Origin of the sequence: Fibrobacter sp. UWH6 (genome assembly GCF_900142465.1) — a bacterium.
GTDB lineage: Bacteria > Fibrobacterota > Fibrobacteria > Fibrobacterales > Fibrobacteraceae > Fibrobacter.
Genome location: NZ_FRAX01000002.1, coordinates 287,326 through 344,996 on the forward strand (window position 1 = coordinate 287,326; position 57,671 = coordinate 344,996).

General features: G+C 46.8%; 55 protein-coding genes and 1 pseudogene (2 of these 56 only partly in view). 32 read left to right on the forward strand and 24 right to left on the reverse strand.

Annotation, left to right across the window (positions count from 1 at the left end):
• The 3 genes in view from BUB73_RS03075 to BUB73_RS03085 are tightly spaced (at most 13 nt apart) and all read left to right on the forward strand, a layout consistent with a single transcriptional unit that may run on beyond the window.
• On the forward strand, positions 1-358 hold the 3' end of the coding sequence (locus tag BUB73_RS03075) for a lysophospholipid acyltransferase family protein (RefSeq protein ID WP_073238012.1). 395 nt of this gene lie to the left of the window's left edge; 358 of the gene's 753 nt are visible here — the last part of the coding sequence; the start codon falls outside the window, past its left edge; it ends in the stop codon at positions 356-358.
• Positions 359-371: 13 nt separating this feature from the next.
• Positions 372-2,744, forward strand: coding sequence for a ribonuclease R family protein (locus BUB73_RS03080; RefSeq protein WP_083539620.1), 2,373 nt, complete (start codon positions 372-374; stop codon positions 2,742-2,744).
• A 2-nt stretch (positions 2,745-2,746) separates the two neighbouring features.
• On the forward strand, positions 2,747-3,679 hold the full coding sequence (locus BUB73_RS03085; protein WP_073283493.1) for a rhamnan synthesis F family protein: 933 nt from the start codon (positions 2,747-2,749) through the stop codon (positions 3,677-3,679).
• Positions 3,680-3,773: 94 nt separating this feature from the next.
• Here the strand turns inward: BUB73_RS03085 and yidC are convergent, their stop codons facing one another.
• The 5 genes from yidC to BUB73_RS03110 all read right to left on the reverse strand — a co-directional run bounded on the left by yidC (position 3,774) and on the right by BUB73_RS03110 (position 7,586).
• Positions 3,774-5,612 (reverse strand): membrane protein insertase YidC, encoded by a 1,839-nt coding sequence (gene yidC / locus BUB73_RS03090; RefSeq protein ID WP_073238029.1) that lies wholly within the window; start codon positions 5,610-5,612, stop codon positions 3,774-3,776.
• A complete protein-coding gene (gene yidD / locus BUB73_RS03095) occupies positions 5,609-5,857 on the reverse strand; it encodes a membrane protein insertion efficiency factor YidD (RefSeq protein ID WP_073238032.1) in 249 nt (82 codons plus the stop codon). Before yidD ends, yidC begins: the two co-directional genes overlap by 4 nt.
• Positions 5,850-6,215: a ribonuclease P protein component gene (locus tag BUB73_RS03100; protein WP_249506433.1), complete on the reverse strand. Its 366-nt coding sequence runs from the start codon at positions 6,213-6,215 to the stop codon at positions 5,850-5,852. Before BUB73_RS03100 ends, yidD begins: the two co-directional genes overlap by 8 nt.
• 15 nt (positions 6,216-6,230) lie before the next feature.
• A complete protein-coding gene (gene rpmH, locus BUB73_RS03105; protein ID WP_073157761.1) occupies positions 6,231-6,386 on the reverse strand; it encodes a 50S ribosomal protein L34 in 156 nt (51 codons plus the stop codon).
• Positions 6,387-6,503: 117 nt separating this feature from the next.
• On the reverse strand, positions 6,504-7,586 hold the full coding sequence (locus tag BUB73_RS03110; RefSeq protein ID WP_073157764.1) for a GGDEF domain-containing protein: 1,083 nt from the start codon (positions 7,584-7,586) through the stop codon (positions 6,504-6,506).
• A gap of 191 nt (positions 7,587-7,777) precedes the next feature.
• Here BUB73_RS03110 and BUB73_RS03115 point away from each other — a divergent pair, with 191 nt between their 5' ends.
• The 4 genes from BUB73_RS03115 (at position 7,778) to BUB73_RS03130 (ending at position 10,277) form a co-directional block, all read left to right on the forward strand.
• A complete protein-coding gene (locus BUB73_RS03115; RefSeq protein WP_083538306.1) occupies positions 7,778-8,317 on the forward strand; it encodes a DivIVA domain-containing protein in 540 nt (179 codons plus the stop codon).
• Between the two features lie 15 nt (positions 8,318-8,332).
• Positions 8,333-8,563, forward strand: a complete 231-nt coding sequence (locus BUB73_RS03120) for a DUF167 domain-containing protein (protein ID WP_073157767.1) — start codon at positions 8,333-8,335, stop codon at positions 8,561-8,563.
• 134 nt (positions 8,564-8,697) lie between these two features.
• Positions 8,698-9,471, forward strand: a complete 774-nt coding sequence (locus BUB73_RS03125) for an SDR family oxidoreductase (RefSeq protein WP_073157769.1) — start codon at positions 8,698-8,700, stop codon at positions 9,469-9,471.
• A 182-nt stretch (positions 9,472-9,653) separates the two neighbouring features.
• Complete coding sequence (locus BUB73_RS03130) at positions 9,654-10,277, forward strand: flavodoxin family protein (RefSeq protein ID WP_073283496.1); 624 nt, start codon at positions 9,654-9,656, stop codon at positions 10,275-10,277.
• Here the strand turns inward: BUB73_RS03130 and BUB73_RS03135 are convergent.
• Positions 10,258-10,596, reverse strand: coding sequence for a branched-chain amino acid transporter permease (locus BUB73_RS03135; protein WP_073157775.1), 339 nt, complete (start codon positions 10,594-10,596; stop codon positions 10,258-10,260). The genes BUB73_RS03130 and BUB73_RS03135 overlap by 20 nt on opposite strands.
• On the reverse strand, positions 10,593-11,285 hold the full coding sequence (locus BUB73_RS03140; protein WP_073283499.1) for an AzlC family ABC transporter permease: 693 nt from the start codon (positions 11,283-11,285) through the stop codon (positions 10,593-10,595). The genes BUB73_RS03135 and BUB73_RS03140 overlap by 4 nt, the downstream gene beginning before the upstream one ends.
• A 51-nt stretch (positions 11,286-11,336) precedes the next feature.
• Here BUB73_RS03140 and BUB73_RS17535 point away from each other — a divergent pair, with 51 nt between their 5' ends.
• From BUB73_RS17535 to BUB73_RS03170, 6 genes are all read left to right on the forward strand, one after another.
• Positions 11,337-12,944, forward strand: coding sequence for an AraC family transcriptional regulator (locus BUB73_RS17535; RefSeq protein WP_083539621.1), 1,608 nt, complete (start codon positions 11,337-11,339; stop codon positions 12,942-12,944).
• 135 nt (positions 12,945-13,079) lie between these two features.
• A complete protein-coding gene (locus BUB73_RS03150) occupies positions 13,080-14,477 on the forward strand; it encodes a sugar porter family MFS transporter (RefSeq protein WP_073283504.1) in 1,398 nt (465 codons plus the stop codon).
• 128 nt (positions 14,478-14,605) lie between these two features.
• Positions 14,606-16,810: a YgiQ family radical SAM protein gene (locus BUB73_RS03155; RefSeq protein WP_073157790.1), complete on the forward strand. Its 2,205-nt coding sequence runs from the start codon at positions 14,606-14,608 to the stop codon at positions 16,808-16,810.
• Positions 16,811-16,920: 110 nt separating this feature from the next.
• Entirely contained in the window at positions 16,921-17,448 is a 528-nt protein-coding gene (locus BUB73_RS03160; RefSeq protein WP_073283507.1) for a hypothetical protein, read from the forward strand.
• Positions 17,449-17,469: 21 nt separating this feature from the next.
• Positions 17,470-17,991: a hypothetical protein gene (locus BUB73_RS03165; protein WP_073283510.1), complete on the forward strand. Its 522-nt coding sequence runs from the start codon at positions 17,470-17,472 to the stop codon at positions 17,989-17,991.
• A gap of 28 nt (positions 17,992-18,019) precedes the next feature.
• Positions 18,020-18,829, forward strand: coding sequence for an opacity family porin (locus BUB73_RS03170; RefSeq protein WP_073283513.1), 810 nt, complete (start codon positions 18,020-18,022; stop codon positions 18,827-18,829).
• A gap of 25 nt (positions 18,830-18,854) precedes the next feature.
• Here BUB73_RS03170 and tnpA read toward each other — a convergent pair.
• Together tnpA and BUB73_RS03180 are read right to left on the reverse strand one after the other, a co-directional pair.
• A pseudogene (gene tnpA, locus BUB73_RS03175) lies at positions 18,855-19,190 on the reverse strand (IS200/IS605 family transposase); the annotation flags it as partial.
• Positions 19,191-19,342: 152 nt separating this feature from the next.
• Positions 19,343-20,185, reverse strand: coding sequence for a 50S ribosomal protein L11 methyltransferase (locus BUB73_RS03180; RefSeq protein WP_073283519.1), 843 nt, complete (start codon positions 20,183-20,185; stop codon positions 19,343-19,345).
• Between the two features lie 26 nt (positions 20,186-20,211).
• On the opposite strand from BUB73_RS03180, the gene BUB73_RS03185 reads away from it, so the two are divergent.
• Positions 20,212-21,228 (forward strand): Fic family protein, encoded by a 1,017-nt coding sequence (locus tag BUB73_RS03185; protein WP_073157813.1) that lies wholly within the window; start codon positions 20,212-20,214, stop codon positions 21,226-21,228.
• Between the two features lie 148 nt (positions 21,229-21,376).
• The gene (locus tag BUB73_RS03190; protein WP_073157815.1) at positions 21,377-23,800 is read left to right on the forward strand and encodes an AAA family ATPase; all 2,424 of its coding nucleotides are present in this window, start codon (positions 21,377-21,379) and stop codon (positions 23,798-23,800) included.
• Between the two features lie 210 nt (positions 23,801-24,010).
• On the opposite strand, the gene BUB73_RS03195 is transcribed toward BUB73_RS03190, so the two are convergent.
• From BUB73_RS03195 to BUB73_RS03225, 7 genes are all read right to left on the reverse strand, one after another.
• Positions 24,011-24,703, reverse strand: a complete 693-nt coding sequence (locus BUB73_RS03195) for a hypothetical protein (RefSeq protein WP_073283522.1) — start codon at positions 24,701-24,703, stop codon at positions 24,011-24,013.
• Positions 24,704-24,706: 3 nt separating this feature from the next.
• Complete coding sequence (locus BUB73_RS03200; protein ID WP_073283524.1) at positions 24,707-25,234, reverse strand: hypothetical protein; 528 nt, start codon at positions 25,232-25,234, stop codon at positions 24,707-24,709.
• An 18-nt stretch (positions 25,235-25,252) separates the two neighbouring features.
• Entirely contained in the window at positions 25,253-25,882 is a 630-nt protein-coding gene (locus BUB73_RS03205; RefSeq protein WP_073283527.1) for a hypothetical protein, read from the reverse strand.
• Positions 25,876-27,873, reverse strand: coding sequence for a dynamin family protein (locus BUB73_RS03210; RefSeq protein WP_073283530.1), 1,998 nt, complete (start codon positions 27,871-27,873; stop codon positions 25,876-25,878). The genes BUB73_RS03205 and BUB73_RS03210 overlap by 7 nt, the downstream gene beginning before the upstream one ends.
• Positions 27,874-27,882: 9 nt before the next feature.
• Positions 27,883-29,397 carry a dynamin family protein gene (locus BUB73_RS03215; protein WP_073283533.1) on the reverse strand — a complete coding sequence of 505 codons (1,515 nt, stop codon included), beginning with the start codon at positions 29,395-29,397 and terminating at the stop codon, positions 27,883-27,885.
• 8 nt (positions 29,398-29,405) lie between these two features.
• Positions 29,406-31,049, reverse strand: coding sequence for a dynamin family protein (locus BUB73_RS03220; RefSeq protein ID WP_073283536.1), 1,644 nt, complete (start codon positions 31,047-31,049; stop codon positions 29,406-29,408).
• A 598-nt stretch (positions 31,050-31,647) separates the two neighbouring features.
• Positions 31,648-32,373 (reverse strand): molecular chaperone DjiA, encoded by a 726-nt coding sequence (locus BUB73_RS03225; protein ID WP_073283539.1) that lies wholly within the window; start codon positions 32,371-32,373, stop codon positions 31,648-31,650.
• An 889-nt stretch (positions 32,374-33,262) separates the two neighbouring features.
• Between BUB73_RS03225 and BUB73_RS03235 the strand changes: the two genes are divergently transcribed.
• Positions 33,263-34,057 carry a PrsW family intramembrane metalloprotease gene (locus BUB73_RS03235; protein ID WP_073157839.1) on the forward strand — a complete coding sequence of 265 codons (795 nt, stop codon included), beginning with the start codon at positions 33,263-33,265 and terminating at the stop codon, positions 34,055-34,057.
• Between the two features lie 125 nt (positions 34,058-34,182).
• Here BUB73_RS03235 and BUB73_RS03240 read toward each other — a convergent pair whose 3' ends face one another.
• Positions 34,183-35,022: a TIGR02452 family protein gene (locus BUB73_RS03240; RefSeq protein WP_073283542.1), complete on the reverse strand. Its 840-nt coding sequence runs from the start codon at positions 35,020-35,022 to the stop codon at positions 34,183-34,185.
• 114 nt (positions 35,023-35,136) lie between these two features.
• Here BUB73_RS03240 and BUB73_RS03245 point away from each other — a divergent pair, with 114 nt between their 5' ends.
• Positions 35,137-36,027, forward strand: a complete 891-nt coding sequence (locus BUB73_RS03245) for a DUF58 domain-containing protein (protein WP_073157844.1) — start codon at positions 35,137-35,139, stop codon at positions 36,025-36,027.
• A gap of 8 nt (positions 36,028-36,035) precedes the next feature.
• Here BUB73_RS03245 and BUB73_RS03250 read toward each other — a convergent pair whose 3' ends face one another.
• Positions 36,036-38,042: a GTP-binding protein gene (locus tag BUB73_RS03250; RefSeq protein WP_073283630.1), complete on the reverse strand. Its 2,007-nt coding sequence runs from the start codon at positions 38,040-38,042 to the stop codon at positions 36,036-36,038.
• A 47-nt stretch (positions 38,043-38,089) separates the two neighbouring features.
• Here BUB73_RS03250 and BUB73_RS03255 point away from each other — a divergent pair, with 47 nt between their 5' ends.
• Positions 38,090-39,805, forward strand: coding sequence for a GGDEF domain-containing protein (locus BUB73_RS03255; RefSeq protein ID WP_073238472.1), 1,716 nt, complete (start codon positions 38,090-38,092; stop codon positions 39,803-39,805).
• Between the two features lie 11 nt (positions 39,806-39,816).
• On the opposite strand, the gene BUB73_RS16795 is transcribed toward BUB73_RS03255, so the two are convergent.
• Entirely contained in the window at positions 39,817-40,272 is a 456-nt protein-coding gene (locus BUB73_RS16795; protein WP_073283544.1) for a hypothetical protein, read from the reverse strand.
• Complete coding sequence (locus BUB73_RS03265) at positions 40,244-41,641, reverse strand: Y-family DNA polymerase (protein WP_073283633.1); 1,398 nt, start codon at positions 41,639-41,641, stop codon at positions 40,244-40,246. The genes BUB73_RS16795 and BUB73_RS03265 overlap by 29 nt, the downstream gene beginning before the upstream one ends.
• A gap of 34 nt (positions 41,642-41,675) precedes the next feature.
• Between BUB73_RS03265 and BUB73_RS03270 the strand changes: the two genes are divergently transcribed.
• From BUB73_RS03270 to BUB73_RS03285, 4 genes are all read left to right on the forward strand, one after another.
• Complete coding sequence (locus tag BUB73_RS03270; RefSeq protein ID WP_073157856.1) at positions 41,676-42,296, forward strand: xanthine phosphoribosyltransferase; 621 nt, start codon at positions 41,676-41,678, stop codon at positions 42,294-42,296.
• Positions 42,297-42,300: 4 nt separating this feature from the next.
• The gene (locus tag BUB73_RS03275) at positions 42,301-43,611 is read left to right on the forward strand and encodes a nucleobase:cation symporter-2 family protein (RefSeq protein WP_073157859.1); all 1,311 of its coding nucleotides are present in this window, start codon (positions 42,301-42,303) and stop codon (positions 43,609-43,611) included.
• Between the two features lie 119 nt (positions 43,612-43,730).
• A complete protein-coding gene (locus tag BUB73_RS16800; RefSeq protein ID WP_139259096.1) occupies positions 43,731-44,327 on the forward strand; it encodes a hypothetical protein in 597 nt (198 codons plus the stop codon).
• Positions 44,327-45,145, forward strand: a complete 819-nt coding sequence (locus tag BUB73_RS03285; protein WP_073283547.1) for a hypothetical protein — start codon at positions 44,327-44,329, stop codon at positions 45,143-45,145. Before BUB73_RS16800 ends, BUB73_RS03285 begins: the two co-directional genes overlap by 1 nt.
• 8 nt (positions 45,146-45,153) lie before the next feature.
• Here the strand turns inward: BUB73_RS03285 and BUB73_RS03290 are convergent, their stop codons facing one another.
• Positions 45,154-46,722 (reverse strand): GGDEF domain-containing protein, encoded by a 1,569-nt coding sequence (locus tag BUB73_RS03290; protein WP_073283550.1) that lies wholly within the window; start codon positions 46,720-46,722, stop codon positions 45,154-45,156.
• Between the two features lie 324 nt (positions 46,723-47,046).
• Here BUB73_RS03290 and BUB73_RS16550 point away from each other — a divergent pair, with 324 nt between their 5' ends.
• Positions 47,047-47,787 carry a YecA family protein gene (locus BUB73_RS16550; RefSeq protein ID WP_139259097.1) on the forward strand — a complete coding sequence of 247 codons (741 nt, stop codon included), beginning with the start codon at positions 47,047-47,049 and terminating at the stop codon, positions 47,785-47,787.
• Between the two features lie 5 nt (positions 47,788-47,792).
• Here BUB73_RS16550 and BUB73_RS03300 read toward each other — a convergent pair whose 3' ends face one another.
• Positions 47,793-48,824 (reverse strand): alcohol dehydrogenase, encoded by a 1,032-nt coding sequence (locus BUB73_RS03300; RefSeq protein WP_073283552.1) that lies wholly within the window; start codon positions 48,822-48,824, stop codon positions 47,793-47,795.
• A gap of 27 nt (positions 48,825-48,851) precedes the next feature.
• Positions 48,852-49,829 carry a hypothetical protein gene (locus BUB73_RS03305; RefSeq protein ID WP_073283555.1) on the reverse strand — a complete coding sequence of 326 codons (978 nt, stop codon included), beginning with the start codon at positions 49,827-49,829 and terminating at the stop codon, positions 48,852-48,854.
• Between the two features lie 53 nt (positions 49,830-49,882).
• On the opposite strand from BUB73_RS03305, the gene BUB73_RS03310 reads away from it, so the two are divergent.
• From BUB73_RS03310 to BUB73_RS03330, 5 genes are all read left to right on the forward strand, one after another.
• Positions 49,883-50,125 (forward strand): AbrB/MazE/SpoVT family DNA-binding domain-containing protein, encoded by a 243-nt coding sequence (locus tag BUB73_RS03310; protein WP_073157877.1) that lies wholly within the window; start codon positions 49,883-49,885, stop codon positions 50,123-50,125.
• 11 nt (positions 50,126-50,136) lie between these two features.
• Positions 50,137-50,541 (forward strand): putative toxin-antitoxin system toxin component, PIN family, encoded by a 405-nt coding sequence (locus BUB73_RS03315; RefSeq protein ID WP_139259098.1) that lies wholly within the window; start codon positions 50,137-50,139, stop codon positions 50,539-50,541.
• A 270-nt stretch (positions 50,542-50,811) separates the two neighbouring features.
• Entirely contained in the window at positions 50,812-51,255 is a 444-nt protein-coding gene (locus tag BUB73_RS03320; RefSeq protein WP_073157883.1) for a mobile mystery protein A, read from the forward strand.
• Positions 51,255-51,860 carry a mobile mystery protein B gene (locus BUB73_RS03325; protein ID WP_073283559.1) on the forward strand — a complete coding sequence of 202 codons (606 nt, stop codon included), beginning with the start codon at positions 51,255-51,257 and terminating at the stop codon, positions 51,858-51,860. Before BUB73_RS03320 ends, BUB73_RS03325 begins: the two co-directional genes overlap by 1 nt.
• Entirely contained in the window at positions 51,844-52,311 is a 468-nt protein-coding gene (locus BUB73_RS03330; protein WP_139259099.1) for a hypothetical protein, read from the forward strand. The genes BUB73_RS03325 and BUB73_RS03330 overlap by 17 nt, the downstream gene beginning before the upstream one ends.
• Here the strand turns inward: BUB73_RS03330 and BUB73_RS03335 are convergent, their stop codons facing one another.
• Positions 52,312-54,672: a TOTE conflict system archaeo-eukaryotic primase domain-containing protein gene (locus BUB73_RS03335; protein ID WP_217650909.1), complete on the reverse strand. Its 2,361-nt coding sequence runs from the start codon at positions 54,670-54,672 to the stop codon at positions 52,312-52,314.
• A gap of 240 nt (positions 54,673-54,912) precedes the next feature.
• Here BUB73_RS03335 and BUB73_RS03340 point away from each other — a divergent pair, with 240 nt between their 5' ends.
• From BUB73_RS03340 to BUB73_RS03355, 4 genes are all read left to right on the forward strand, one after another.
• Positions 54,913-55,506, forward strand: coding sequence for a type IV toxin-antitoxin system AbiEi family antitoxin domain-containing protein (locus BUB73_RS03340; protein ID WP_217650910.1), 594 nt, complete (start codon positions 54,913-54,915; stop codon positions 55,504-55,506).
• Positions 55,499-56,395, forward strand: a complete 897-nt coding sequence (locus tag BUB73_RS03345; RefSeq protein ID WP_073283571.1) for a nucleotidyl transferase AbiEii/AbiGii toxin family protein — start codon at positions 55,499-55,501, stop codon at positions 56,393-56,395. The genes BUB73_RS03340 and BUB73_RS03345 overlap by 8 nt, the downstream gene beginning before the upstream one ends.
• Positions 56,396-56,537: 142 nt before the next feature.
• Entirely contained in the window at positions 56,538-56,840 is a 303-nt protein-coding gene (locus BUB73_RS03350) for a helix-turn-helix domain-containing protein (protein ID WP_073157900.1), read from the forward strand.
• Between the two features lie 71 nt (positions 56,841-56,911).
• A protein-coding gene (locus BUB73_RS03355) for a type II toxin-antitoxin system HipA family toxin (protein ID WP_212668356.1) crosses the window boundary here: on the forward strand, positions 56,912-57,671 show its 5' portion. It continues 440 nt past the right edge of the window; only the first 760 of its 1,200 coding nucleotides appear in the window; the start codon lies at positions 56,912-56,914; its stop codon lies beyond the right edge, outside the window.

Genomic DNA, 57,671 nt, shown 5'->3' on the forward strand with positions numbered 1-57,671 from the left:
CATGGGCAAGCTGGTCAGTGACCGACTTTCCAAGGGCTACACCATCAGCGTGTTCCCCGAAGGACACCGTAGTGCCGATGGCCGAATGCTGAAGTTCCAAAATGGAATATTTCGCATGGCGAAAGAAGAACATTTTACAATTTTGCCAATTACATTAATTGGAACCGGCGAACGTCTGTCCAAGACGAAGTTTTCGCTCGTTCCCGGTGAAGTCAAGATTGTCGTCCATCCGGTTTACAAATACGAAGATTACGCCGATAAACCTATGGCAGACTTCCGCGACGAAGTACACGATTTGATTGAATCCGCATTGCCCTATAAGCAGGCGGAAATGGCAGCGGCCCAGGCCGAAGCATAAAAGGAGGCTTAACATGGCACAGCAATTACCGACAGTCGAGCAGATTGTCGCCGTTCTCCGAGAAGAACCCATGGTTGGGAGCAGACTCCGCGCCTCCCTCGGCCTTCCCAAGAAACAGAAAATGGAATTCAAGCAGCTTCTGGCCGATTTGGTCAGCCAGGGCGTCTTGAAGCGTACCAATCACAAGGAATACCAGATTGGTGACGGCGAACCTTTGGAAGAAAAGCGTGAAAAACGCCTGAAAAAGCTGGCAGAAGCAAGCGATGGCGACAACCGCCGTCCGGGAGCCCGTAGCCGCCGCCAGACCACCGACGATAAGAGCACCCGCGTCCGCCGAGGCGTACTGCACCAGACTGGCGAAGAATCCTGGATCGTCACCGAACTGGATTCAGAACAGCAGTTCGAAATATGCCACCGCCGTCAGGCTCCGGGTAAGGAAGGGGAAGTCATCAGCTTTACCCTGTACCCCCACCCCCGTCTGAAGCACAGCTATTTAGCCAAGGTGGACCATTCCGCCGAAATCTTGAACGTTTCCTGGTCCGAGATTACCCAGAAGTTCATGGAAGAGTCTAACCTTCCCAAGGGCTTCAGCAAGGAAATCCAGGATTACATCAAGACCATCAAGGCTCCTACCGCAAAAGATTTCAAGGGTCGCGTGGATTACCGCAAGACCACCATCCTCTGTATCGACCCCGAAGGCGCCATGGACCATGACGACGCCATTTCTATCGAACGTACAGAAGATGGCGGCTACAAGCTGGGAGTCCATATCGCTGACGTAAGCTACTATGTTCCCGAGGGCAGCGCCCTGGACCAGGAAGCCATGGAACGCAGCTACACCCAGTACCTGCCCTGGACCGCAGTCCCCATGATTCCCGACGAACTTTCCAGCGACATCTGCTCCCTCCACGAAGATGTGGACCGTTGCGCCCACACCTGCATGATCATGCTGGACAAGAACGCCAATGTTCTCAGCTGGGATTTCCACCGCAGTATCGTCCGCATTACCCGCTCCCTCACCTACCAGCAAGCAAAGAAGCTGTGGGAAGAAGGTGACAAGGATATGCAGGACCTGGCCGAAGTTACCGCCAAGCTGAAAGCCAACCGTACCAAGGAAGGCCTGCTGGAATTCAAGAGTACCGAACTGGGCTGCCACTTCAACGAAGCCGGCGAACCCACTGACATTTACCCCCGCACCACAGACATCTCCAACTCCTGGGTTGAAGAATGTATGTTGATTGCCAACAACTGCTGCGCCAAGGAACTGAAGAAGCGCGGTCTGCAGGGCATCTACCGTATTCACGAAGCCCCCGACACCAAGGACATCATGGAACTGTACTATATGTACCCCAACCTGTTCCAGGGCGCTCCGGTGATGCTTCGCGATCTAGGCAAACCCCGCAGCGGCGACACCAACCTGAATCCCACCGCGTTCAAGCTCTATGAACACCTGGTGCAGAAGGCTGGTGACGACGAGACCTTGATGAACCGTATTCTGCGTAGTATGCAGAAGGCTCATTACGACAGCAACAGTTTCGGCCACTTCGCCCTGAATTGGCAGGACTACTCTCACTTTACCTCCCCCATCCGCCGTTACGCCGACCTCTGGTGCCATCGCGAACTGGCTCGCAAGGGCAAGGAAATTTCCGCAGAGCGCAAGGAAAGCGTCATTGACGTATGCGACTTGATTTCCGCCAACGAAATCAAGAACATGAAGGTGGAACGCCAGGCCATCAAGGTCTGCTCTACCTGGCTCCTGAAGGACCGCATCGGCGACAACTTCGAGGCCACCGTCAACGGCATCGAGGAATGGGGCATCTACCTTTCCATTAACGATCCCATCGCCGAAGGTCTGTGCCGCTACCGCGACATCGCCGGCGATGACTTCTACGTATACAATCCGGACCAGGGTCTTGCATTCGGCAAGCGCAGTGGCCGCACCTTCCGCCGTGGCGACAAGGTGATGGCTCAATTGCTCCGCGTGGACCCGCTACGCGGCCAGGTGGACTTCTCCATTATCGAAAAACTCTCTCCCGAGCCCAAGAAGCAGCGCCGCACCCGCCGCGACGTGGAAGAAGACGCTCGCAACTACAACGAACGCATGGACCGAGCCGAAGCCGCAGAAGCCATGGGCTACCTGAGTCAGCCCGACGATGACGATCGCGATGACGGCATGCCGGCATTCCTTTCCGCAGGCATGCGCGGACGAGGACGTCGTGGCCGCCGTGGTTCCGACATGGACGCACCCAGCTTCGAACGCACCGGACGTGCCGCCCGAGGCAGAGCCGACCGCGGACACAGTTCAGCCGCCAAGGAAACTCGCGCTACACCCAGAAGCCGCAGCGAAAAGCCCCGTAAAGGCAAGGTCCGCACCCGCCGCAGGTAATCATGCCTACAAGTTCCAAGCTAGTCCTATACGCTTCGTACCAAGTCGGGGAAGACCTCCCCGGCTACGTCCGCTTTGCGTTAAAGCACTTGGCAGAAACCGACTTTACCGTGGTCCTTCTGACAAATAACCGTCCGCTTTCTGCAGAAACAAACACGTTCCTCGAAGAAAACGGGATCAGGCTTTACCTTACAGAAAACCACGGCTTCGACTTCGGCATGTGGCACCGTTTTCTCAAGGATCTGGCACAAGGCAAAGGCAAGTTTGCCCCATTGGCCAGTATCGAACGAATCCTGCTGGTAAACGATTCTATCGTCTACTACCAGAACCGTTTCGCCGATTTTATCAAGCGGGCCGAAACCAGCACTGCCGACGCGGTTTCTCTTACCATGAACAACGAAGTCACTCCCCACCTGCAGTCTTTCTTCCTTTATCTAAAACAGGAAGCACTTGGGGCCTTCTATATGCACCTCATGGAAACTCCCGAACAGGAAACTTTCTACGATGTGGTCCATCGTCTTGAAATCGGGCTTTCCAGCGCATTCCTAGAAGCGGAAGTTCAAACGGAAAGTCTTTTCAACACAGAACGACCTGTCATGTTCGCCTATCCGGAACTGATCGCACAAGGTTGCGGTTTTGTAAAGCGCAAACTCCTGCAGCACCGATTCGACGCCAAGGAAAGAATGCACTTTATCCGAAACAAGGCCTACGACGCCCTCTCGGCAGACTACGCAGCCCTTATCAAGGAAGCAGGTCTCGCAAACGATTTCAAGGAAGAATGGCTCCCCAAGCCCGCAGGGAACATCATCACCCAGACCCGAGACACCCTGCTGGAAAAGGGATTCCATAAAATCGGCTGGCCCATTTTGCGGAAGGCAATCAAGATGAAATACAAGATTCTCGGCCGCAAATTAGACGGCGCAGAATACGAGTAGTCAAACGGAAAAATTCATACTATAAAAAAACTCCCGAGTTCAGACCTCGGGAGTTTTTCAATTCTATAAGACTACAGTCTAGAAAGCCAGCAGACTACTTGACGATTTCAGCGTCCTGGACCTTCTTGCCCTTAATAGTCTTGGAATCGGAGCCATTCTGATCGCGCTTGATGATCTTGTACTGGACAATGGACCAGATGTTAGAAACAATCCAGTAGAGCACAAGGCCAGAAGGCATCACGGCACTGAACAGGAACATCATGGCGGGCATCATCCAAGCCATCATCTTAGCCTGGGCAGGATCCATCGCGGAGTTGCTACCCATGGTCACCTTGGTCTGGAAATAGGTGGTAACCACCATGATCCAGGGGAGAACAGCGAGACCGGCAGGCATGAGGAACGGAATGCTGAAGCCATCGAAAATAACATCGCTACGGCTCAAGTCGGTAATCCAGAGGAAAGCCGGCATACCGCGGAGTTCCACAGCACGGCCAAGCACGAAGAACAAGCCCATGAACACCGGCATCTGGAACAGCATGGGGAGGCAGCCACCAGTGCAGCTAGCCAGCGGGTTCACGCCATTCTTCTGGTAAAGTTCCATAATAGCGGCCTGCTTCTTCTGAGGATCGCTACGGTACTTCACGTTGATTTCATCCAGCTGGGGTTTCAGCTTGCTCATGGCGCTGGTAGACTTCATCTGCTTGACAGTAAACGGAGTGGTAATACCGCGGACAATGAAGGTCACCAGAATGATGGCGATACCGTAGTTGGGCAACATGCTGTAGAACAGGTTCAGGAGCTTCAGCAACATCTTGCAGATCCATACGAACCAAACGTTTGCTCCGCACCAGGTCCAGCCACTGACGATGATCTTTTCGTAGTCCTGGTTCAGGGATTCAATTTCGTTCCACTGCAGCGGGAGAACCATGAAGTTGTAAGCCAGTTCGTCGCCATGGAATTCATCAGAAACAGTCAGCTTGTAGGTACCGGGATCCTTGTCGTTTTCCATCACCTTCATGGGCTTTGCCTTGAGGGTCGCAGGAACCGGAGTGTCAAACTGCATGGTCATGGCGACATACTTGCGACGAAGGCCAGCCCAGGAAAGACGGCCATCGTTGAAGGAAGTTTCTTCGCGGACCATTTCGCGTTCCACATTGCTGGTATTATTGTAGACGACTTCGCTGAAGAAGTAGGAGGCGCCACCGAAGCTCTTACCCTGAGGAATGTCTTCGGTTTCCTTCATGCCGCCCTTCCAGGACAGTTCATAACCGTTAGCGCGGAAACCCACCACCTTGTTGGACTGGCGAACAGCAGCACCATCCTTGGTAAAGCCATAGCTACGGATAACCTGGTTACCATTGGCGTCCTTGAAAACAAACTGCACTGTAGTATCGGAAGCCACATCAATCTTAGCGGGAACTTCACCAGCATCAAACAGCACTTCGCTCAGGTCAGCACCGTCAATCTTCAGGTCCAGGGCACCGAGGGTGGTATCCTGAATCAGTTCGGGGAACTTGCCTGCGGAATCCGGCAGGGCCTTCACGATCACACTCTGGATCTTTGCACCCTTGTTGGTGAGGGTCATGATGAACTTTTCGGTTTCCACCACGACGGAACGGGCTTCAATCACCTTGGCAGGTGCAGCGGAAGAATCAACAGCTGCAGAATCCTTGGCAGAAGAATCCGCTGCGGCAACCGCAGGAGCACCACCCAGAACCGGAGCGGCCTTCAGTTCCGTATTTCCCGTTACCGGGAGAACCAGGCTACCATTAGAGGCAGACTGTTCGGCCTGGAGGGCAGCAACAGAATCTGCAGCAGCCTTCTGGGCGGCCCTGGCAGCCATGGAGGCCTCGTTATTAGCGGCATTGGTACTGAACCACCAGATCATGATGGCTACAATAAGAATAGTTCCGACTAGGGTATTCTTGTTCATCTTCTTTCCTTTTTAGGGGGTACGGGATCGTAGCCGCCCTTGCAAAATGGATTGCACCTTAAAATTCTAAAAACCGCAAGATAGAAACCTTTGAAGACTCCGTGGACGCGGATAGCCTCAATTGCATACTGAGAACAGGTCGGCTGAAACCTGCAGATGCCACTAAAGAAAAAAGGATGGATAATTTGGTACAGACGTATGGGAGCAATCATCACGCTCCGGGCAACATCCCGTATCTTATCCATTCTTGACGTCGGAGTCTGCATGGCTCCATTCCATCTTTTTGAAGATTTTCTCGGCGGTTTCGCGGAAACGTTCCGAAGTAACTTCTTCGGCCTTATCGTTTACGATGATCATAGCCCAAACAGGCTTGGTGATCTGGGGAACCATCCCATAGAACAACGGGCGCAGAAGTCTGCGGCACCTATTGCGATAAACGGCATTACCGTTTTTCTTTTTTGCCAAAAAGCAGAAACGACAAAAACCGTCCGGACTATCAATCCACCTCATCGAGAACGATGAACCGCGGACATACTTCCCTTGGACGGCTACTTGCCGGTAAGCGGGCTGGTTGGGCAGCCTATAAGAACGTAGACTGGCCACGAGCCAATTCCCAAATTACTTCTTGTAGATAGTGTCGCTGATGGTCAGACGCTTGCGGCCCTTGGCGCGGCGACGGCTCAAAACAGCACGACCCCAACGGTCTTCCATACGGGTCATGAAACCATGCTTGTTGACACGCTTACGATTGTGAGGCTGGAAAGTTCTTTTCATTGTAGTAACCTTTATTAAAAGTCAAATTTTTGAAATGCAAATTTAGTAAAGTTCAAGGATAAATCAAGGGGGGTAGTCTAAGAAATCGGGGTTATCAACACCTTTTCCACGAATTTCTTAATCAGCCCCATTGCGAATTTGATTTTTTCCATGGGTTTTCGCAAACACCAGAAGTTCATCCACGTGGCTCAAAACCTGCCGAATATCAGAGAAAGACCGCCCAGAACAAGGCACAAAACCACCGCTTATAGTCACGGAAACGTCTGGAAAATCTTCAAACTGGAGCTGGCGAACTTCCTTGCGGATAGCTTCCGCCCTGGCAAAAGCCTCGCCTTCGGACGAAGCGTTCATGGCATACACAAAATTAACGCCGCCGTAACGGGCAACACACTCCCCGCAACCTTCGTCCTGATGATTTGCCAGAATTCGAGCCACGGCATTGATAATCTGATCCCCGAACGGATGTCCAAGACGGTCGTTTATCCGCTTAAAGTCATCCAGGTCCAGCATCAGCAGGTAAAATTCATTTCGACGGCGCCAGACCACATCCTGCAAGTGGGAAATCAAGTGCCTGCGGTTATAAATCTCGGTTAGCGGGTCTCGCTGCGATAAATAATCCAATTTATACAGCAAAACTTCACACTTCTTGCGTTCTTCGGCATAAGCCCTCAAAGAGAACGCCCCCACAGCAAAAAGGGTCAACGAAGTGAAGAGGCTCGTTACCAGAATATCCAGGTAGGCGCCATCCCGATCCAATTCCGCCACCACCAGGTTCGGGTAGACCCAGGACGCCAAAAACACAATGGCGTTCACCAGGACCGACACAGAAAAAGCCACGATCTTGGCCGTCCCCCGCGCCGCATAGGCGATCAAGGCAATGGCCGTCACATAGTAAAGAGGCATTCCGCTGGTAATACCGCCGCAGAACAAGAACAGCAACGGCATCAAAAAGCAGGTGAGCAGGCAGCACATCACCAGATAACACTGGTTATACAGGGAAGTTTTTACTGCAACGGCAGCCACCATCAAGCAGACAAGTACACAGCCGAAGCCACAGGCCGCAGCTATGGCGCTCATCCCTTCAGCTACCGTAAAGATAGCCGAACCCGTAGAAGCCAGGGTCACCACAACAAGAATCGACCAGAAAAGTTTCCTTTCCAGGGTGTTCTGCTGTTTCCAGAAATTCTTTATTATTCTCATCAATCCTATCCTGCACCAAAATATAAAACGAATTCTGCAGAAAACAAAAAAAGTCCACATTTTTAATTGAATTTTTTTCAATTTTCGGCACCTCTAACCCACTTTATAAAGTTAGACGGACTAAATTGGGAATTCTTATTATTATATTTCTACACGTCTTAAAAAGGACTTCCAACTTTACAAGGTTAATTATGGAACTGACACCTCTAGATATCCGAAATCAGACTTTCCACAAGAAGAGCTTTGGCGGCATCGACCCCGAAGAAGTCAAGGCATTCCTGGAAACGGCAGCCAACGCCTTTGAACAGATGTCCAGGGAGCGAACCGACCTGACTGAACGTCTGAAGGTGGCCGAAGAGCGCGTCAACTATTACCGCCAGATTGAAAAGACAATCCAGGACGCCGTAGTGACCATGCAGAAGACTGTAGACGAAGTAAAGTCTACCGCCGAAAAGGAAGCCGAAATTATTATCGCCGAAGCCAAGGCCCGCGCCGTCCGCGAAGTGGAAAGTACCAAGCGTGAAGCCGAAGACCTCCGCGCCGAAATCGAACAGCTGAAACAGCTGCGCACCAACTACTTCATCCGCTGCCGCGCCCTGATCAAGGGCCAGCAGGACCTGCTGACCGCCATGGAAAACGACCAGCGCGAAATGGAAGCCCTGGAACGGGAACCCAAGCGCGTGGCTCCTGCCAAGGTCAATGTTCCCACCATGGGAAACGTCCTGGCCTAGGCCCGCAGGAACCCCATGAGAATCAATATCAAGGTTCACGCCCGCAGCAAGCGGGAATCGGTAACGCCCCAGCCCGACGGCAGCTTTAAGGTGGAAGTCAAGGCCCCGCCGGTAGAGGGTGCCGCCAACGAAGCCATCTGCGAGCTGCTGGCGGACCATTTTAAGGTTCACAAGCGGGATGTTCGGGTGGTTTTAGGCTCAACGAACAACAAGAAAGTCGTCGAGATCGACGGAATAGACCCGTAATCGGGTCTTTTTTTGTGATTTTCAACGAATTTCCGTAATTTTTTTGAAAAATTGCTCCAATTTGTAGCACTTTAAAGGTTTTAAAGTGTATTTTATTTTCGCATTAAAAAAAACTCATCACACAAGGAATAAAGATGAAGAATTATTTCGATTTGACCGGTCAGGTCGCAGTTGTTACTGGTTGTTCCACTGGTCTTGGCGTTCAGATGGCCAAGGCACTTGCAAATCAGGGCGCAAAGATTGTTGCAATCGCCCGCCGCAAGGAAATGATCGAAGCTGTCGCCAAGGAAATTTCTGAAACCTACGGCGTCGAAGCTATCGCAGTCCAGTGCGACATTACCGACACAGCCAAGGTCGAAGCAGCCGTTGACGAAATCCTCGCAAAGCTTGGCCGCATCGACATCCTGATCAACAACGCCGGTACCGGCGCTGTCGCTCCGGCAGAAGACATTACCGACGACCAGCTGAACCACGAAATGAACGTGGACCTGGGCGGCACCTTCAAGATGGCTCGCGCCGTCGCCAAGAAGGCAATGCTCCCGGCAAAGTATGGCCGTATCATCAACATCGCCTCTATGTACGGCCTTGTTGGTAACAAGATCTGCGGTTCTGCACCGTACCACGCCGCAAAGGGCGCAGTTGTTAACCTGACCCGCGCCCTGGCCGCTGAATGGTCCAGCAAGGGCATCAACGTTAACGCCATCTGCCCGGGTTACTTCTACACCCCGCTCACCAAGGAAACCCTGGATTCCGACTTCTTCCAGGCAAATGCCAAGACTATGATCCCGGCAGAACGCTATGGAAACGAAGGCGAACTGGATACCGCCGCAATCTTCCTTGCATCCAAGGCTTCCAGCTACGTTACCGGCATCATGGTTCCGGTTGACGGTGGCTACACCTGCATGTAGTAGGTGAAAGCGGATAGAGTAAAGCGGAAAGAAATTCAGAAAAAAATCCGCTTTCCTTTAAACTTTAACCTTTAAACTTTAAGCTTTAAGCTAAAAACGCTCGCGGAAACGCGGGCGTTTTTATGTTCAACAATAAGAAAAAAATGATTTTTGTCCCGCGCTTTTGGTATTAGATTAGGGACATGGCGAAATGGATTGTTGTTTATTCCAGCGTTACGGGGAACACCCGCAAACTGGCTGAAGTGGCCGCCCGTGAAATGGGTGCCGATTTATTGAACGTTCAGGAAATTATTGGACCCGCAGATATTCGCGAAGAAGACGATGAGGAATCTGTCTCCATCGACGTCTGCAGAAACAGTCTCGCCATTTCATCGGAAACTCTCGACAGAAAGCTGGAAGAAAAACTTTCCGGCTACGATGGAGTCATGGTAGGTTACTGGCTCCGCAAGGGCGCTCCCGACCGTAAGTCCTCCATTTTACTTTCTAGAATTTCCGGCAAGAAGGTCGCCCTGTTCCAGACCCACGGTGCCTACGACGGAACGGAACACACCATCACGGCCTTTGCCCGGGCAGGTTCCATGCTGGGACCAGGCAACAGGATCCTCGGGACCTTCAGCTGCCAGGGAGCCGTCAACCCGGCACTAATCAAGCGACGCCTCGAAGGAAGCGTTCCCGGCCACAGGGGCGAAGACCTTGAAGCCTGCAAGAAACGCTGGGCCGATGCAGCAACACGACCTAACGAAAACGACCTGCAGCGTATGGCCGATTTCGCAAAGAAGATGAAGGCTACTGCAGAACGCGAATAAGAATCATGTAGATCGCGGTTCCTACAGCCATGGAGAGGAACAGCTGACGACGCCACACATGAACTGCCGCGGTAGTCAAAATGCCCACTACCTCGGGAATGCCGTGCACCCCCTGAAGCCACTGAACATCCTTAAGGCAGTACACCACCAGCATTCCAAAAACAGCTAGCGGTAAAGCCTTGCCCAGGTACTGAATATACTTGGGCGTTTCTTTTTTCCGGGACTTCCCTTCCGAAAAGATGATGAAAGGCAAGGCTCGCGTCAACACCGTCATCAAGGCCAGAATGGCAATGGTCAATATTTGTTGTTGGGATGTCAAAGGTTTACCTCTAACTTTTTACGGAAAGTGGTCAACAGCAAAAGAATACCAATCATGGCAGGAATCACAAAGTACTGACTTCCAAAAACGAACAGCGCCGCCGCCGTGCAACCGATTCCAATCCACGCCGGACGATGCTCCTTTTCTTTCAGGAACTGATCCATGAAGATGGCCACAAACATGGCGGTCACCACAAATTCCAGACCGTGAATATCCACCTTCAGAAGGGAACCGAACATGTAGCCCATAAAGCCGCCGGATATCCAGTAAAGGTAATCCAGGAGGCTCACCAACAGCATTTCCGTAGGCGTTGATTCCTTGGCGTTATAGTTGATGGCGAAGGTTTCATCCGTAAGCCAGAAAATCAGGAAGGGCTTTCGCCACCCCATACCGCGATAACGGTCCAGCATGGAAATTCCGTAAAACAGATGACGGGCGCCCACCACCAGAGCCATACTTGCAGCGGCCAGCGGATTGAAATTTGCGGCAAGCATTCCCAGGCCAAGAAACTCCGCAGACCCGCTAAAAATGAACAGCGCCATGCTCAGCGGGTAAAGATAGCTGAAGCCCATGGACTCCGCCAACACCCCATAAGTAATGCCCAGAAACCAGTACCCTGTAAGTACTGGCAAAGAACGCTTGAAGGCGATCTTCAGAGAATTCTTGAATGAGGATTGAGTCGGCTGCATTGTAGTGGGAATATAGAAAACAGAACCGAAAATTTATTGTATATTGGAAACATGATGAAAATGTTTGGGGCGTTATTTGTTACGTTTGTGTGCGCGACCCTTATGGGCTGTGGCAGTCACGAACACAAGTATGTGATTGGAATTTCTCAGTGTTCGCTAACGGATTGGCGTTACCAGCTAAAAGATGAGCTGGTGCTAGCATCCTATTTTAATGAGGATGTGGAAATCCGTATGGCCTTTGCCAACGATGATGATGTACAGCAGAGCCGTCAGATTGATTCTCTTTTGGATACAGGATTGGATATCCTGATTGTTTCGCCTAATCAGGTGAAGGGCCTTTCTGGAAGCATGAAGCGGGCCCAGGACATGAAGGTGCCTGTGATCCTTTATGACCGCAAGATGAATGACGTGGAATTCGCGGCGTTCATGGGCGCAGACAATTACGCCATCGGAAACATGATGGGGGAGTTTGCGGCGGCTCAGCTGAAGGGTAAGGGAAACATTGCCGAAATCGGTGGCCTCAAGGGATCCTCGCCGGCTAAGGAACGCCATCAGGGTTTTGCGGATGCCATCAAAAAATATCCGGATCTGAAAATTGTGGGTTACGCCGAGGGCGACTGGAAGGAAGAATCCGGTGCCAAGGCCATGGAGGAAATCCTCAAGTATTATGATGGCCCCATCGACCTGGTTTTTGGAGATAACGACCGTATGGCCCTGGGGGCTCGCAAGGTGCTTTCGTCCCGCGAGCAGTCGGACGGTCTGAAAAAAGAAATTCTGTATCTGGGTGTGGATGCCCTGCCTATTTCCGATGGCGGTATGGAAAATGTCCGTGATGGTCTGCTGACTGCTTCTGGCATTTACCCCACCTGTGGTGATGAGCTGATTGACCTTGCCCTGAAGATTCTTCGTGGGGAGCCTTATGAAAAGAACAATGTGCTGGAAACCAGCATTGTTACCAAGGAAAATGCCAATGTTTTGCTGCTTCAATACCGCGAAGTCCAAAAAAGGGCGGGCTATATCGCCAAGATGCACAATCTGGTTGGTAAAATCAAGGATGAATCGGAAACTCGAGCCATGCTTAGCATTGCCATGTGCCTTTTCACTGGCGTTGTTTTCGTTTTCTTGATCCTGATTATTCATGCAAATCGTGTAAAAGACTGCCTGAATGAGGAACTTCGTCAGAAAAATGACGAACTGATCCGCAAAAATGAGGAACTTGATGCTGAAAAGGCCCGTGTGGAACTGCAAAGGGACCAACTTGAGGAACAAAGAGACCAACTTTTGGACGCTACGACCCAAACTTTGACTGAAAATCAGCCGGCTGAACCGGAAAAGTCCGCAGAAATCCCTCAAAAGAACGAATTTATGGAGAAATTCCTGTCCTGTGTGGATGAAAAGCTGGACAGCCCCACTCTTTCCGTAGAGGATATTAGCCAGGAAATGTGCGTTTCTCGCGTGCAGCTGTACCGCAAGGTGAAAAGTCTGGCCCAGAAGTCCCCTGTGGAGATTATCCGCGAGCGTCGTCTGCAACGGGCCAGTGAGCTTTTGCAGGATTCGAGCCTCAGTATTTCCGAGGTGGCTTACCGCGTCGGGTTCTCCGCTCCCTCCTATTTTACCAAGTGCTACAAGGAATTTTTCGGTAAAAATCCCCGTTCCTAGTGCATAAACAGCAAAAAATGTTACAAAAAGGCCGAAAAATGTTTCAAGGAAACAAAAGTCCGTGCCTTTGAAACATAATTGATAACGTGACCCCTTGCCTCGGGATAGTTTAAGGGAAAACAAGTGAGGTTCACCATGGAAAACAGAAAGACATCCAATCTCAAGCACGTTGTGCTGGTTACCCTGTCCGCTGCAATTGGCGGCTTCCTCTTTGGCTTCGACTCCTCCGTGATTAACGGTGCAAACGGGGCCCTCAAGGCACACTTTAATGCTACCGACGTCCAGTTGGCTTGGGCTGTGTCCCTGGCTTTGATCGGTGCCGCAGTGGGTGCCTATTTTGCAGGTCGCCTGGCTGATTCCTTTGGCCGTGTCCGTTGCATGCTGGCTGCTGCCGCCCTCTTCCTGGTCAGTGCCATCGGTTCTGGCGTTCCTTTTGGAATTCCTGACTTTATTATGTGGCGTGTGATTGGCGGTGTGGGCATCGGCGTTGCAAGTATCATCGCTCCCATCTACATTGCAGAAACTGCTCCCGCACATCTTCGCGGTCGTCTGGGATCCATGCAGCAGTTCGCTATCGTGATCGGTATCTTTGTGGCTCTGCTTTCCAACTATCTTATCGTGGTGAAGGCTGGTTCTGCATGTGCTGACTTTATCGGCGGCTGTAAGGCTTGGCAGATCATGTTCTGGGTGGAAGTTATTCCTGCAGCTCTTTATGGTCTCGCAGCCCTCCGTCTTCCGGAATCTCCCCGCTACCTGGTAAGCAAGGGTCGTCTGGACGAAGCCAAGGAAGTTCTGGCCAAGATTGACTCTGAAGGCGTGGATGCAGAAATCAACCAGATTCACGAAACTTTCAAGAACGAAAAGCCTGCAAAGCTCAGCGACCTTTTCGAAAAGATTGGCGGCAAGAAGCGCATCGCTCCCATCGTTTGGGCAGGTCTCGGTCTTGCAGTGCTCCAGCAGTTGGTCGGTATTAACGTCATCTTCTACTACGGCACTATGCTTTGGCAGAGCGTTGGTTTCGGTGAAAGCGACGCCTTCCTCACCAGCCTTGTTTCCAGCGGCATCAACCTGACCATGACTATTGCAGCAATCCTCCTGATTGACAAGATTGGCCGTAAGCCGCTCCTCCTCATCGGTTCTATCGGCATGGCTGTTACTCTCGGCACTCTCGCCCTCTGCTTCATCTGCGGTGCAGACGCTAGCGGCAGCCTGGTCGGTGCAAGCGGCGTTATCGCCCTCATCGCAGCAAACCTCTATGTGACCTTCTTCGCTGCCACTTGGGGCCCGGTCATGTGGGTGATGCTTGGCGAAATGTTCAACAACCGCATCCGTGCCGTGGCAATCTCCGTGTGCGGCTTGGCTCAGTGGGGCGCAAACTTTGTGGTCAGCTGGTCCTTCCCGGTTCTCACCGGCAAGAATGGAATTGGCGTTGGCCCCACCTATGTGCTCTACACTCTCTTCGCCACCATCAGCATCTTCTTTGTCGCAAAGTTCATTACTGAAACCAAGGGCAAGACCTTGGAAAGCATGTAATCAGAAACTCCAATCAGAGTCCTCCTTAAAAAGGCCCTCGCATCACATGGTGCGGGGGTCTTTTGGTGTTTTAATTAGTCATCGAAACCCACCTCTGAATGAATTAACTTTTTCTATCTTTCTTTCATATGTACGATCCTCGATTTTTACCTATCTGCAAAGAAGACCTGGACGAACTTGGCTGGGATTATGTTGACGTCATCGTGATAAGCGCTGACTGTTATGTGGATCATCCTAGCTTTGGCCACGCCGTGGTGGCAAGGCTTTTTGAGCACGAGGGTTTGAGGGTCGCTATTTTGCCGCAGCCTAACTGGCGCGACGACCTTCGCGATTTCAAGAAGTTGGGTAAGCCCCGTCTGTTCTTCGCCATCAGTAGCGGCATGGACAGTATGGTGAACCATTACACGGCTGGTAAGCGCCTCCGTCATGACGACGCCTTTACCGCTGGCAACAAGGCCGGTTTCCGTCCGGATTACGCCACCTACACTTACGCGAAGATTGTGAAGATGCTTTACCCCGATGTGCCACTTCTGATTGGCGGTCTGGAAAGCAGCCTTCGTCGCGTCACCCATTACGATTACTGGAGCGATAGACTGAAGCCCAGCATTTTGGCTGAAACGGAAGCCGATATTCTGGTGTACGGCATGGGCGAAAAACCCCTGAAGGAAATCGTAAGACTTTTGAAGAAGGGCGTTCCCTTCAGCAGCCTGAAGAATATTCCCCAGACGGCGGTTCTTGTGAACAAGGGCGAATTGCCCACACCAGGCAAGCACAAGGAACTGGGAACCACCTGGGAAGACCTGCGCCTGCCAAGCCACGAAGAATGTGTAGCCAGCAAGAAAACGCAAATCCAGAGCTACAACAAGGTGGACATCGAATGCAACAAGATGTTCCAACGCCGTGTTTTGCAAGACGTTGGCGACAAGACCGTTGTCATTAACCCCGCCTACCCGCCCATGGAATACGGCGAACTGGATGAAAGTTTTGAATACCCCTATGCACGAGCCCCCCACCCCCGCTACAAGAAGCGCGGTGACGTTCCTGCATTCGAGATGATCAAGTACAGCATCAACACCCACCGCGGCTGTTTTGGCGGATGTAGTTTCTGCGCCATTAACGCACAGCAAGGCAAGTTTATTGCCAGCCGTAGCCGCGAGAGCATTTTGCGGGAAGTAGAAATCGTTACCCAGATGGAAGGCTTTGCAGGTACCATTACGGACCTGGGCGGTCCCAGCGCCAACATGTACAAGATGCGGGGCAAGGATCGTAGCCGCTGTTCAAAGTGTGCGCGCCCCAGTTGCTGTACCCCCAATATTTGCGACAACATGAATACAAGTCATCGGGAACTGATCGACTTGTACCGCGAAGTCCGCAACCACCCCAAGGTAAAGCACCTGTTCATTGGCAGCGGTGTTCGTTACGACTTGCTCTTGCAGGAAAACTGCGATGAAAAGATCAAGAAGGAACACGAGGAATACGCTCGTGACCTAATCGACTACCACGTCAGTGGCCGCTTGAAAGTGGCACCGGAACATACGGTGGAAGCGGTTCTGAAATTGATTCGCAAGCCTAGCTTTACGCTGTTCCACAAGTTCAAGGAATTCTTTGACGAGGAATGCAAGCGCATCGGCAAGAAACAGCAACTGATTCCTTACTTTATCAGTAGTCATCCAGGCTGTACCGAAGCCGACATGGCGGAGCTGGCCTTGGAAACAAAGCAATTGGGATTCCAGTTGGAGCAGGTCCAGGACTTTACGCCGACGCCCATGACCATCGCCACGGAAATGTTCTATGCCGAAATGAAACCGGATGGAACGCCCCTGTATGTGGCAAAAACTCCGGAACAGAAAAAGAGTCAGAAGCAGTTCTTCTTCTGGTACATTCCTGAGAACCGCCCGCAGATCCGCGCCACCTTGGAACGCCTCAAACTGGGCAAAATCGGACGTCTCCTTTTAAGCCGCACGGCTATCGCCGAAGGTAAGAGCTTCAGCCCCAGCAAGGAACGTGAAGAAAATCCGGAATTCCGCGAAAAGGATTTGCAGAAGCGAGCCGAACGCAGCAGCCTTTCCATCGTCCCGCAAAAGTCTGGCGAGAAGGGCCGCTGGGAAAACTCCGCCCGCCGCGAACGCAGACAGGCCGAATTTGGAGACAAGACCTGGACTCCAAAACACGAACGCCGTGAGGGTCGACGGGACGATTACCGTCCTGATGATCGTCGCGACAATGGCTCCCGCAATAAGTTCGGTCAGCAAAGAAGCAACACGAACAATCCCCCCCGTAGAAGAGACGATAGCCCCGTCCACTTCACGTCAAAACGAAGATTCGGTAGATGATTTTAAAGCCTTTCGGGAAATCCGAAAGGCTTTTTTCATATGGTATTCCTAAAAAAACATTACAATATTATATTAACAGTTAAAGTTTTCTTTACAAAGGATCCATTGAAATGAATAAACTTGTCACACTCACCTTGGCTGCAGCGTCCGCCATCGCCATGAGCGGCTGCGCTTCCAGTTCATCCATCAAAGTCACGGAGATCAACTCCCTTAACCACGAACAGGCCGCACATCTTCGTGCCAAGGGTGTTGCCAACATGAAGACCCTGGGTCCCGTGTTCGTCAAGACCGAAGACCGCTGCTCCCTGGCTGATATTGCCAAGTCCGCCAGCGCCAAGTACAAGAACGTCTCCGACCTGGTGAACATCCGTATGGAAGAAACGGAACAGGTTTCCGGATCAAGCACCACTTATTCCTGCAAGTCCTCTGCACTGGCCGTCAACTACCAGATCGTGACTCCGGAAGAAGCTAAGCAGTGGCGCGCCCTCTTTGCCGAAAAGAGCGAGACCGTTATTGAAGAAGCTCCGGCAGAAGTCGCACCCACCGCAGTGCCCGAAAATCAGGATTACGAAAATACCGAAGCAGCTGAACAGCCTGCAGAAACTGAAGCCGCAACTAACGGTTTCTACGTAAGATAAGACGAAAGGAAGGTATTCACTATGAAAATCAAAGCTCTTTTACTCGCTGCTCTCAGCACTCTCATGCTTTCCGGTTGTGCACTGATCAAAAGCAACAACACTAAGGTTATCAGCCCCATCGAACCGGTAAGCAACGCCGCCTTCGAAGCTTACGGTAACGAACGTATCGATGTTCTGGGCATGGCAGCCACCAAGGCAGACGGTCCCTGCTCCGCTGTGGAATTCTTCAAGTTCATCACCAAGCTCTACCCCGATGCAGACGACATGATCAACGTCCACATGGAAGAAACCGAAATTACCAAGGGTTCTACCAAGACCTACAGCTGTAAGTACTCCGGTCTGGCAATCGCCTACACTCCGCTTACCCTCAACGAAAGCATCGCCTGGAAGAAGTCCGAACAGGTTGAAGAGAAGCCTCTTCCCGTAAAGACCGAAATCAAGGAAGTTCCTGTTCCTGCCTGCACTCCCTGCGCATGCGTTACTTGCGGATGCCAGCCCTGCAGCAACATCAACCCGAACAACTACTACAAGCCCGAAAACTAATCCTAATTCCAGATAGAGAGATATTCCCATGTCTAAAAAGATCATCGTTTCTACACTCCTCGGTGCAAGCCTGTCCTTTGCCACATGGGGATACTTCCCTCTGCAGGAATCAGATAAGGGCCTTCAGGTAAAGGCAAGTTTTAACCTCGGCACAGGTGATAACCCCATCGCATTCGGATTGGGAGCAAGGTATGTTCTTGGATCCTCTTTCGAAATTTCCCTGATGGATATCGGTTTTGTCTCCGGGGATAAAATTCCCCTGGATCTTGAGAGTTATGGCGACAACGAACTTCCCACCAACTCCGGATTAATGAATCCCGTCTTGGGCGTCCGTTACCAGTTTACAAGAAAGTTCGGGGCCTTTGTCGACCTGGCCATTCCCTTTGACTCCCAGGAATTCGCTCCCGGTTACATCTACTTGGGCATTCAAAAAGCCTTTACCCTGAACAGGCATTTTGCATGGGGAAATGAAGTCGGTTACAAAAGCTTTTTCGCAGTCAGCAGCGAGACTTACTACGGCGACACAGAAGATGTCACAAGGGGATCTCAAGTTTTGGTGGCCACAGAGCTGGACTTCAACAAGAATCCTAATTTCATCTGGTTCGTAGGCGGCAAGGTCTCTTGGAACATTTCCGAAACCAATGGCGAAGCTAGAATTGACGGCACCCACAATCTCGGTGAAGAGGGAGATACGGGTATCGACGTCTTCGCAGGTGCGAGCTACAAAATCAACCCAAACCTCGCCATCGAAGAAGAATTTTCCATGACACTCCTAGGAAGTGGAGAATTCGACAAGTCCGGCTTGAACTTTAAAACTAGCGCAAAATACGCTTTTTAGAAAAAGCCCCCAAAGGCATCATTTTAAAGTAACCTCGACACCAAAATACCCTATTCCGGTACTTATTCTGCAATTCCGGGATTATGTCATACAATTCTAGACTGCTCTTGCCCTTTAAATACCCCATGAAACTCGAAACGGAAAGTTTCGGCGGTATGGCAACCAACATGTGAATGTGATCAGGGCAGACTTCAGCCTCAATTATCTCCACATCTTTCCATTCGCATAATTTTCTAAGAATTCCTCCCACAAGTTCTCTTTTCTGATTGTAGAGAATCTTCCTTCTGTACTTAGGCGCGAACACAATATGGTACTTGCAATTCCATGTGGTATGAGCAGTCGATTTATTTCTATCATTCATTTTATATCCTTTGATTTTATTGTGATGCAGCTTGCAGACCGCATTTCAATATTAATCAAAGGATTTCTTTCTCCCATGACCGCCAGAAGGCTTTTACGGAACTACCGGCCTAGCCGGTAGTTTTCTTTATACAAACACCCTCAGCGTCTCACTCAGGAGCGTGCAAGCACGCTCCACCACTCACCAGAAATTCTTTCCTTCTGGACGGTGAAGCCGGCTTCTTCAAACCATTTCAGGATGTAGTCCTTTTCGGTCAGGAGCTGGCCGGAAATGATGATCTGGCCACCGGGAGCTAGCAGGTCTTCCATGTCGTCGCGCATGGGCCACAGTTCGCTGCGGATCATGTTGCAGAGCAGCACGTCGAACTTTACGCCATCCTTGAAGGAATCCAAAAAGCCCAGCACGCATTCGCTGTGATCAAAACCGTTACGTTCAAAATTTTCGGTAATGCAGGGAATAGTCAGCGGATCGATTTCGGTTCCTACGGCAAGCTTTGCACCCTTGCGGCGGGCGAACATAGCCAGGATGCCAGTACCCGTACCGATGTCCAGAACGGTCTTTCCGTTGAAATCGATTTCTTCCATCAGATGGGCGCAGCTGCTGGTGGTATCGTGTTCGCCGGTACCGAAGGCGGTCTTCGCCTCAAGTTCCAGAACAACGGTCTGCGGATCTTCGGGAGTATATTCAACCCAAGGCGGACGCACCACCAGATGGGGGCTCACGGAAACAGGCTGGGCACGGTCACGCCACCACTTGTCCCAATCCTTGGCTTCTTCTTCGGTGACTTCAAAATGATACTGGGGGAACTCGGCCACAATACGGTCGCGTTCTTCCTTATCGCCGGTATAGAAGCAGAAGTCGGTACGACCATCTTCCACCGGATCCAATTCTTCGAGAGTAGCAACACCGGCTTCAAAAAGCAGGTAGCTTGCGATTTCATATTCTTCTACCGGGCAGTAGCCCTGTGCCTTATACCAAGTATCAATTTTCTGCATGGTTAAAATTTAATATTTTTTCGTCAATGCTTTACATCCACCAATATCCCGACTGGACTAACTTCCGTTACAACCACCAAAGTGTTGCCGACGCTCTGGGCCAGACCCGATTTTTGGAGGGTAAGCTGGTCGGTACCGCAGACCTGGTGAGTTCATCAGAAGAAGAAACGTCCATTCTTGCGCAGGATATTGCCGCCAACTTTTCACTGGATGGATACGTCCTCGACGCAGAACAGATAAAGCAGGAAATCGCAAAGAGAAATGGCGCCGTAGACGCCGTCCGAAATATTCTGGGCGCGCTGCAGAACGCAAACTCGCCTCTTACAGAAGACCGCCTTTTCGCATGGCATGCCGCCATCGGACAAAACAAGGTCCGCAAATTCCGCAGCAAGGAAAGTTCGATCCGCTTTCAGGACGGCGATAAGAACCGCACTTTCGTCGGCGTGAGTCCAGACCGTATCCCCCACGAAATGGAACGTTTTCTGAACTGGTTCGAGACCGCCTCTGTAGACGGAGCCATCAAGGCAGCCATTGCCCAGTTCTGGTTCTTGACCATTCGACCTTTTGACGACGGCAACGGACGAATCGCCCGCACCCTCAGCGCCATGCTGCTGGCCCGCAGCGAAGAAACCGCCCGATGCCAATACCCGCTGAACAAACTTTTCGCAGAACACCGCGACGAATACAGGCGCATTCTATCCCAAGCCCAGGCAGGCAACGGCGACCTTACGGAATGGATTCTATTCTTCCTTAAAAACTTGCGCGACTCCATTGAAAGACGTCTGACAGAACTTGCGCCAGCATTAAAGAATATGCAGGTCCGTCTGAAGTTCAGCCAGATGGACTTCACCCCCCGTGAAAGGCGTTTACTTGAAGCAGCCCTTTCAGGCGCATTGAGCGTTCCTTTTTCAGTCAAGGAAGCCGCAGCCCTTACAGATGTAAGCCACGACTCCTCTTTGCGAGACATTCAGTCCCTAATAGAAAAAGGCGTTTTCAAGGCCGAAAAGAAGGGCGGACGTAGCCAGCGCTATTCCCTTTTTTAATACCCTTTTTAGTTAGACGTTCTTCTTTTGCAGTCACACCAAAAAAAACTGCAATTCCAGTATACAATTATAAAACTCAAAACGATATACTCTCGTGGGGAGGGGATCCCCGTTCTAGGTTTTCAGACAGGGTTATATCAAGGGTTTTATGACAGTCAACACAAACAGCAACATCAGCAGCACCAAGTACTTCAACAACATCCATTCCAAGCTGGAAAAGGGCGGCGAAATCAAGCGCCCGGATCCGGTAGTCTTTTCATCACTGAAAATTCTGGAGTACTGGATTCGAATTCTGCAGCAGAATCCCGAATGCATCAACACGTCCGTGGCCATCCGCCTCATGGACGAATCCCACACCATGAAGTTCACGGAAGACGTGGTCAAGATGTTCATCCCGTTGCTCAAGAAGAAGGGATCCAAGGCAAAGAATTCCAGGAAGAAATCCGATGCCGAAGCACTCAAGGCCCTGCTCAATTCAGACGCAGATGACGACGATGACGATGACGGTTTCCGAACCGACATTTGCAGCGGAACATTCCTCCGCGCCATCAAGCGATTCGTCGATGAAGACAAGCCCGATTGTCATGTCAAGGCGGTAAACAACTTGCTGAAGGTCATCAGCAATACGGATTCCGACGACATGCATCCTACCCTTTTCCAGGAACTGCAGCGTACCATCGGCGAACATTTCACCAATTATGCCATGAGCACTATCAAGAAGGGCGTCAAGAAGAACGATTCCTCTTTTGTAAGGGTCCAGAAAGTCAAGGATACTTATCGCCTTAACGACGATGAGTTGGAAATGCTTTTGTACCTCTGGCTCCGCGACAGCCCGGATCTTGAAATCCAGGAATCGGAACGTTCCATTTTGCGTCACCGCCGTTTCCGCGACAACGACAACAATGTGAATAGCCTCATGAACATCGCCCGCGCCACCGGTTTCTCGACGGAGCGCATCACGGAACTTCTGGGAAAGAACAGCGCCCTGAGCCGATTGAATTTGCTGAGCGACAACCTGGATTTGCCCAACGAAGTTTGCAAGTATCTGAGCGGCTACAGCGATGGTGCCCAGATGAAGGCATTCTCTGCAGCAGAACCGGCCACCGTCAGCTTTGAACAGCTCCAGGGCAAAAACCCCGATGCCCGCCTGCTGTTGACCATGCTCAAGAACCATGACCGAAAAAGCCCGCTGAACGTCTTGCTGTACGGTGTTCCCGGCACCGGCAAGACAGAGCTTGCAAAGGCTTTAGCCGCCGAGCTCAAGGTCCCCCTTTGGGAAGTGAGCATCGACGTGGATGATGAAGAAATCGGCGGACGCCGTCTGGATTCCCGCAACAACAATCTTCTGCAGTACCGCCTTCGTGCCGTCACCCTGGCCGACTGGCATTGCGAAAAGAATCCTGGAATTATCCTGGTAGACGAAGCGGACATGGTGCTGAATTTTGGCGAAAAAGGTTCACTGAATCACTTCTTTGAAACATTGCACACACCCGTCATCTGGATTTCCAACAAGACGGGATTGGTAGAAGACAGCACCCGCCGACGCTTCGACTTTTCCATGGCATTCAAGCCTTTGGCAAAAGATGAACGTCTGAGCGTCTTGAATTCCGTTTTGAAAGCCCAGGAAGCAGAAAGCCTGCTCACCGACGAAGAAAAGCTGAAACTTGTGGTGGAATATCCTGCCATGGCTGGCGGCCTCACCTTGGCCGTACAGCGCACCAAGAGTCTTATAGACTGCGGAGCCACCGGTGCTGCAGACAGCTACAAGACGGTCGCCAGAATTCTCAAGGCACATACACAGCTCATGGGAATCCGCAATGGAAACTTGAAGGACGTCGAAAGCCATGCTCCCAACTACTCCCTGGAAGGTCTGAACATCGAAGGTTCCACTCAAGAAATTATGGAAGTGGTTCACAACTACGATCAGGTCTGGAACACCTTGGAAGAAGATGACGCGCCCAACTCCCTGAACATCCTGCTTTACGGTCCTCCGGGAACCGGCAAGACAGAATTCGTTCGCTACATGGCCCGCGCCCTCGGCCGCAACCTGATTATCAAGCGCGCCAGCGACCTGCTTGGAATGTTTGTAGGCCAGACCGAAGCCCAAATTGCCGCCGCCTTCGAGGAAGCCAATCGCACCAAGTCCATTCTGTTCTTCGATGAAGCAGACAGCCTGCTGAATGACCGTGCCGGAGCATTCCAGAACCACGAAGTCAGCAAGGTCAACGAACTGCTGACCCAGATGGAAAACTTCAAGGGAATCTTTGTGGCGGCCACCAACTTCGAAAAGCATCTGGACCCGGCAAGTTCCCGCCGTTTCGCCCTGAAGCTGGGTTTTGATTACCTGAAGCCCGCCGGTGTACGTCACATCTGGAACGTCTTCTTCCCGGATACCGTCTGCCCCGATTCCGTGGCACAGATTCCCATGCTCACCCCCGGCGACTTCAACGCCGTCAACGGACGCCTTCGCTACTTCCCCACAAGCAGCAAGACTCCCGACCGCATCGAAGCCGAACTCCGCAAGGAATTGCGCTGCAAGGACGACAAGGCCGGCAGAACCATGGGGTTCTAAAAATTCCCGTATAACTCCGTAAAACCAAAATCCCCACAGAAGAATTCTGCGGGGTCTTTTTCCTTTAAACTCAAGGATTACTTCCAAAATTCAGTATTTTACTTCTCTTTTGAAAATTATTTTCAATACAAACCAAAAGGTTCCTGAAAAAAATTACTTATAAGGCAACAAAGTTACAAGTAACATAACGTTTCTTCAAGAAAGTTTTTGCTACTTCAGCCAATTTTCCTTTAAAAACTTCACAAAAAATTGGCTGCTGGTTAGCCCTTTGAAATAATCCGGGCGTTCCGCCATATTCCAGTGCGGGCTGGAGGGGTGATTCACATATACATATCTAATGCCCTTGCGGTCTGTATAGTGCCAAAGATCATCACGGAAATACTTTGGATAATCTTCAACCTCTGCGCAATTCACCACAAGTCGGCTCGTCATGATAACGAGATCTGGATGCAAAGCCTCCAGAACGTCAATGAAGTTTTTTATCGCATACTCACGATCCATGGCTGTCAACACATTCGCAATGGAATCACCCTGTTCCTCCGCAGGGCGCAAAAAGTAGTTGTAGCTAGCCACCTCGTCAAATGCGTTTTCACCTGCAAAAGGAGCAACAGACTTTAACGCAGAATTCAACGTTTTGCAATAGCCACCGCTGAGCCACTCGCGGGTCCCACGAGTATTGCACCACCCCTCCTCTACCTCGGTAAGTGTCGGAGAACCGGAATACCACCTGTCAACATCGCGCTGTACAGTGGAACCCGCAGGCAAATAGTGGCTTTCGCCTACCAGCAACAACTTTTTATGAAGAGCCGACTCGTAGTTGCGACCAACAAACGGCTTCATGTACGGATGCGTCTGGTAGAACGGAATGGAGTTTAAAGAGGATTCGATATTGGATAGAGACATAGATTATTTGCCAAAAATTCGACCAAGCAATGATTTGTGGCTTTCCTGGTACTTATTGTATGCAACATAGCCCGCTCCAATAGTCAAAAGCCCCCCGGCAATCGCACCCAAAATTTTGTACAGTCCATCATTTTGATTTTTTAAAAACTCTTTGTTTTCAGAATCTTTTTTTGACGCCATTTGATTCAGCTCGTTTATTTTTAGAAGAATTTCAGCCTTCAATTCATCTGAAGGAGAATTTTTTAATTCATCCAAATAAGCATCTAGCGTTTTTGAATAATTTTCATAAAGAACTCTCATAGAATCATTATTGGAAACTATTGATTCGTGAAAAGCATCTGCTATTTTCTGAACCGTTCCTGCAAGAATTTTGGTCAAATCAGGAATCGCCGAAACCAATTGCAAAGCAGTAGCATAATCACTTCCCGCCAAAAATTTCCCAATAGCAAGGGTATGATCTTCCTTTATTTCAGAAAAATCATCTACGCCAAGTTCACCCTTAAGAGCGTCGAAACATTCCGTATCAATCATTACACGGGTCCTCTTTATCTACTTACTTTTCAAAAAAACATCGAATTCTTCTTGCATTTCACGACAAGCTTCTTGCAGAAGAATCTTTTCAATTTCATCTTGACATTGCGTATCAGAAATCCCCGTAACACCACGTTTTTCTAACCATTTTTTCTCAATTTTCCACAAAAGCCTATTGTCAGAAAAACGCTGGTTATAAGCTCTTTGAATAATCAAAGTTGGAGTAGTTAAAATTTTTCCATACTTCTTCTGAAGTTCAGCCACATCATCATTGCTCAAGCGATTCTGCACACGCAATTTTTCAAGATAATCTCCCTTACTTTTCAACTTAAAGTCATCAAGAATCAGACAAAGCCATTTACGGATTTCTTCAAGTTGAGGTTCATCTCCTACACTCGCAATGGATGTATCTTCAGAACCCTTCAATTCTTCGCAATTTTGCATATACTTATTATAAAAGTAAGTTGCAGTTACACCTACTCCAATTCCTAAGCCAAAAGCAACTGCTGCACTCAGCATATTTCCTCCATGAGATTTTTTCTCCAATACCGATGATTTGTCAATACAAACTTCAACACACTTCTTTATTAGATCAGGATCATTAATACATTCCTTTAAACCGCTCTTTATAGCTTCTGCATCTAGCATATTTCCAATTCCTTTGTCATCACTCTAAGTTCACTTAACTTTTTTTCCAGTTCATCGCGACGCATCTTTAACGATGTAGACGACTCTGCTATTTTCAACAATTCATTTTTTTTATCATTCTGCTTAGTCTTAGCATTTTCAAGTTTTTTTTCTATTACATCAAGCTTTTCGTTTATGTATCCAAGATAAGCGTTTAACCGATTCTTCATAGTCTCTTGACACGCTAGACCTAAACCCCTATATCTTTTGTCAAAAAATTCACTAACGTCCTTTGAGACAACGCCAATAATTTCGTCCGTTAAACGACTATTTTTGTAAAATAGATTCGTGAAAGCATTTGAAGGCATCACCTCCCCATATTTCAGTCCATCTAAAATACGTGAATTTTCAATCCAACTAGAGTTATCTTCGCTATAGAAGAAACTTTCTATAACTTTTTTTTGCAACACAACTTTTAAATTTTCAATAACACTACTACAACTGTCCTTAATCTCACCCATAAATTTTTTTATATGACTATTAAGGAAATCAGTCATTTGAAAATCAGCGTCATTAAACTGTTCCTCCCAGTAACTTGAAAAACGTCCTAGCACCGTCTTGAAGTTTCCTTCACGCATTAAGGCACCGATTTTATCTTCAAATTTCTTATTAAGAGATTTAAATAAATCGTTTACACGATGGTCAACTTTACTACGAACACCATTTATAACTTCTCCAAGATGTTCCTGAATTTGCTTCTTATTATTATTAAATCCAATACGTATATCTTGAACCTTTTCTAAATCCTTTTCTATTTCACTTAAATCCTTCTGCAACTCTTCCTGCATTAGATCATTTTCATCCATTTCAGACTCAATTTTCTTAATATTCAAAGAATACACCTGTTGCAAAACACCGCTAATTGCAGGAATGCGACCAGCCCCTTCATTTGCAAAAAGTTTATTTCCTATAGTAAGTTCAAGATTGTCTGGATCATAGTCAAAGTTTTCCAGCAAATAATACTCATCATCTTCCGTCAAAGGTATTCCAGCTTTCTGCTTTTTCGCTAGCAAAGCCTGCTTACCAGAATAAGAGCAAATAGTTTCTTTATTAGAAAACAAGTCAATTTTTCTATACTCAAGCTTTGTGCCAAGGCCCTTCATATAAGCGAGAGACTCTTGGTAATGATCAGGTTCCGTATCAATTTTATTTTGGACAATAACTCTAAATTTTGGACCACGACCATTCATAAACTGTTCAAAGAATTGAAGATCCGGCTGATTAAATCCCTGTACAGCAACAATATAGACTATAGCATGGGCATTATTAATCCAGCGAGTTGTCTCATGAGAATTAATCGCATTTGGATCATTTAGCCCCGGGGTATCAACAATCTGTAAATTATGGAGACGCTCATCATTTATAAAGATTTCAACATTCTTTACATATGCTGTGTAGCACCCCGCTTTTGAAGACTCATCCTCAACTTTCATTGCAGAAACATATTGGTCCAATTCCTGCAAATCATTAACTTCTCGACTAATAGAAATCTTTTCAACACAATTGGCTTTACTTATCCCAAAACGTTCCATAGCAATCTGCATTTTTTTATTCAAATCAGCCAATGCAGACGGCTCAAGAGACGCCCTAACAGTTTCCCATTCTTCAGTATTATAAAAATTCACCCTAAAATAGTTGTAAGGTTTTTCTGATTTCTTGATAAAAGTCAATTTCGCAGTTAATGGAGTGTCAAATGTCGGGAGAACATCATCCCCAAACAATATTGCGTTTAAAAGAGTCGACTTTCCTGCCTTTACTTCGCCGCAAATTGCAATGGTAAAAGGTTCATTGGAAAGACTCTCAAAATTTTCATTTAAAGAATCATCCGATATAGTCTCTTCACCTGAGCTCGTTCTAAAGGCAATCGGAAGCAAAGATTCATCCTTTAGAATATTCTGACGAACCGCATCAAGTTTTACAATAGCATCTTCAAATTTTGCATTAATAGACATATCTTCCCTTTACCCCTTTGCTACAGTTAAAATTTCATTAAACAAAGAATCAAATTCTTTTTTAAGCTGTTCTTTTTCTTTAAATTTCGAAGAAATTGAATCATTGAAAAATTGTTCCGCCTTGCGTTTTAATAAAGGCAGATCAACTTTATCTTTTAAAACACTTCTAAGGAGTCTATTCTGTTTATCTCGAAAGGCATATCTTGCATCTCTAGCACTGCTACCAAAAACATCATAATCACGAGACATTTTTTTTACATCCACAGAGAAATCTTGAAAAGATTGAGGGAGTCGAAAAAGAAATCTCAAATTTGATTCAACATTTTCGTCAACAAATTCTTTTATACGCGAAATACGATAATTCCACTCCAATTTCCAATTCGTCTCGCAAACAGCGTAATCATCAAATAATGTACCTGGGTATCGTCTAACTTCACAAAAATTCAAGTTGTCAATTTGTTCACTTACAAACTTTTGAAAACGACTCCATTCTTCGTCAAATTTCTTCTTATACTCAGATATGTTTGAATTGATTATATAATCAGGAATATGCTTTGACTCATAGAATTTTCTAACCATCGTATTTTTTCCAAGCTCAAGAGATTGAACAACTTTGGTCAAGGACCCTTCAGCCCATTCTTGTCTTTTTTTCAAACAAGAGTCAATGCGATTTTTTTTCACCTCACTAGAATATGACGCATTATGCAAAATTTCACTGCACAATTCTTGTTTAACTTTTTCAAATAATTGACGGTCTTTTTCATTTTTATACATCGTCGCATAAAGACATACTTTTGCAGCATCAACTTCATGCTGTAAAAGAGCTTTTTCAACACTTTTAACAACCCCTTCTCTAGCAGAGGGAGGTTTATCATCGGCCCTAGTAATTACAACATACAGTTTTTTTCGATTTTCGCCTGCATTCAAAATTCCTTTTTTTTCAACACTATCTCCAAGCAATTCTTTAAAAGCATTTTCCTTTATGGTCCCATCATTGATATTAACTAAGAAAATTATGATATCAGCTTTTTCATTTTCGATGCGACTAACAGCACTGTCCGCTTGATGAGCGTCACCGGAATCAAATCCGGGCACATCCGAAAGCACAATATTTCTCAAAAAATCAGCCGGATATTGAATTGTAAAGACATTGTCTTTTGCTGTAACGTCTCTTATACAAGTTGCAGCATTCTGATACTCTTCAAGAGATATTTCTTCTCCCTCAGAATTCACGCATTTTAGAGAATCGCCATAGACAAAACGCGTGATAACTCTTGTTGAGGGTCTACTTGCAACTGGAGCCAAACCTTCTTTTCCAAGAAGTGAATTTATAAAGCTTGATTTTCCACAACTAAATGAGCCTGCCAACGCGATACGGGTGCAACACTCATAAGGCTGACTAGACGAATCATCACAATAACTCTTTAGGGAGTCAACCCATTCCTGCACAGAAATCCCAGTATTCTCTTGATAGGCCTGTAGAGTTTTCAATGTATTCTTCACTCTCTTTTCTAAATCAGTCATAAAACCTTCTACAAGTTTTTCAGCGATGTTATAGACTTTTCAAGATTTTCAATTTGATTTCGAAAATCAAGGACGCCCTTTTCCTTTTGTTCCTTGATCGTTTCCAAGGCTTTCATTTCTTCTGCTAGGCAATTTTCAATCGGAGAAATAACCTCTCTATAAAAATCTTGTTTTACAGCCTCAACAACACTTTCGGAGATCATTTTTGACTTACTGGCTACCATAGATTCAAAGCTAGATTCCTTCACCTTCCTTGCTATTACCGAGCCAACATATTCAAGTGGGTTAATATCTTTCACCACTGTTGCAAGGCCTGTCGCGACTCTTCCAAAAAAAGCTTCAACCGCACCGCTTTTTGCGGCTTTCGCTGCGGCAATCTTTACGGCACCACCTGCTGCAGCTTCGGCAGCATTACCTGTCACACCAACAGCAGGACATATTGCAGCAACAGCAACAGCGGTAGCAACCGTTACGGCCATTGATTTCGTATGTTCAATTCCATCAAATGATGCCTGAACATCAGCATTAAATCCCGCAAAGCTTTTTGGAAGTTCATAATTCTTTAAAAAACGACCTACAACAGTATTGCAAACAATATTAACATCATTCATCATCGTCTGCAGAGGCTGTTCAAGATCAGAAATTTCTGTTGCGGCAAGAGCCGGTGCATAAGAGAGCATTTTCCCAGACACATTCTGAATCAGTTCTTCTCGAAGCTTTTCCAAATCCTTTTCATGATTATAGCGATCTGCTTCTACCGCAGAAATTTTCTTTTTCAGTTTCCAACATTGTTCATCTAAAGTAGAGGTATCCAAAGATAAATTTCTCTTTTGAGTATTCAGAGACGCAATCATTTCCAAAGAAATTTTCCTTAAATCTTTTTTCTCACGTTCCTGGAGCAAAGAAGCTCTCTTGTTCAAAACGTTATCATTTAATACTCCGCGAACAATTTCAGAAACATTATCCTTAAGGGAATCCACTAAAACTATTTTCTGCTCAGCATCTTGAATATTCAAAACCTGAGTCACCTGCTTCGCAATCTCGCTAGCAACGCTTGAATGAGATTCTCGAACTTGAGGATCTGAATGAGTCAGCACAAAAATAAGACTATCTTTTATTGATTCTAACTCAGGGCGTTTCAAATAATTCAATAGGTGATTTTTGATTGTTCCATCTTTTACATCAATACAAACAACAGCAGCATCCATGAACTGTAAATACGCAGAAGTCAAATCCCCTTCATCAGACCCAGCATTATCAATACCCGGTGTATCTAGGAATACGCACCCAGTCGGTAAATTTTCCGAAGGCTTCACTAAAACTCCTGCAACTCCAGTGATATCTCCATTCACAACATCCTGAAATTCATCAAAAGAGACTGGACGTCGTTCCATACCATTTTCTACAAAGAATTCGTTCGAAACAATCCCTTCTTGAGGCTCAATCAAGCAAATTGATTTTGTCGTCGGCTTAATTGACACAGGAAGCTTCAATCCCAACATAGCATTGATCAAGCTCGTTTTTCCGGCACTAAAAGCGCCAATAAAAGCAATTTTTATTTTTTCACTATTTACTACATCATTAATTCGCTTCTCAAAAGAGGTCATATTATGACGGCGAGCGATTTCTAACAAAATATTCTGCATATTCATTATCTCCTATAAAAGATTTTTAAACACAAAAAAAACACCTCATCAGCGCATCCACGCCGAGGTGCCATTCAAGTGTATTTTTGATCGTGTTAAACTAGATTTTTCAAAAAGCCTACCCCCCCCCCCGCAATTTCCATGCCAAGTAACAAACAAATTAGTTCGTTCGGATAAACAACAGAAGTTATTTTTTTAGAGGCTTTCATGCGTTCCTTCATCAATTTCAATATACTCTCTTCGAGTCAATTGTGTGTTAATTTTTTTCCTTTTGGGAAAAAGACTCATTCCAACTTGTAATAATTTCAATCAACAAAAATTACTTTTCAGACTTCCTTTTCTTCATCTTTAGTTCAATGGCTCTAGTGTGATCAGAGCCGCACTTAGGACAAGGATAGTATCCAAAACGAGCTTCAAATGGAGGTGCAATCAAATCTCCGTAAATCACCTCAAAGCGGCGTTTGCAAGCCTCATATCCCCTTTCGCCTGGAGTGCCTAAGCCGTACGGCAATTTAGGAAATCCAGAAAACCATTTTCTTCCTTTTTCAAACAAAAATACATTCACCCAGTTTCATTACATAACATTTTTTGTATGTTCTTATTGTTAAAAATTACGTTCTTGACGAATTACGTTGTACGCCGTTTGAATTTCATCAAATTTCTCTTGCGCAAATTTGATTATTTCCGCCGGTAATCCTGCAGGCAACTTGTCTGGATGCATTTCCTTGACCTTCTGCATATAGCAAGCTTTCACCTCTGCATTTGAAGATTCTGGCGTGCAGCCTAGGATTTTGTAATACTCGTCATTGCAAAGGAAATATTCATTCTTGATGGCCTCATATTCTAAATCACTTAGGCCAAAAAGACCTGCTACAGTTGTCATAAAATATTCTTCAGCAGGGTGCAAAATATTATCTGCCGCTGCCAATTCAAACAGCGCATGCATCATTGTAATTCTTAAACTAGGATCTTCCTCTGTTGTGGAAACAAATACTTGAGCCCATTTTTCAAAAGGTTCTTCATCTTCTAAAGCCATCTTTACCAAATCGTCAAAATCTTCTTCCAAACCGAGAGTTTCTTTAAAAAACACCTTTAAATGAACCCGTTCTTCTACAGAAAAATCATTGTCAATACAAGACAATTTCACCAACAGCATCACAATGGATACTACTCTTAATTGCTCAGGACTTAATTCCTCTTCTTCCTTTTGCTCCGGTAGACGTTCTTCACTATCGAATAAGTTACCGATAAAAGCACCAGCAGCAGCACCAATAGGACCACCCGCAAATCCACCGATTACCCCACCAATGATTTTTCCACTCCATGACATCTATTATGCCTCCTTCCTCTTTCCTCAAAAAAGATTTTTTCACCAAAGAAAATAAGCGTCTTTATACGCCTTTTTCAAACAAAATACATTCACCCAGTTTCGTTACATACCATTTTTCGCGATCACTCATTCCAGCTTGTAATAAATTCACCAACAAAAAAGGGCATGAGCCGAAGCGCCGCCCAATCAGAGGTTCTGGTAAACCTGTACGCGGAGACGCAAACGGCTCACACCCCCAAGCGAGGTGTGAGCGTCCGCTCCAATTCCTGCGTACCTAAAATTTACCAGATTTCTGATTGAGGAATAAGAGCTATAGCTCAAAAATCTTTTATGTCAATTTGTTCGACTTTTCCTTGCGTTTTCTCCGTGTTAAATTCGAATTCTTTCTGACGTCATTCCCAAACATAATAAATAAAAACGCCAAAAATTAACGAAAAAAAACACTTTTTTCTAAAAAGTCCTAAATCCGGCATTTGCGGGCGGTGAAACCCTTATTACTTTTCACGCGCCCCGTTTGTTGCGAAAATTTTACACTTCAAGGTGGTTAAAAACTACAACATAGGTTCGTGGGAGCCCTTGTCTGAACGTCTAAGGCAGCTAATGTGCGTCATTGCCCAAATCGAGGGAAATGATAATCCGCAATGCTTACAGGTGTATTTCGGTTTCTCTGAGCCTTCATAAACCTGATGGTTTCCACCTTTTACAGGGTGGTTCAGACACCGTGCATTGCTCAGGGCGAATACGCTCGGAAACGAGAGTCCACAAAATTTGCAATAAAACTTGGCCATGTACATTTTCCTTTTTTCAACATAATATAGATGAATTATGTAAAAAATATATAGACAAATTTTGACACAATCAAAAATGTATATTTGGTCAACGTAGCCCTATGTATCTTCTTGAATATTCCTTAATCGTTTTTCCAGCAATCTTTCTGATGGTGTTCATCTACATGATGGAACCTCTCAAGAAAGAACCGAAGTTCTTGCTATTGGCGAGCTTTGGATTAGGAACGCTATCGCCCTTGCTCTCCGGAATTTTTGTAATCATCCTAGAGATTCTCCGTAGCGTCCTCACCGATGTTAAGGATTATTTCTTGGCGGATGTTCTATTTAGGTTTTTTATTATCTGCGGCTTCTGTGAGGAACTTGGCAAATACATCATGCTTCGAGTCCTCACTTGGAAAAACAAGAATTTTGACTGCGTATTTTCTGGCATCGTATATGCGGTTTTCGTCTCACTTGGCTTTGCTGTTTTGGAAAACTTCGATTACGTTTCAAAATACGGGATTTCCTGCGCGATAGACCGTATGGTGACAGCCATCCCAGGGCACGCCTGCTTTGCCGTCTACATGGGATACTATTACAGCAAATCCAAGGAAATGGCATTACTTGGAAATTTCAAGAAATCCAGGGAATTCACCAGAAGCGCTATTTTCGTTCCCGCGCTAATTCACGGCCTTTATGACGCCTTCATGCCACTCGCCAAGTATATCACCGTAGGTCCCATGTACATGGTACTGTATATGGTATGGTACGCAGGAATCGGCTTCATGTTCATCTTTACCCTCAAATTTTTATCAAAGGTTGCCAAAAGCTCACTTTACCAGCGCCATGATAACGGCAATCAAGGTGAAGCCCACATCATCAAGCAGGCCAAGGAACTGGAATCGCATCGGGAATAGCATCTATTGGGGAAAGGTTCGAAAACGAGACAGCTGATGCTGGCCTACGTCAGCATGATAAAAAAAATGTCGGGGAACAACACCCCGACGGCCCGCAGTACACAACACACCTGCGGCGGTTACGTTTATTTTAGAGTCTCCTTAAAGGCATCATAATTACCCATGCCATGACGGGGACTGCAATACACGGCAAACTCAACTGCCGTAAAATACTTTCCGTACTTTTCCAGAAGCTGGCGATAGGCTTCCGCAACGACCTTGGGATTATTCCTGAAAGCGCCACATCCAAAGGCCCCCAGGACAAGAACTTCCACATGATTCGCAATGGTCACCTGGAGGATTTTTTCACCACGTTTCAGGTGGATTTCCAACTGTTCCTCATCACTGAGGCCATTGGCGTCAAACCACAGGTTGGGTGCGGCGCAGGTAATCACATCCACCGCGAACCAGTCCCTGCTGGGCAAGCGCTTCGGTTCAGCCACATCGCTTTTTACCACAGCCACATGGGGCACATAGATACAGGCGTCCGTATAGATATGGTCATGGCGTCTACGATGAAAACGATAATAGTTCTGGAAAAAATCATCCCTTTTCAAGACGGGATAGAGGGTGGAACAACGGCACAGGCATTCTTCCTGGGCAGAAGCTCCATTCGTAACACCTCCACCAGGATTAGTAGCGGAAGCAAAATTCAACACCCCCACACGTTTATCAGGATACTTCTCATGCAGTTTCCTGGCAGCTTCAAAAGTACGGTGACTGGTAACGGTCACTTTGGGGGCGGTTCCGTCGTCCTGGATCAAATCCGAGACCTTGTTACAGGCGTCGTCAAAACCAGGGACATCGCGTCCCTCCAGGTAGAGTTTTGCTCCCTGGGAGGAATTTTCCACAATCTTCTTCAAGGAGGTGTTCCCCTGGATCATGGCCATGGTATCTTCGAAAATCTCGATTAATTTGTCATTCATTGCATTTTACCTTTTTTATCTCTTTATATTTATCGGAGATTGCTTGGAAAATGTCAAATAGAATGTTCTAAAAAATGATTTTTTGTATATTACTCCCCGTAAAACGAGATTAAAATGCTTGATAAAGAAGTTCTAAAAACCGTCAGCCGTATTGAATTGAGCGTTCGCGGCACGCTGGACACGGTCATGACCGGCGCCTACCATAGTTCCTTCAAGGGAAATGGTATGGAATTCAGCGAAGTCCGTGAATATATGCCTGGCGATGACGTGCGAACCATTGACTGGAACGTGACGGCCCGTACCGGCACCCCCTACGTAAAAAAGTTCATCGAAGAACGTGAAATGACCATGCTGCTGATGGTTGACGCCTCCAGCAGTTCCGAATTCGGAAGCGGAAAGCAGATGAAGGGCGAAGTCATGGCCACCCTCACGGCCCTTTTGGCTTTTGCAGCCATCAAGAACAATGACAAGGTGGGCCTGCTGATTTATACCGACCAGGTAGAACTCTTTATTCCTCCCGAAAAAGGCCGCAAGCACGTACTGCGCCTGATTCGCGAAATTCTTTACTTCAAGCCCCAACACCACGGCACCAATACCCAGGTAGCCCTGGAATATGCCGGCAAGATTTTGAATCGCAAGGCCGTTGTGGTGGTGATGAGCGACTTTTTGGATGAAGGTTTCGAGAACGCCTTCAAGATCCTGCGCAAGCGTCACGACGTGTTGGCCGTTTCTGTGGTGGACCCCCGCGAAATGGAATTGCCCCCTGCAGGCCTTGTGGAATTGGAAGACCCCGAAACTGGCGAAACCTTGCTCATTGACACCGGAGACGTCGCCTTCCGCGAAGCCTTCGCCCGAGAGGCAAAGCGTCAGGGAAAGCAGACCAAGGATTTATTCCAGCGCATGTCCATTGACTTTGTTCGCATCGAGACCCACGACGACTTCAAGGAAACCGTGGCCCCGCTCATTGAGCACTTCAGACGCCGCGCCAAGATGGCCCGCAGCTAACAGCGGAGTTATTCAACACAGGGTCGATAGCCCAGCAGTTTCAAGCTGTACAACGCCGTCCCCTTGCTGATGCTGCGCACGTTGGTAGCGTATCCAAAAATCTTCCGCAGGGGAATATCCGCCTTTAGGAAGTGGGTACGTCCATCGCCACCGATTTCCTTGACCCTTCCCTCACGGGCCTGAATATCGCTGGTAATATTACCGGCAAAGTTCACCGGACATTCCAAAGAAAGTTCCATGACCGGTTCATAAAGTTTAATGTCAGACGGCTTGAAAAGCTTGGTAACCGCATCGGCGCAAGCCTTCTTGATCATGGGCGGCAGGGCATTTTCGGTCCAGCTGAATTCCAGGACTTCGAAGCGGACACCCACCAGGGGGCCCTTGCCCAGCACACCAATTTCAGCCGTTTCCAGAAGTGCGGAACGGACACCGGCAAGAATCTCGCGAGGAGCCGTTTCCAAAAATTCTGCGGTTAGACGAATGTCGTGATTCTGGGGCAGCTCTGCGGAATTTTCCACCACATCATTTTGAATGGGGGACGCAGATAGTTTAATGCTAATTTTATGGGGGCCAAGCTGGAAGGAATTTTCTACAGCATCCACTTCATGGGACAGGCGCTCCTGCCAGCGGACCTCGGGATCGCCGGCCTGAACTTCACAACCGAATTCACGACGGAGACGGGCCAGCAGAACATCCAGCTGGACTTCGCCAACCGTATGCAGATACCAGAAGCCACCATCGTCATGAACCACGCGGAAACTAGGATCCATGCGGCTCAAGGTATTCAGGCTCTTTTCTACATGATGGTAGTCGTCAGTAGCAAGACATTCTACGCGGGTCTGCAACAAGGGCTGGTAACGGTCGCGGATGTTTTCGCCCTTCGAATCTTCTTCGTCTTGCAGAAGATGGCCATCCCGCATAATGACCTGACCCAACTCCGTTTCAAAAGGTGTACGCATGGCGTAAATGTCACCGGCACGGATTTCTTCTACGGGAATCAGAAGGTTGGCCTTCAAACGTGAGAACTCAAAACCTGCAGGCCATTCCTTCCGCTCCATGTCGCAGTGGGCGCGGAACAGGGAAATCTCCCCCACGCCCTTGAAATGACGCAGACGGATAACCTGGCCTAATTCCCGTTCATCAAACTGCGGAACCTCGGGCAAGAAAAAGCTCAAGGCTGTCACAAGACTGCGCACGCCAAAGCCCGCCATGGCAGAACCCGCATAGCAAAGCGCATAGTCGGAATCCAGGGCAAGACCTTTAAGACCGCGAAGCACAGCCTTGGGCGGAACCGGCTTACCTTCAAGGGCCAATTCCAGAACTTCATCATCGAAGTTGCTAGCGAATTCTACCGCTTCCTTATAATGCTTGGCCAGCAAATCGGCGCCGGAACCGCTAGATCCTTCACTTCGTTCAGAGGAAGACCCTTCAGAAAGAACATCAGCGGAGTCCACCACTTCTTCGCCACGGTCTGAATGGACCAAGCGACTCTTGCTCAGCACATCGAGCACACTGACCATCTGACCGTTCTCATATTCGGGAACCGTCATCAGCACCGGACGCACACCCAGGATCTCTTCTACGTTAATGAGGGTCTCGTCCAGAGAATAATCAGGATTGTCCAACTTGTTTATGTACAGTATGGTCGGCACACCTGCGGCCCGTAATTTTTTAAAGGCGGCAACCGTCTGAGTTTCCACTCCACTGGCAGCACTCACCACCAGCACAGCCCCTTCCACAGCCGTAAGGGCCATATCCACTTCGGCGCCGAAATCCACATGGCCCGGAGTGTCGATAAAATTAAACCAGGTATTTTTCCACTCGAAATGAGCCACCCCACTTTCGATAGTGATGCCTCGTTCCTTTTCTTCGGGCAGATAATCCATGGTGGCAAGACCTTCTTCCACCTTACCCGGGCGACGCACTTCGCCAGCAGCAAAAAGAATACGCTCGGAAAGGGTCGTCTTTCCCGCATCGACGTGGGCCAAAATGGCAATATTTCTTATGGGTTGCATATCACAAAGGTAGTAAATCAAAAAAAATCATTTATATTTTTTAATATATGTCCACTATCGATATCTCAAACGCTATCTCCGCATTGGCCAAGACCTACTACAAGGTCTTGAAAGTCAATTTGACGGACGATACCTATCAAGTGGTCAAAATTCTCCCTACAGAGACCCCCGACGAGCAGAAAAACGACATCAAGAGCATTTCTCTATGGTTCATGATGTTCGCCGACAGGGGAAATATCTACGAAGCAGACGAAAATATCTACCGAACAAGGCTGACCCTGGATTCCCTCCGCAGCTTCTTTAAGGAAAACGACCGTTTCCGCCTAAGATACCGTCGAAAGACCGACGGCGTGTTCCGCTGGGTGTTCATGGAAATCATCAAGGCCGATGACTACACCGACAAGAACCAGTCCACATGGCTGTTTGTCCAGGACATTCACGATTCCTACGTCCACGAGATGGAAGTGCAGCGTGAACTGGAGCATTTCTGCAAGTATGACACTCTAACCGGATTGAATAACTTTTACTCTTATCAGACCCAGTGCCGCAATTACGCAAGCCAGCAGGAGCCAGAAAGTATCGGCGTGATCTTTGCCGACCTAAACGGTCTCAAGCTGATTAATGACACTCGCGGTCATGCCGCCGGCAATGACTTCTTGCGTTCCTTCACCAGCAAGCTGGTCGAAAATTTCAAGCACGAACTCATCTACCGAATCAGCGGCGACGAATTTCTGATCGTGATCCACGGAAGCGACAAGGAAGACGTTCAATTCCTGGCCGACAACTTCCATGCCTACCTGAGCAAGGATCCCGTTCCCCAGGCCTCCATCGGCTGCAGCTGGAGCAAGAATCCCAAGCATATCGAAGACGTGGCCCGCGATGCCGAAACCAAGATGTATAAGGACAAGGAAGCCTTCTACGAGAAGCATCCCGAATACAAGCGCGGCATTGCAGAACTGAGCTACAAGCGCGAAATTGACGCCATCCTTCGCAGCCTTTCCAATTCTTACGCCCTGATGGCAACCATCGACCTAGAAAAGAACAGCTACTGGGTCTTAAAAACCTTGGCAAAATCCAACGCCCCCAAGTCCTTGACCTTTACCGGAATCATGAACGACACCATTCAGCTGGTGGATCCCGAATACAAGGAAATCGTAGCCCAGTTCTTTGACATCCAGTTCCTGAAAAGGGATCTGAAAAAGAACAAGAGTCTCGTTTACGAATACAAGACCATCGCCGGACACTGGCATCAGGCCACCTTCAGAACCATCGAAGAAATTGATGGGGAACCGTCCAAGGCACTATTCATCCTGGAACTGGTGGACCATGGCCGTGCCGCCCGACTGGAACAAGTTCGCGATTTGCAATTCGAACATCAGATTATCGAAGGTCTCAGCAAGAACTACACCATGATCTGCCGAATTGAACTGGCCTCCAAGAAAGTTCAGCTGTACAAGAATATTTCGCTCGTCGAAAATGTCACTACAGCCATGAAGGTTCTTGACTACGATGCCGTCGTCAAATGGTTCATCCAGAAATATGTTATTCCCGAAGACCAGGATCGTCTAACGGCATTCATGGACTTCAGCAATGTACGTTCTAAACTTGAAAAAATGGAACAGACTTCAATCCTGTTCCGCACCACGCCGGATTTCCACAACACAAAGGGCATTAGCTACAGCCAGTTCCTCTTCTACCGACTGAAAAGCGACCCCGACAAGATTGTCATGGCCACCAAGAACGTGACCAACTCCATGGGATAATTCAAAACCACTTAAGCAAACTTAATCCACTGGATATCATTCAGTGGAATTTTTGTATCTACAATTTGGAGCGTTGCCGTATTCAAGTCCAGTTTGGCGGCAAGACCTTCAATTTCTCTGTAGGTCCCTACGCCTGCAGCAAGGATTTTGTCTTGCACAAAATAACTGACTCGAATTGTCGGATGTTCACCACGTTGCAGACGTTCCGACAAGGCGGCCAACGCCTCGTCCAGTTCAATGCGGGAATCCTCCATCAGTTCTTCCTGACGGATGGTCAGCTTCTTTTCGGTAGTTTCCGCAATGGCATCGCTATGGCCGCGGAGGGCGGCAAAGGGAGCAAAAATCTTCGCACGATTTTCAATAGACATGCGAGGATGCTTGATGAGAAAATTCCAGTCGTTCCGCGGGTAAGGCAAATTGATAATGTCTTCGTAGTTATCAGGCACGATGACCTCCGATTTGTCCATTGCGTTCCACCGTAGTGGCTCCTTCCTGCAAGTCCATGCCCTTGATAATGGCGTTCTTGCCAAAGCGTTTCTTGATCAGCAGTTCCGCCTTCAAGCGTTTCTTTTCCTTCTCCTGCTTTTCAACATCGGTAAAAAGGTCCACTTCCTCGTAACTCACGTCCAGCACATCGTTAGCCACAAGATTCAGACGTTTCAAGGTCAGCTTCGGATTCACAATCCGGTCGAACAGTTTCATCACCGCCTCGGCAATAGCGGACTGGGAACAAGTATAGCGGCCCAGATTTGCAGATCCGTGAGCGGGCTTCGGTATTTCCCGTCCGTAGTTATCGATAACCGTGGGGCCTACATAAATTCCCTTGTCCACATTTTCGCGGTCATAGCCCATCATCAAGGTTAGACTGTTTGTCACCAGATTCTTGTCTATCAAATCCAATGTCAGGGAATCTACCATTTCGCGAACGACAATGCGGGCCTTTTCTGCCGTGTAGGGGCAGCTCAAAACCTGGCCGCCACCAATGCTGTTGGATTTTGGTTTGTACTTCTTGATTTCGGCAATGGTACAAGGTTCATAGCCCCAGGCATGGTCAATCAGGATTTCGGCATTAATGCCGAACATCTTATAAAGGGCATCGGCATTCTTGATACTTACACGGGCAAGGTCACCCATGGTATAAATTCCACGACCGCGATTCAGGTTACAATTTTCCAGACGTTCCGCAATCCCGCGGCCAATCTGCCAGAAACTGGTAAGAGGACGATGATTCCACAGGTTCCTGCGAAAACTCATTTCGTCCAGTTCCGCAATGCGGACTCCGTCTTCATCGGCATCTACATGCTTGGCCATAATATCCATGGCAATCTTGCACAAGTAAAGGTTGCTGCCGATTCCCGCCGTTGCGGTTATACCCGTAGTTTCAAGTACGTCCTGGACCATGGTCTTCGCCAATTCCCGGGCCGTTTTCTTATAAAGTTTGAGGTACTGGGTAACGTCCAAAAAACATTCATCGATGGAGTAATTGTGAATGTCTTCGGCACTCACATATTTTAGGTAGACGTTATAAACCTTGGTAGAAAATTCCACATATTTCGCCATGCGGGGCGGAGCCACAATGTAATCCACATCCACACCTGTACGACGCTTCACCTCTTTTAATTTCTGGATTACTTCGAATAAGCGGGCTCGGCCAGGAATTCCGTAAGCTTTCAGGCTCGGGCTCACCGCCAGGCAAATCGTCTTTTCAGTACGGCTGGCATCGGCCACCACCAAGTTCGCCTTCAACGGATCCAACCCCTGTAGAACACATTCCACAGAGGCAAAGAAAGACTTCAAGTCAATGGCGATGAAGGTGCGCCTTTGAAAGTTCGGCATAAGTTCAAATATAGATTTTCCTAAATTTTCGCGCATGAACTTTCTTGAAGAAAAAATTCTCCGTGACGGCAACATTAAGGAAGGCAACATCCTTAAGGTTGACAGTTTTTTAAATCATCAGATCGACGTTGACATTATGCGCCAGATGGCCTACGAATTCCAGCGTCGCTATCGCGATGTGGAAATCAACAAGATCCTGACTATTGAAGCCAGCGGTATTGCCATCGCCACTTTGCTGGGCCACCTTTACGACGTACCCGTGGTTTTCGCCAAGAAGAGTCAGACCGCTAACAGCACCGACGACAAGTACGTTGCCCAGGCCTACTCCTTCACCCACAAGAAGATGAACAACGTGTTCATTTCCAAGCCCTACATGAAGGCAACCGATAAAGTCCTCATCGTAGACGACTTCCTGGCAGATGGAGCCGCAGCCCACGCCCTCATCGACCTGGTCCATCAGGCCGGCGGCACTGTGGCTGGTTTAGGCATCGCCATCGAAAAGGGTCAGCAGAAGGGAGGCGCAACACTCCGCGCCGAAGGCTACCGCGTAGAATCCATCGCCATCGTCGAATCCATGGACTGGGAAACTCAGACCATCAAGTTTAGGGAACAGCCGGAACTGCCGTTGCAGAATACAAATTTGAAACTGGGGTAACAGTATGAACAATTCATCAGAAAACATCTATCAGCTGGACGGTCGCGTGCCGGTGCTGAAGGCATTGCCCTTCGGCCTGCAGCATGTGCTAGCCATGTTCGTCGCCAACATAACCCCCATCATGATCCTTGCCGGGGTTGTAAACCTGGATAAGGGGCTGACTGCGGCCCTCGTTCAGAACTGCATGATCATCGCCGGTATCGGCACCCTGGTGCAGCTTTTCCCCATCTGGAAAATCGGTTCCAGATTGCCCATCGTCATGGGCATCAGCTTCACCTTCCTTTCCGTTTCCATCGGCATTGCCACCACCCAAGGCATGGGCACCCTCATGGGCGCCGTGATTGTAGGCGGTATCGTCGAAGGCCTGCTTGGTCTTTGTGCAAAATACTGGCTGAAACTTATCCCCCACATCGTCGCTGCAACCGTGGTGACGGCCATCGGATTTTCTCTCTTGCCTATCGGTGCAAATTCCTTCGCCGGCGGCCAGGGTTCTGCTGACTTCGGTGCCACCCACAACTGGATCGTAGGAAGCGTCACCTTGCTCACTTGCTTGCTCACTCAAGTGTTCGCCAAGGGTTTTCTCAGGTCCCTTTCTGTACTGGTAGGCCTTATTGTTGGCTACATTCTCGCCCTCTGCATGGGCATGGTAGATTTCTCGGGACTATCCAACTGCAGCATCATCGCCCTTCCCAAGATACTCCCCTTCACTCCGGAATTCCACTTGGGCCCCATCCTTTCTGTGGTGGCCATCTTCCTGGTTTCTGCTACAGAAACTGTGGGCGATTCTAGCGCCCTGGTGAACGGCGCACTCAAGCGTCAAATCCACAAAGTCGAAATGGGAGGCGCCATCTCCTGCGATGGTTTTGTCAGCACAATTTCCGGTATCTTCGGTTGTACCCCCATCACCTCCTTCAGTCAGAACGTGGGCCTGGCTTCCCTCTCCGGCGTCGTGAACCGATTCACCATCGCTACAGGAGCAGTCATCATGTTGCTGGGCGGTATCTTCCCGCCGGTGGGAACGTTGCTTACAACTATCCCCCAGGCTGTGCTTGGCGGCTGCACCATCATGATGTTCGGATCCATTCTTTTTGCAGGATTCGGCATGATGTCCAAGAGCGGTTTTAGCCAGCGTAACATGATCATTACCAGCCTCTCCCTTAGCGTAGGCCTAGGCTTCACCCAGGCAACCGGCATGTTCAAGGAATTCCCCCAAATTATCCAGACCATCTTTGCAGAGAATTGTGTGGCTGTGGTTTTTGTGTTAGCGGTAATTCTAAATCTTGTTCTGCCCAAGGACAAAACAAAAACAGCATAAGGCTCCAATTCTAAACTATTGTTTACGATCAGGCACAATAGTTCGTGACCTAAATCATCTTTTGCAAAAAAAAGAGAACGACTTTCAGAAAGCCGTTCTTTTTGTCTATATTTATTTTCATGAAAAATACAAGGTTAGGAACACATCTCGCTATTATAGCCCTTTCTTCGGCATGTTTCATCGCATGTGCCGACGACACCAGCACAACCACAGGCTCATACAGATCCTGCAGTCGCGTTTCTTCACTGAATGACTATCAGAAAAATTTCGGTAAGTACAAACTGAACGAAAAAATTCCATTCAAGCATTCCGACGGACAAGACATCCTTCTCACCGTCACAAAGGCGCTTAACGACGCAGACAGCATGTCTTGCCAGGTCTTTCGAGATGTTTGGCTGGAATCCGACTACCCCATCTTATCAATCAAGCTGAATGCCAGTTCCGTCGATTCCTCAAGCACTTCTATCAGAACGATCAAGGCTACCATAGGCAAGCACGAATTCTATCTAGACGATCCGTCTACATCTAACAATCTAGACACTTTGATTGAATCGCTGAAAGTCAACAAGAATACCTATCACGACGTAGCCGTGGTCAAGGACCTTAGTTCCCTCAATAGTGGAGCCATGGTTTACTACAATCAGAAATCGGGAATCATAAGAATCGACCTAGAAGACGAAAGTTCCATCACCTTGAACGAAAGGGAGGGATACTAATGAAAAGATTTCTCATCCTTGCCTTGAGTGCACTGTATTTTACCGGCTGCCCGGATTCTTCGTCTTCAACCAACGACCATCTATATTTCTCCGACACATTAATCCCATACGTCGATGGTCATAAACATTTTACCAAGGATAGTTCCATTTACTTCAAGGACTCCCGTGGTTTTACAGATGAAATAAGGCACTCTATTTCTTTTACCGAAGACGACATTCCTTCATTGAAATACGAGGGAGTCGCAAGCACCATGCCGATTGAACTCGGACTAAGAATAGACGCAACAACTTACGGAGGATCCATTTTTGTCACTTGCGGAGAAGTCAACGCTTTTGTCAGCTCTCGCCCGATAGACGAAAACGACCAGGACAATCCGTTTTTCAAAGGTGAATACAAGGATTCTGTCTCGATTAACGACACGTACTACAAAAATGTCCTTATCCTTGAAACGCCCCAAAAAAAGGGTGATTCCTGTAACGTAGGCAAATTCTACTACGCCGCCAGAGAAGGCATAATCAGAATAGTTGCCAAGAACGGGACCAATATCGACCGCATCAGCAAGAAGATGTATCAGGAAATCAAGGACAAACGTATCGAAGATGCTGCAAGGGCTGACTCCATTCAAGCCGCCATCGCAGACTCCGTTGCAAAAGCCGTTGCAGATTCAATCATCAAGGCAAATTCCCAGCCTTCCGATACATCAGACGGCACTATCATTTCCCAGGAAGTAATTGATGCAGCCGAATCCATCGCCGACTGCATCAAAAAGGCATACGCCGCAGGCTCCCTTACTGCAATCAAGGATTGCAAGATTTAAGCAAGTTCCTAGTCCGATTTCTTCACCGATGTGTTCATGCTCTTAACATACAGAAAAACGTTAGGGGATTCATCGGTGTAATCGGACGCTCTCAAGAGTTCCATCAAGGCTGTTTCTACACCTAGCTTGGTATTCTTTCGATAGACAAACGAGAAGGATTTCCGCCCATTCACAAAATGCTTGCGCAGATTTTCAAGATCGGTCTGTTGCAAAAAGTTTTTCACATCATCTATATACACCCGACCCTGTCGGGCGTAATTTTCAAGCCACTTGGAATGTTCCGTAGAAAAGCCTCGACGCGGGTCTCTTTCGCTGGGATCCATCTGGACAATGTCAAAAGTATCCGTAGCCAAATTCAACTTCAGGATTTTCGTATAGGAATTACAGACCGCCCCGAAGGCTTCACGCAATTTTCGACGGTCGACACCCTTATTCCTATAATAGTTACTCTTGTCCAATCGCATCATATTGTCAGCGATAGCCTTTAACTCAACCACATCTGACATGGGGAAATTCCGCTTTTCGGCAAAGCCAATGGACAGCGCAAGTTCCTTCACCTTTTGACCTTGCCAGCGAGAAACTTCATTTAAAAGCCTCGTTTTAAAGAAGGTTCCATCGCCATCAAAACGAGCCAAGACCATGAACTCTTCACCACCATATCGGTAAACCTTTCCTTTGGAACCGAATGCCCTGGAAATACAGGCCGCAGCAGCCAACACCAATTCATTACCGGCTTCCTGGCCCAGGCTATCATTTACCTGTTTGAGCCCGTTAATGTCTATGGAATATACAATAGCAGAATCTTCCAACGGATCATTCCTATAACGTTTAGCGTCTTCTTCCATGGCGTGGCGGTTAAACACCTTGGTAAGGCCATCGGTATTCGCCTCCACCGTCATACGTTCGTTGTGTTCACGGGCAGCAATAAAAATATGGACGATGCAACAACCAATGAAATAGCTCATCGAGTTGAACGGACAGCCCGAGAATTGCAACTGGAGAATTCCAAAAATAAACGGCATGATGACGAACATCAGAACAGGGAATTGTCGGCCATCATCCTTGCGACTATTCTTGATACAGAAGTAGGCCATCACAAGACCGGCCACCACAATAATCAAGTGCGGGGCCAGCATGGCCACCCAGCGCAGGCTTTCGGCGACATAGGCGTTATCTTCTGATATAGAGAATATGGTCGGGTAAAAGAAATTGCGAACAACAAGGATCAATTGCAAAGAAACGATCACAACGCCAAAAACACGAAAAGCCTTCTGATGTTGAAACCCTTTTCGCAGGAAGGTCAGCAAGAAGTCTAACCAGAAATAAGCCGATACGATTGTGCATACATGAAACACCGTCGATGTCACAAAGAACAACGAGGGGATACCTACCGCCTCAAAACTAGACAGTTCCCAGACCGCATCCTGGAAACAGAAAAAAACACTCCAGGCAAGCAATTTTCTAAAGGCTCGATTCAGGGGAGAAATTTCGTCGCGATAGATATACGAATGCCTTAAAATAATGGCAAGCACAACAACATAAACTAAATCAGTAATCCAATAAAGATGATTTTCCATACAGGGTTAATCTAACAAAAAAACAACTCCAAAAAAGACTTTACATCACACCTCTCGGATATTTTTTCAAAATTCATCCAAGATGTATACACTTTCTGCCAAGACACCCTCTTTCAAAAGCGATGTCAAACTAATTCAGAAACAGCACCACTTGTACTGACGCTTACCCGTACAGGCAGCCACTCCAATCTGCTGAAGAAACAACTCTACACAATCGCACTTTGATCACAACAGCATAATATTTACCAAATCTTGCCAAAAACAATACATTTGGTAAAGATATATAATCATAATCTTACCAAATCTCATAAATATCTGGCAGAAATGGGGCTACTCTACCTTTACGGCAAGGACGCGGATAATCTTAAGGCTTACTTGCCAGACGAACTTTATGGGGTGGCTACGGCATCCGATATTGCGGATTTATGGAACCGGGATCATGGCACAAATTTTTCCGGCAAAGACATGTGTAAGCACATCGAAAAATGCGCCCAGGTATCAAAGTACTTCCATTACTTCAACGGTGGTCTTACCGACTACCGAATTGAGTTCGGCGATGAAATCACGGAGATTATGGAAGGGCAAAAGGGAAAGCAGATATATCAACCAACCCGCGAAGAAATCGAACATTGGGGTTTTGCTGAAACGGACCTCAACACATATATTCCTGAATACGAAAAGTTATTCAACGCCGTCAAGCAATTCAAGGACCCAGAAACAGCATTAGACATCGCTTCTTATCTATTGGAGTCCTGCATGCGAGGAAGAAATCCATTTAGGGAAATCGAATTCCTGCGGACGGAATTCGGCCTTGAATTAAAGGACATCAACGAAGTTGAAAGAGTGCTTAGGCCGTTGCAGGAATTCAACAACAATTGCAGAATGTGGACAAACCTAGGGCACACTCCGCTTAGCTTGCCTAGACCAGGTAGCAATGCGAATCCATTCGGATTAGCAAATGGGATTCCTTTCCAAAATAGCGGTCCTAAGGTCGGACGCAATGATCCCTGTCCTTGCGGCAGCGGGCTGAAATTCAAGAAGTGCTGCGGCAAAAACATGAACTAAAGCATCTACACAATAGCCACCTTAATCACGCCGTCCAGCTTATTTTCAAAAATGCGGTAAGCTTCTTCAATGTCCTGCAGGGGGAACTTGTGGGTGATTAGCGGGGTGGTGTCGATTTTCCCCTGCTCAATGAGGGCGAGAATTTCGGCGCAGTCGCAGCCGTCTACACCGCCGGTTTTGAAGATGAGATTCTTGCCGTACATTTCAGGCAGCGGAAGCGTCATAGGTTTGTCGTAGAGGGCCACCACTGTCACGATGGCGTTGGGTCTTGCGCATTCCCAGGCCATGCGGAAAGTGTCTTCGGTTCCGGCCACTTCAATGACAACGTCGGCACCGCCGTGGGCACTTTCCCTTTGCACCACCGCACCACATTCCTCCGGCGTAGTCACAATCACCTGGGGATAATGCTTACGCACAAATTCGCGACGCATTTCATCCTTTTCGCAAACGATAATCTTCGCCGGATTCTTTAGCATCACACAAAGCAGCGTGCAAATGCCTGTAGGGCCAGCGCCAATAATCAGCACCGTGTCCTCAGTCTTGATTTCAGAAATGCGGGCCGCCCAGAAACCTGTAGCCAAAACATCGCCTACAAAAAGAGCCTGCTCGTCGCTGACAGAATCAGGAATCTTGTTCAGGCCCTGATCTGCAAAAGGCACCCGCACAAATTCCGTCTGGCCGCCATCAATGCGGCATCCCAGAGCCCAGCCGCCGTTCTTGTCGGTACAATTGTTCACGAAACTATTCTTGCAAAAGAAGCATTCACCGCAGAAAGTTTCCACATTCACCGTCACGCGGTCGCCCACCTTCACGTTTTTCACATCATCACCGACGGATTCCACAACGCCCACCATCTCGTGGCCCACGGTAATTCCCGGCACCGCCCGCGGCACAGAACCATGCTTAATGTGAAGATCGCTAGTGCAGATGCTCCCCATGGTCACACGGACAATGGCATCCTTCGAATCCTGAAGTACAGGCTTCGGCTTTTCCATCAATTCAAACTTCTTGTGTTCTTTATAGACGTAGGCTTTCATAGTGGTAGGGTTATTTTTGGCTCTACTTTAATAAAAAATCTCAGGCGTGATACGATTTCTTCTTTTTGCAGAAGGGCGTCCAAGCAAATCAAAATATTGGAATTTCCTGATATTTGATGGACGTTTGTTACGCGCAATAGATGTCGTATTTTCTGAATCAATCTTCACGAAATAAACGATTGTATAGTCGTTGTCACTTGCAGCCTCTTTGACAACAAACCCATTTTCGGTTTCTTCCAAGGTATAGGTTTTGCTGACATTGTTTTTTATTTTCCAATCGCCACCATTATAGTAGTATTCGTATTCCAGGCAATGCTTGTTATTTGCAGGATCTCTTACAACAACGAATTTTTCATCTTCTCTACTTTCCCCATCATCATCGGGGCCCCTGTTTGCGTATATAAATATCGAATCATTCTTTATGACTTTGTAAATGGAATCAACAGTATACTCGTAGTTGAGAATAAAGATGGAATCCTTGAATATTCTTTGGTCTAGCCATGGTCTATCTGGGAAATCCCCAACAACAGAAAAGTATTCGTCTTTTTGCTGGTATGAAATTGTAGCCGGCGATGGTGCACACGTGTAGTTCGATTCTTCAACCTTATCGTCCATGGCAACTCTTTTTGATTTGCATAATTCAGAAAGCGTATTGCCATCCCATTTTAATTTTGAGGTCTCATAATAATAGTCCGTAAAAAAAGATTCGCCATCCCAACCATCCATTGGATAGGCTCGATATGTACTGTCTAAAACATAACCTGGAAAGGCATACATTCCTCCAAAGTCATTATGATCGAATATGTTTAGGCAATCTAAGGCAAAAACATTCCATGCGAAGGACATTAGAATAAGGAGGATTTTCTTCATTATTTTCTTTTCTGCTATTTTCCAGATTTCGATTGCGAGATTAAGGACAAATACCCTAAAATCAAACGCCCGGCATTTCTGCCAAGCTATGTCAAGGAGAATATAGTTAAACGTTTTTCTTTCCTTTGTTGCCATTGTCGAATAATGTTATTATATTTAGGTAAAGAAAGTAAGGAAAGTAAAGAATTATGGAGACAGCAAAAGTATCTTCAAAAGGACAAGTAACCATTCCCATCGAAATCCGCAAAAAACTGGGCCTTCAAGAAGGCTCCCATGTGGCTTTTGTTGAGCAAGGCAACCTGATTGTTCTTGTGAATTCATCAATGCTGGCTCTGCGTCAAGCCCAGTCTGAATTTTCCGGCATGGCAATGGCCGCCGACATAAAGTGCGAATACGATGTCACAAAGATGATCAAGGATGAACGGGATTAGCATTGCGAGTAATGCTCGATACCAACGTCTTGCTTTCCGCGCTTTTATTCCCCGGGCAGAAATTTGACTCGCTTCTTGAAAATGTTTTCTCTTTTCATGAACTTGTGATTTCAAATTTTTTGCTTGATGAATTGCGTAAAGTCGTCAAGAAAAAGTTTTCGACAAAGACGGAAGCTTTAGAAAGATTCATCTCGGCTATATCTTTCGAATTTGTAATCATCCCGGAAAAATTCAAACAAGTGGTACCAATCCGAGATCCAAATGACTATCCGGTGCTTCTGAGCGCGTTTACTGGGAATATTGATGTCCTTGTCACAGGCGACAAGGATTTTATGGACCTGAATCTTGCTAGACCAGAAATCCTGACGCCAGCGGCGTACATAGAAAAGTACGTTGCGAAGCAAAGTGAGGACTGAGCCGGAATCTTTTCGTTTATTGCCCCTTGACATCCAAAATTTTCTAAACTATATTTTTATAGTGCACAAAAGTGCATTTGGCAAACTTTGGTTTATGCCCTGCCGTTTTCGCATGTCCGCAGGGAAGGAGATGGATTCTTGAACTTTATCAGCATTCCTTACAATATCAATAGATTTCATGAACATATAACACTAGTGTTATGTTCTTATTGCGTTTGTATAATCTTTTTGTTATTTTTATACAGAAAAATAAAACTTAAAAGTTATATAATGAATCAAAGAATATTGCTCCTTCGCTCGCTCACAACCAAAATAGAGGGCTTTGCTAATGTCGTGGATCATGTTCCGCCAAAGCAGGGCTGGATTTCGTCCATCCGCCAGGCTCTTGGGATGACTGCGTTGCAGCTCGCAAATAGGCTTGGTGTTAGTCAACCTCGTATTGCAAAAATGGAGCAGAACGAGGACAATCTCAAAATTTCCACAATGAAAAAAATCGCAAGTGGATTGGGCTGCGATTTCGTTTATGGTTTTGTTCCAAAAGAACCCTTAGATAAAATGATTCAAAACCAGGCCCAACAGAAAGCTGCCAAAACGTTATCAATTGTCAACTCGAACATGGCTCTCGAAGATCAGCTTGCTAAAGACCCGCACATTCTAGAAGATTTGACAAATGACATGATCAATAAAAATATCAAGCAAATTTGGGACGATTGATGGCAGATATTTTTTCGACTGATGACAACTCCACACCTCTGTCGCCAGAAGAACGCGAAGGTCTCAAACCCAGGTGGATTACTACTCGTAAAGAACTGAACGAGCTAGAAACAAGAAATATTCTGGAAGCAGAAACTTGGTTGACCAATCAAAAAAGGATTGATGTTTTAAATGATTCGTTTTTGCGAAAGTTGCATAAGAAAATGTTCGGTCAAGTTTGGAAATGGGCTGGAGAATACCGTTCTACAGAAAGAAATATTGGTGTGGCTCCATATCATATCCCAACAAAATTAAAGGCTCTGTTCGACGACGTTTCTTTCTGGGTAGAAAATCAAACTTTCTCGAATTTGGAAATCGCGGTTCGATTACACCACAGACTTGTTTTAATACATCCGTTTCCCAATGGCAATGGACGAGTCTCCCGACTGATGGCAGACATGTTTATGCAACAGCATGGAGAAAACAGGTTGCATTGGGGAAACGGCAATTTAACTGATATAACCGATTTGCGTAACAAGTACATAGAATCGCTTCATGATGCAGACCGTGGCGATTTCAAAGCCCTGATAGAATTTGTCAAAGGAAACTATGAAAAATCCAATTGATCAACTTATGGACTGGCGAGAATTCGTTCCCGAAGGAGACGTTCTTGCCGGACTGAATACACTAGCCTTATTTTTCCAAAATGGAGACGTCACAAGCGTTAAGGAAAATCAAAAAAATGTGGCACAACTTTTTGCTTTCCTAAAGGCATGCAAGGGCTTTGTCGAAGATATTGAGCCCCTGCTCTATTCTGCACTGAAAGATTGTTCCGACGATGTAGCCGACACATTTCAGTTTGCTCCCGGCGCAAGGAACATCAAGTGCAACAATGCCGACGAATTTTTCAAAATGTGCGAGCAGAACAACATATCCATCAAGGATGCATGCAGGTTCATCTTTTCTGGCATTACGTTGAAAAAGGCTACGGAACTTTTCAACCAGCCTAGGGAATTTCTCGAAAAGAACTACAACTTCGAAACAAGGCAGAACCGCGACAGGATTTCGCTGAAGTAATCACGACAGGTGATATCCAAGAGCCTCGTATCCCTTAACACGCTTTTGATGCATTCTTGCCAAAACAGGAACATTCCCGTCAACATAGTCATATACGCGAACTTCTGTTTTTCCAACAGATTCGCGATGCAATCTTCCCACATACTGCGCCAGCGTTCCCTTCCACGAAATAGGAAAAGGCAAGAATAAAGTATCCAGTTCCTTGAGGTCAAAGCCCTCGCCAATGTAACGGCCGGTTGCAAGAATTACGATATTCGAATCAATCTTCGCATCATTGATTTCTTCCATAATGCGTTTTAGCTGTTTCTTTCCCATACCACCTTTCAAAAGAAAAAGGTGTTCAACATCTGCATGCAAACGTTCGTAAAACCAGTCCAGGTGCTCTGTCCTTTCAGACAGCACAAGAATTTGACGACGCTCCTTATAAGCCTGTAAAATTTCACCAGCAACCAGCTCATTTCGTTTTTCGTCTTGCCAAAGTTCGTTAAAGACTTCCTGTATTTGCAATTTAGCGGCATCATTCTGGAGACGAAAATCTGTATTTCGCACAATTACAGAATGAGAAAAATCTCGTTCCGTAGCCTGTTTCTTCGCACTAACAGAATAACGCACTGGTCCCAAATTCATTAAAACAATCGGGTGTTGCCCATCCTTACGAGACAAGGTCGCCGACAGCCCCACCTTATAAAGAGCATCGCTTTGGCGAACCGCCTGCTCAAAAGAAAACGCCGAAATATGATGGCACTCATCTACAATAACTTGCCCATATTCATTAAGCCATTCTACAGTTTTTCCATCACGATAAACGCTAGAAATCAGAGCCACATCAATTTTACCGAAATGCTTCTTCTTAGTTCCGCTAAATTGTCCAACTTCTTTTTTGGGAACATTTAGAAATGCGCAAATTCGCTCCACCCATTGATCCATAAGTTGTGTACGATGCACAAGAATCAATGTATTGACTTTTCGTTTCGCAATAAGCCACAGGGCAACAACTGTCTTACCAAAGGCTGTTGTCGCGGACAAAATTCCATTTTCATGTTTCAACAAAGCTTCTGCAGCAAGCAACTGTTCAGGATAAAGATTTCCCTCAAAAGAAACATCCATCGGCAGCCCGCAATTTCGTTCATCATTAACAACAGGTTCGATATTATAATGCTGCAGCAAATTAATCAACTTGTCAAAGCAACCAACAGGAATCGCGATATGCTTCGGGTAAAAATCATAACAATAAAGAATCCTTGGTTTTCCCCACACCGGCAATCTCAAGGCCTGCGCCTGATAAAATTCCGGGTTCTGAAATGATGCCAACCTCAAAATTCTATTTCGGAATAAGGCAGGCAACCCCGCAGATTCAATAAAAATTTGATTGCTGATAGTGATGTTTATTTTTTGCGGTAATACAGCCTTTATTTCAGGATAACTCGGACTACTTTTCCATGGTTCATCGTCAACAGAAGCATCTGAAACAGGCAAAATTTCACGATGGGACTTGGCCTTAAAAACATAATCTTCAGCAAAACTCTTGCCTATTTTCTGTATTGAAGAAAGGTACGCCCATTGGTCCTCATAAACATCACCGGTATCAGGATTTATAAACGACGAATGATTTTTCTCACGAGCCTTTTTTTGTAACGGCAAAGCAATCAGATTTCCTAAGCCACCCTTTGGCATAAAATCCTGATTCGGGAAAAATCTATCAAAAGAATTCATTCCAATTTGCGGACGCAAATCAAGGGCCTTCGTCATCAGAGCAGAACCTAGCTCTCGAGCAAGTTTCGCAGGAATGCATTCATCAAAGAAAATCCATACATGCCCACCGCAACCAGAGCGGGAACGTTCTAACGAAGCAAAAATATTTTCAGCCTTACAGGCCGACATAAACGCAGATGCGTCATCCAGCCAATCGCCATCATCAAAATCCACTGCAAGGAATTTACAGGTGTCATCTTCTAAAAGAGGATATATTCCAACAACAAAAGGGCGCGAACCATTCCAGCAAGGTTCCTCACCTCTCAAGTGATTTTCGATTACCGATGCCGTCATCGGCAAAAAACATCGACTTGAACAATCTCCGCATTTTACCTTTGGCTTGTTGCAAACTCCCGGCACCCACTCATTCTTACAGACCGGCTGATAGCCCGACTTTCCCGTTTTGGCACTTTCAAAACGCCTTGCATAGACATCTGGACGCCCCTGAAAAAGCGACTGATACAACTTCACCTTTTCCGAGGCAGGAGAAAATTTATCAATAACAGCAGCGGAGCGTTTTAGCAAGGCTATCCGCTCATCAATCTCCTGCAAGCGTTTTAGCAGAGCTGATTTTTCAGCTTCAAGATCGGAAAGAGTTTCGGTAAACACATGCATCGGTAAAATTTAAATTTTTACCGATGGTTTAAAATTTCGGGTTATTGCCAAGCAAGGTCTTTTTCTCATAAAAAAAGCAAGAAAAAGACCCACAATTCTTCAATTTAAACAAAAAACATACAAATTTCTACGGCACATTTATAAATATGCCGTAGATTTTTACACACAATAAACAATACACAAACATTTGCATTTGTGTATTAAATATTGTATATTTAGACCATGTCCAAAATCATGGTAGCACACGATATTGTAGCCTCATACGACGGCATTGTCAGAACATCCGACTTCAACGAAAACGGAATCCACAATGACGAGCTGTCTAGATTCTGCACTAGCGGAAAACTTTACAGAGTTCGCAAAGGCGTGTACAGTGCCGTTCCGACGAACGAAATAGCAGAAGAACGACTGCTTGCAGAACTCTTGCCCGATGTAGTCATCTGCATGGAATCGGCACTCTACTATTACGGCTATAGCGATCACGCCCCCACGGATTGGACAATTTCCGTGCCTAGGTCATTTTCACGTTCCAGACTTAAAATTGACGGCCTTTTTCTAAAAACGCGTTATGTGCAAGAAGAACTTTTCGACCTTGGGCTAAGCACGGAAAACTTCAACGGGTTCGAACTAAAAATTTACGACCGAGAACGATGCGTCTGCGACTGCTTCAAGTACCGCAACAAAATAGACAGCGAGCTATTCAACAAAGCCTTGAACGCTTACGCAAGCGACCCTCAGAAGAATCTAATGAAACTTCTGGATTACGCCCGGAAAATGCGAGTACAAAAGAAAGTTAGAGAAATTATGGAGGTTCTGTTCAATGGCTGATCGCGCAGCATCGGTACTTGCCAAAATACGAAATAAATCCAAGGAAATGGGCTGGAACAGCATGCAAAGCCTTCAGCTATTTTGCCAGGAAGAATTCATCCGCAGAATCAACCTTTCAAAATACAAAGATACATTTATTTTGAAAGGCGGCCTGCTCATTTACGCGCTTTCAAATTTTGGAAGCAGAACAACCCGAGACGCAGATTTTCTCGTTGAGAACCTCTCAAATTCTCCAGAAAAAATGCGCGAAATCATTCACGAGATAATAAATACGGAATCAGAAAATGACTTTGTAACTTTCGAATTGGCAAATCTAAAAGAGATTGCCAAAGAAAAGAAATACACTGGGGTTTCTGCATTTCTCATCGTGAAAATCAAAAACACCCGTACAGGGATAAACATTGATTTTGGATTTGGAGACACAATCATTCCAAAACCAAAAACAGCAACCTTTCCTGTTCAAGTCGAAGGGTTTTCATGCCCTCAAGTAAGAGTTTACCCCGTAGAAACAATCATCGCGGAAAAAATTGACGCAATCCTTGATCGAATGGAACTTTCCAGCCGAATGAAAGACTATTTTGACATTCACTTCATTCTTCAAAATTTTGATTTTGATGGTGCAACATTGAAAACCGCCATCGCGAGGACCTTCGAAAATCGACAACGTAATTACGATATGAATCGTTTTCAGAAAGTCCTTCAATTTCACAACGATCAATCTATGGGAACCAAGTGGAAAGCTTTTCTGAAAAAAGCAAAATTGTCCGAAATTCCATTCCAAGATGTTATCGCATCTTTGCAGAAATTTCTTGAATTGCCAATACAAGCATGCTTCAACAATAAAGACTTTTTACTAGAATGGAAAAGTGACGAACAAAAATGGGTATAAAAGGACGCTTTTGACGCATTCTTACCAGTACAGGAACATTTTCATCTAAATGGTCAAGTTCATAGACAAGTCCATAAAGTTCATTCATAATGTTCAATATATTGAACATTTCAAACAATTTTTGTACATTATATAAAACATTATGAAAAGAGCATTATTACCATCGCAGAAAAGAATTTTAAATAACCTTGGCAAGCAGATAAAACTAGCCAGACTTCGCCGCGACCTCTCGGCAGAACAAATCGCCGAACGGGCAGACATTTCTCGTGGCACCTTGATAAAAATCGAAAGCGGTGATGAAGGCGTCTCCATGGGCCATTATTTTAGGGTACTGATTGCGTTGGGACTTGCAAGTGATATACTCCTTGTAGCAAAAGATGACGAACTCGGCAGAAAACTCCAAGACGCAAAACTAAACGTAAGAGAACGCGCCAGCAAGAAATAAGGTCTCGCAAAATGAATAATCGGTCCGTATACGTATTCTTCCATAACGAGCAGGTCCTCGAGCCTGTTCTCATGGGCATTCTGCAAGAAACCTTGCAACGAGGCAAAAGCATCTTCTCCTTTGAATTTGACAAGTTCTGGTTAAACAATCCCATTTTTCAAATTTTTGATCCTAACCTAAGCCTATTTCGGGGAAAACAATACGCACCTACTGACAAAGATAACTTTGGCGTTTTCTTAGATTCCACTCCCGACCGTTGGGGGCGACAACTCATTGACCGCAGGGAAACTATTTTGGCTAGAAAGGAAGGACGCCCCGTAATTCCCAGGACTGAATTAGATTATCTACTGGGAGTTTTTGATGAGAGCCGCATGGGAGCCCTGCGATTCAAACAGAGTCTTGACGGTGATTTCATCGACAACGACAAAGAACTAGCGACACCACCTTGGGAATCCCTTCGAAAATTAGAGGCCGCCAGCCTAAAATTGGAACAGGATGAAAATTCCATTGATGACCGTTGGTTAAAAATGCTATTACGTCCAGGAAGTTCTCTCGGAGGAGCGCGACCAAAAGCAAATGTTGTCGATGAACATGGTCATCTATGGATAGCCAAGTTCCCAAGTAAAAAAGATCGAAAAGATGTCGGAGCTTGGGAAACTGTCTGCATGACTCTTGCAAAAAAATGCGGTGTAGAAATCAGCGACTTTAAATGCATTAAACTCGGTTCCAAATATCACACTTTTTTAACAAAAAGATTTGACCGAACAGAAAATAACGTCCGCAAGCATTTTACATCGGCAATGACGCATTTGGATTATAACGATGGAGCTA

Coding starts and splice junctions, on each gene's coding strand:
- BUB73_RS03080 (WP_083539620.1), top strand. CDS start 372: ATGGCACAGCAATTACCGACAGTCGAGCAGATTGTCGCCGTTCTCCGA.
- BUB73_RS03085 (WP_073283493.1), top strand. CDS start 2,747: ATGCCTACAAGTTCCAAGCTAGTCCTATACGCTTCGTACCAAGTCGGG.
- yidC (WP_073238029.1), bottom strand. CDS start 5,612: ATGAACAAGAATACCCTAGTCGGAACTATTCTTATTGTAGCCATCATG.
- yidD (WP_073238032.1), bottom strand. CDS start 5,857: ATGGATAAGATACGGGATGTTGCCCGGAGCGTGATGATTGCTCCCATA.
- rpmH (WP_073157761.1), bottom strand. CDS start 6,386: ATGAAAAGAACTTTCCAGCCTCACAATCGTAAGCGTGTCAACAAGCAT.
- BUB73_RS03110 (WP_073157764.1), bottom strand. CDS start 7,586: ATGAGAATAATAAAGAATTTCTGGAAACAGCAGAACACCCTGGAAAGG.
- BUB73_RS03115 (WP_083538306.1), top strand. CDS start 7,778: ATGGAACTGACACCTCTAGATATCCGAAATCAGACTTTCCACAAGAAG.
- BUB73_RS03120 (WP_073157767.1), top strand. CDS start 8,333: ATGAGAATCAATATCAAGGTTCACGCCCGCAGCAAGCGGGAATCGGTA.
- BUB73_RS03125 (WP_073157769.1), top strand. CDS start 8,698: ATGAAGAATTATTTCGATTTGACCGGTCAGGTCGCAGTTGTTACTGGT.
- BUB73_RS03130 (WP_073283496.1), top strand. CDS start 9,654: ATGGCGAAATGGATTGTTGTTTATTCCAGCGTTACGGGGAACACCCGC.
- BUB73_RS03140 (WP_073283499.1), bottom strand. CDS start 11,285: ATGCAGCCGACTCAATCCTCATTCAAGAATTCTCTGAAGATCGCCTTC.
- BUB73_RS17535 (WP_083539621.1), top strand. CDS start 11,337: ATGATGAAAATGTTTGGGGCGTTATTTGTTACGTTTGTGTGCGCGACC.
- BUB73_RS03150 (WP_073283504.1), top strand. CDS start 13,080: ATGGAAAACAGAAAGACATCCAATCTCAAGCACGTTGTGCTGGTTACC.
- BUB73_RS03155 (WP_073157790.1), top strand. CDS start 14,606: ATGTACGATCCTCGATTTTTACCTATCTGCAAAGAAGACCTGGACGAA.
- BUB73_RS03160 (WP_073283507.1), top strand. CDS start 16,921: ATGAATAAACTTGTCACACTCACCTTGGCTGCAGCGTCCGCCATCGCC.
- BUB73_RS03165 (WP_073283510.1), top strand. CDS start 17,470: ATGAAAATCAAAGCTCTTTTACTCGCTGCTCTCAGCACTCTCATGCTT.
- BUB73_RS03170 (WP_073283513.1), top strand. CDS start 18,020: ATGTCTAAAAAGATCATCGTTTCTACACTCCTCGGTGCAAGCCTGTCC.
- BUB73_RS03180 (WP_073283519.1), bottom strand. CDS start 20,185: ATGCAGAAAATTGATACTTGGTATAAGGCACAGGGCTACTGCCCGGTA.
- BUB73_RS03185 (WP_073157813.1), top strand. CDS start 20,212: ATGCTTTACATCCACCAATATCCCGACTGGACTAACTTCCGTTACAAC.
- BUB73_RS03190 (WP_073157815.1), top strand. CDS start 21,377: ATGACAGTCAACACAAACAGCAACATCAGCAGCACCAAGTACTTCAAC.
- BUB73_RS03195 (WP_073283522.1), bottom strand. CDS start 24,703: ATGTCTCTATCCAATATCGAATCCTCTTTAAACTCCATTCCGTTCTAC.
- BUB73_RS03200 (WP_073283524.1), bottom strand. CDS start 25,234: ATGATTGATACGGAATGTTTCGACGCTCTTAAGGGTGAACTTGGCGTA.
- BUB73_RS03205 (WP_073283527.1), bottom strand. CDS start 25,882: ATGCTAGATGCAGAAGCTATAAAGAGCGGTTTAAAGGAATGTATTAAT.
- BUB73_RS03210 (WP_073283530.1), bottom strand. CDS start 27,873: ATGTCTATTAATGCAAAATTTGAAGATGCTATTGTAAAACTTGATGCG.
- BUB73_RS03215 (WP_073283533.1), bottom strand. CDS start 29,397: ATGACTGATTTAGAAAAGAGAGTGAAGAATACATTGAAAACTCTACAG.
- BUB73_RS03220 (WP_073283536.1), bottom strand. CDS start 31,049: ATGAATATGCAGAATATTTTGTTAGAAATCGCTCGCCGTCATAATATG.
- BUB73_RS03225 (WP_073283539.1), bottom strand. CDS start 32,373: ATGTCATGGAGTGGAAAAATCATTGGTGGGGTAATCGGTGGATTTGCG.
- BUB73_RS03235 (WP_073157839.1), top strand. CDS start 33,263: ATGTATCTTCTTGAATATTCCTTAATCGTTTTTCCAGCAATCTTTCTG.
- BUB73_RS03240 (WP_073283542.1), bottom strand. CDS start 35,022: ATGAATGACAAATTAATCGAGATTTTCGAAGATACCATGGCCATGATC.
- BUB73_RS03245 (WP_073157844.1), top strand. CDS start 35,137: ATGCTTGATAAAGAAGTTCTAAAAACCGTCAGCCGTATTGAATTGAGC.
- BUB73_RS03250 (WP_073283630.1), bottom strand. CDS start 38,042: ATGCAACCCATAAGAAATATTGCCATTTTGGCCCACGTCGATGCGGGA.
- BUB73_RS03255 (WP_073238472.1), top strand. CDS start 38,090: ATGTCCACTATCGATATCTCAAACGCTATCTCCGCATTGGCCAAGACC.
- BUB73_RS16795 (WP_073283544.1), bottom strand. CDS start 40,272: ATGGACAAATCGGAGGTCATCGTGCCTGATAACTACGAAGACATTATC.
- BUB73_RS03265 (WP_073283633.1), bottom strand. CDS start 41,641: ATGCCGAACTTTCAAAGGCGCACCTTCATCGCCATTGACTTGAAGTCT.
- BUB73_RS03270 (WP_073157856.1), top strand. CDS start 41,676: ATGAACTTTCTTGAAGAAAAAATTCTCCGTGACGGCAACATTAAGGAA.
- BUB73_RS03275 (WP_073157859.1), top strand. CDS start 42,301: ATGAACAATTCATCAGAAAACATCTATCAGCTGGACGGTCGCGTGCCG.
- BUB73_RS16800 (WP_139259096.1), top strand. CDS start 43,731: ATGAAAAATACAAGGTTAGGAACACATCTCGCTATTATAGCCCTTTCT.
- BUB73_RS03285 (WP_073283547.1), top strand. CDS start 44,327: ATGAAAAGATTTCTCATCCTTGCCTTGAGTGCACTGTATTTTACCGGC.
- BUB73_RS03290 (WP_073283550.1), bottom strand. CDS start 46,722: ATGGAAAATCATCTTTATTGGATTACTGATTTAGTTTATGTTGTTGTG.
- BUB73_RS16550 (WP_139259097.1), top strand. CDS start 47,047: ATGGGGCTACTCTACCTTTACGGCAAGGACGCGGATAATCTTAAGGCT.
- BUB73_RS03300 (WP_073283552.1), bottom strand. CDS start 48,824: ATGAAAGCCTACGTCTATAAAGAACACAAGAAGTTTGAATTGATGGAA.
- BUB73_RS03305 (WP_073283555.1), bottom strand. CDS start 49,829: ATGGCAACAAAGGAAAGAAAAACGTTTAACTATATTCTCCTTGACATA.
- BUB73_RS03310 (WP_073157877.1), top strand. CDS start 49,883: ATGGAGACAGCAAAAGTATCTTCAAAAGGACAAGTAACCATTCCCATC.
- BUB73_RS03315 (WP_139259098.1), top strand. CDS start 50,137: ATGCTCGATACCAACGTCTTGCTTTCCGCGCTTTTATTCCCCGGGCAG.
- BUB73_RS03320 (WP_073157883.1), top strand. CDS start 50,812: ATGAATCAAAGAATATTGCTCCTTCGCTCGCTCACAACCAAAATAGAG.
- BUB73_RS03325 (WP_073283559.1), top strand. CDS start 51,255: ATGGCAGATATTTTTTCGACTGATGACAACTCCACACCTCTGTCGCCA.
- BUB73_RS03330 (WP_139259099.1), top strand. CDS start 51,844: ATGAAAAATCCAATTGATCAACTTATGGACTGGCGAGAATTCGTTCCC.
- BUB73_RS03340 (WP_217650910.1), top strand. CDS start 54,913: ATGGTAGCACACGATATTGTAGCCTCATACGACGGCATTGTCAGAACA.
- BUB73_RS03345 (WP_073283571.1), top strand. CDS start 55,499: ATGGCTGATCGCGCAGCATCGGTACTTGCCAAAATACGAAATAAATCC.
- BUB73_RS03350 (WP_073157900.1), top strand. CDS start 56,538: ATGAAAAGAGCATTATTACCATCGCAGAAAAGAATTTTAAATAACCTT.